Source organism: Acinetobacter sp. AG1, from assembly GCF_001005525.1.
Taxonomy (GTDB): Bacteria; Pseudomonadota; Gammaproteobacteria; order Pseudomonadales; family Moraxellaceae; genus Acinetobacter; species Acinetobacter modestus.
Genome location: NZ_LBMZ01000117.1, coordinates 1 through 57,671, shown reverse-complemented (window position 1 = coordinate 57,671; position 57,671 = coordinate 1). Strand labels below are relative to the sequence as shown.

The window sequence follows — 57,671 nt, the reverse complement described above, 5'->3', positions numbered from 1 at the left end:
ATAGAAGTTTTTTCATTAGCGATTTTTCGCAAATAAAGGCAAAATACATTGCGACTGAACAAAGCCATGCTTTGTTAATTATTCAGTCCCGTATTTTGCCTTTATTATTTTAAGACTGAGGAGATTGTCATGGCATTATCACAGCCAGCAACTTTCAATGAAGAATGGTCAGATGAGCGTGTTTTTGCCTACCTCAACCAACTTCCACCAGCAGATGTTAATGCTGACTTCCATGTGCTCTATCATGCTTTCAAACATATGCGTCCTTTCGACTATGAGCGCTTGATTACCAAATTTTTAGCTGATGGTCGTGATTTAAATGCGACTAATCCTGAAGGACAGCGTATTCATGACGTGATTGCTCAATTTCCACGTCAGAAAGATGGTTTCTTAGAAGTCTTAGCAAAATTTGCTTAAGATAAAAAAGCCTGCTTACAGCAGGCTTTTTTATCTCTTTATTTTATCGACTACCAATCAAATAAACGCCCAGTAAGGTAAAAATCCCACCAGAAATACCATCAATCCATTTTGCAAAATTTTGATATGCTGTTCTAAATGTAGGTAATGAGAATACAAACGCTACCACTAAGAACCATAGCAAGGTCTCTATCGCAATAATAATAAAAAGCAAAGAGTGATGCTGATCAAATAAAGGATTGGCTAAGAATAATGAAAATACACTACCAAAATAAATCACTGCTTTAGGATTCGATAAGTTAGTCAGTAAACCTTTCATAAAAAACAAATAAGGCGACTGTGGTAATACTATCTGTTTGATGCTTTGCTCACCTTTTGAAAAAGCTGAACGAAGCATTTGGTAGCCCAACCAACATAGATATAAACCACCAGCGACTAAAAGGCCTTGTTTTAGCCAAGCCATCTTTTCAAAAATAATATTCAGTCCCATCAATGCTAAAAGTGACCAGACCATTGCCCCCAAGCAAATACCAAATGCAACCAATACCGCATCCTTACGAGAACGGCTGACAGCAGTTTGAGAGACTAAGAAGAAATCAGGTCCTGGAGTGATAAGCGCACAAAAATGAATAAAAATGAGTGTACATAATGCAACAAACATAAGTAAGCCTAATTTTTTACAATTTATATAGAGTAAATTAAAGAAAATATTTCTACCGTAAAATTAAAGTAATCTTTTCGTAATTGTTTAAAACTTAATTCTCTTGGAAATATTCAGGATAATCCTTTTTCAACTGTTCCATATACTTGTGCTCTCGCTCTTTCATTAACTCATCTTCTGTACCTTTTGCAAAAGCAAGGCAATTTTCATATGCATACTCATTCTTCCAATTATTAAGATCATGAAATGATATTCCTTGGAAGATTTCAGATGTAAATTTTTTATCTTTAACTTGACATGATATATAGATATAGTTGGCAAAATTCCATTGATCTGGGTATTTTTTTAAAACTTCTCTTACTGATTTACGAAAATATTGCCAATCTATATATGATTCTTTTCTTAAGTTATCTATTTCCATATTGTCTGCAACAACCCAATATATTCTAGAATAGATTGCAGTACCTTCTTTGGCATTCGTTTTTGATACAGCAAAATGAGCAAATTTTTCTATTTGCTCATAGTCTCCTCCCCATTTAGGAGAGTAATGATAAACTACCGCATTAAAATAGATTGGATAATAATAAGGAAAACGATTAGTAGCATTCTCTAATGCTCTTTTATATTCTAGCTCAGAGTTATTCAAAAAATTTTTTACATCCAAGTTAATTACATGCCATTCAGGATCTACATTAGATAAACTTGGTATTTTATGATTTAAATAATCATTAGCTTTAGTTAGATATGTATTCCATTGCTTTAAGTTTTCTGTTGATACAGTTGAAATATATCCTTCGCCTCGATATTGCCAAGCCCTTGCTAAAAGTAATTTGGCTTTTAAAATTTCAGGCAGTGCGATATCAGGGTATTCTGAACTCCATTTTGATATTTTTTTATAGTGAGACTCCCACATCTTTTTTGACTTTTCTTCCTCTTTAATAGTAAGAATTTTGTCAAAACTATCATAAAATATTGTTAGTTTCCATAAACCACTTGACGTTCGTTCTTCACTTTTTAAAAGTTGAATATAAATTTTATTCAACTCATCAAATTTGTTATTTTCAAACAATACTTGAATATCTTTCTGAAAATTTTGCCTATCTAATATTTCATTATTTCTAACCCTACTCACATCATATTGATGAGTTTTCTCATCAACTTCTACAATATCAGATCTATGATTTTTCTTATTAATTTCTAAATTATCAGATTTCATCTGATTTGCATGAGTATTATCGCACCCACAAAATAAAATCCCCGCAAAAATATAAATGGAAATTTTAAAAAAATTTAAGGTATTTTTCATTTTAATCCGATATATAAAAAATTTTAAACTAGAATATCACGCTTACCGTTTGCTCCCATTGAACTTACGATCCCGTTCTCTTCCATTTGATCAATAATTCGTGCAGCTCGGTTATACCCCAAACTAAATTTACGTTGTAATGATGATGTTGAAGCCTTGCGCGTTTCAAGTACAAAAGAAACACACTGATCATAAAGTGCATCACGATTAGGATCACCATCACCATCTTCAAAACCACGTGAGGTCGGTTCTTCATCAAATGGGGTTAAGATTTCATCAACATAATCAGGCTCACCACGTTCACGCCAAGCGTCACAGATGCGGTTCACCTCATCATCACTAATAAACGCACCATGCACACGCTCAGGTTCGATTTTACCTGGCCCTAAGAATAGCATGTCACCGTGCCCTAATAGATCTTCTGCCCCGCCTGCATCAAGGATTGTTCGAGAGTCAATTTTACTATTTACACGTAATGCAACACGTGTTGGGATATTCGCTTTAATCAAGCCTGTGATGACGTCAACTGATGGACGTTGTGTTGCAAGTAGTAAATGAATACCTGCCGCACGAGATTTCTGTGCAAGCCGAGTAATCATCTCCTCAGCTTTTTTACCAACTTGCATAATCATGTCAGCGAATTCATCTGCAACAATCACAATCGATGGTAAAGGAGCTAATCGTGGTGCACGCTCCCCTACAACTGAATCACTGGCTTTCCAAGTTGGATCAATCAAATCGTCACCATTGGCAATCGCTTCTTCCACTTTGCGGTTATAGTCAGCCAATTTACGAATTTTTAGAAAAGACATTAGCTTATAACGACGTTCCATTTCATTTACACACCAATTCAATGCGCTTACAGCATCTTTCATATCAGTAACAACAGGTGTTAATAAATGTGGAATATCATTGTAGTTAGCTAATTCAAGCTGTTTTGGGTCGATTAGAATTAAACGCAATTGATCAGGCGTGTATTTTAACAACATTGATAAAATCATTGAGTTAACAGCTACTGACTTACCTGAACCAGTTGTTCCCGCAACTAACATATGCGGTGCTTTGCCCAAATCAGTAATCACAGGATTACCTGAAATGTCTTTACCCATCGCCATCGAAAGTAAACCCGCTGGGTCTTCAAATGCAGGTGTCTTTAACAACTCAATCAGTCGAACCATTTCGCGGCTGCTATTTGGTACTTCAATACCGATATAAGGTTTTCCAGCAATCACCTCAACCACACGAACAGATGCCATTGACATTGAACGTGCTAAGTCACGCGAAATATTGGTAACTTTAGATGCTTTTACACCCGGTGCAAGATCTAGTTCAAAACGTGTCACGACAGGCCCAGGTTGAGCCTCCACCACTTGAGCTTTGACATTAAACTCTTGTAATTTAATTTCTAGAAGTTCAGACAAACGAGCTAATTGTTCAGCTGTAAAGTTCACCTTTTTATTCGGATCTACCTCGTCCAATAATTCTAAACCTGGCAAAGTTGGTAAATCACGACGTTTTTGAGCCACTTGCATCGCACGAGACATTGGGCGACCAAATGAATCTGTTAACGGCGCGTCTAAATCAAAATCATCTTCGATATCAAAATTTTCTTCAACTTTACCCGCAGTTTCTTGCCATGCTTCAATAAATGCTTCTTTTGATAAACTTTCTTTAGGTGTTTCAATCTCAATAGGTGCTTTTACAAAAGCCGAAGACTGCGCGTAGCTCGAAGTTTGCAATACAGATTGCTGTTGTTTGTCTTCAATTAACAAATCTTCAAATTCATCAAAGCCTTCATCCAAAATACTTTGCTTATCATCAGAGATCATGTTTTTGATCGTATGATGCAACTGAACTGCCTTTTCTTGCGGTACAGATTGAACTTCTGTTGAATCTAACTCAATATCAAAGTCAATTTCATCACTTTCATTTTTAACCGTTGATCGCGTTTCTTGAATAAATGGCTTGTGTACATCCGTAGCCGTTTTACTATTAGGAACAGCAGCCAATAATTCATCAAATATTTGGTCATCATTCCAATCGACTGGACTCTGATGAGGACGTTGCGCTGCCACAGAAGAAACTTCCGTTGCTGCATTTACATATTGAGATGAAGGATTTATAGCATCATCTGCCGCTCGCAAAAGTGCATCAATTTCTTGTTTATGGCTCGCATCATCATGTTGTAATGCACGCCATACTTCACCTGTTTGAATTAAACGCTGACTATCGGCTTCAAGTTGATGTGCTTGTTTTAAAGTTTGCTCAAAATCTTCTGTTGATAATACTTCTTGTGATTGAACACTTTGCTGTTCTTTGGCAACAACATCAGCAAATAGTTTTTCGGCTAATAATTGATGATGTGAATTGTCTGTCGATGCTGTTTTAGCTGCAATGCTGTGCTGTGCATTTTGGGCTGTATCATTCGCCTCTACAATATTTGAATCAGCCGCTTGGACTGGAGCTTTTTGCTTTATCGCTGGTGTTTCTGTTGAGGCTAATTGTTCAGTCAAATCATAAGCAGATTCGTGTTGAGGTATATTTTTATAGAACAAATCTTGTAAAGATGCTGGCGTATTTTTTAATGTTGCCCAAGTTTTATTCCATTGAATACCAAAAGCTAAAGTGAATAATAAAATACTAAAAGCAAGTAAAAAAAATGTTGCACCATAAATGGTTAAAAGTTGAGAAAGACTCTGACCTAACTCATAACCAATAATGCCACCTGCTGCATTTTCTAAAGTATCTGCTGGAACATTCCAATGTAGATACAACAAACTAGAAATGGACAGAATCAAAAAGAACTGTGCTGCATAACGAAATGGGCGATTTAAAAAACTTCTAGGCCACCACACTTGAATTGCTTCGATGAATAGAAATAAAGGAATGAACAAACTTGCCCACCCTAAAAAACCGAATAACAAGTCTGCGATCCAAGCACCAGCGACACCACTTGCATTTGAAACCTGTTGCGTATCACTGGAAATATGCATCCAACCCGGATCAAAAGGTGTGTAGGTTACTGTGGCAAGAAATAAATAAATGCCAAAAGAAATCAAAAATAATGTCATTAAAAAGCGTTGCGCATAAACACTTGACACCGCAGTCATATACAGTCCTGTAACCCAATTCGTTATTTGTTTGTATCTTTTAAGGCTTAAGCTACCTTAATCAATAAGTTTTACATTATGCACTCGTTCTTACAAAAAAGATGCACGATTGTTTACTGTTGTTGTTAACATCGACGGTTGATGCAAAACATCAATGAAAGATTAGTAAAAACTAATTATCATATAGCCCAATTCGATTAAGTATATCAATATTATCCAACCCACTCCCCTGTGGATTCACGTATAATTTTAACAGTTTCAATATAAAAAGGATGTTCTTTAATGAGCGCTCGTCACTCACGGTTAATTATTTTGGGTTCTGGTCCTGCAGGTTATAGCGCCGCAGTTTATGCAGCGCGTGCCAACCTTAAACCGACACTGATTGCAGGCTTGCAATTAGGTGGTCAATTAACAACGACCACTGAAGTTGATAACTGGCCTGGTGACCCTGAAGGATTAACTGGTCCTGTGTTAATGGAGCGTATGCAAGCTCATGCAGAACGTTTCGGTACAGAAATTGTCTATGATCACATCAACGAAGTGGATCTTAAAACTCGCCCATTTGTGTTAAAAGGCGATATGGAAGAATACACGTGTGATGCGCTGATTATTGCTACAGGCGCAACAGCACAATATTTGGGTCTTGAATCTGAAGCTGCATTTATGGGTCAAGGTGTAAGTGCTTGTGCGACTTGTGATGGTTTCTTCTATAAAAACCAAAATGTGATGGTTGTAGGCGGCGGTAATACTGCTGTTGAGGAAGCACTTTATTTATCGAATATCGCTGCTCACGTTACTTTGGTTCATCGCCGCGATAGCTTGCGTTCTGAAAAGATTTTACAAGATCATCTTTTTGCTAAAGAAAAAGAAGGTAAAATCAGTATTATTTGGAATCATCAAGTAGATGAAGTTCTAGGTGATAAAACGGGTGTAACTTCTGTTCGCATTAAGTCTACACAAGATGAAACAACACAAGATATTCAAGTACAAGGTCTATTTGTCGCAATTGGACATAAACCGAATACAGGAATGTTTGATGGTCAATTAAACCTACGTGATGGTTATATTCAGGTGCACAGTGGAACTGCTGGTAATGCTACAGCAGCTTCAATTGAAGGTGTATTTGCAGCTGGTGATGTAGCAGATAGTATCTATCGTCAAGCAATCACTTCAGCAGGATCAGGCTGTATGGCAGCGTTAGATGCTGAAAAATATCTCGACAATTTGAAGTAATTTTTAAGAAACAAAAAACCACCAATTCTTTGGTGGTTTTTTATAAAAACATCCATACAATCAAAAACATGATAATTTAATAATAAGATTGGTGGTTTTTCGAATGACAACAACATGGACCAATGGCTATCAAACAGAAGTAAATTACACTTATGGTTATTACCGAGATCTCAGCCTTAATTTTCAAAAATTTTGCTTACTCCTTAATGGAATAGAAAGTCCTGAAGCTCAAGAGAATCAAACGCATTGTGAACTTGGCTTTGGTCAAGGTGTCAGTATTAATATTCATGCTGCAAGTAATGAAGCGCTCTTTTACGGCACTGACTTCAATCCAGCACATGCCGCTCATGCCAATCAACTCGCCGAAAAATGTAAAACTGAACATTATTTTTATGATGATAGTTTTGAGGAGCTACTCCATCATTCAGATTTACCAATGTTTGACTCTATCAGTCTACATGGCATTTGGAGTTGGATTAGTTATGAAAATCAATACATTATTTTAAAGTTTATTCGAAAATTTTTAAAACCGAATGGTATCGTTTACATCAGTTATAACTGTGTTACAGGTTGGGCAGCGAATATGCCAATTCGTGAACTGTTTCATAGCCATTTTAAATTCAATAGTAAAAGTACCAACCCACTACAAAAGGTGAATGAAGCACTCAAATTTAGTGATGAGTTGCTTAAACAAAATCCTATTTTTGCACAAAGAAATCCAAATGCTCTACAAAAAGTCGCAGATTTAAAACAACAAAATCCAAACTACTTAATTCATGAATATTTAAATCAAGATTGGTAATGCTTCTCCTTTCAACAGATTGTCAGAATTTGGGATGAAATTAAGCTTTCTTATGCAGGTTCGACAGATCTTAGTACTCATCTTGATAACATTAATTTTTCCGAAGAACATCAACAATTTTTAGCTGAGATTGAACATCCTATTTTTAAAGAGCAATGCCGTGATTATTTTGCTAATACGCAATTTAGACGAGATCTTTTTATTCGAGGAAAAAACAATTTAACACCACTTCAAATACAAGAACGACTACGTAATAAAGCTTTTATCTTATTAATAGCCAAAGAAAAATTACCGATTAATATTACTGGGCTATTGGGTACTTTTAATTTAATTGAAGACATTTATCATCCAATTGGTAATAAGTTTGCGGAGAAAAATTATCAGCCCTTAACAATTGCTGAATTGGAACAGAGTTTTCCTGAATTAAGTTATGCAAAAATCCTGAATGCGTTAGTCATTCTCTGCCATTTAGGTTTAGCTCAACCCTGTCAAACACTGACACCTAATCATGAAATCATACACAAATGCCATGAGATGAATCACTATTTATTAAGTCAAGCGAGTTTTCACCAAAATTATAGTGTGTTAGTAAGCCCACTAACCGGAATTGGAATTCCTACAGAACATTTTCATCAATTATTCTATCGTGCATATTTTGTAGATGGTTTAGAAACAGCTGCTGAATTCGCAGATTACGTTCAAAATGTAATTACTCAACTCGGTTGGCTGGTTTTGGATAAAGATGGCAATACCATTACAGATAAAGACCAAAGCATTCAAATGATTCAAATAAAAGCACAGCAATTTCTAGATAGCCAAAAACTTCAAATTGCAAAACAACTACGTTTATTCAATTAATGACAGTGCCAAGATGGGAATCGCTAGAGATTGCCATTCTGATCGAGTTCAGTTAGTTTAGAATTATTGTTATTTGCTCTTTTTGCTATGCAACAGCTTCCTTTATCACAATATATTTTTCCAAACCCTATCGAAGCTGATCCTGAAGGATATGGCTTTATTTGTATTGGCGCAGACTTATCACCTGCTACATTATTTGAAGCCTATACACATGGTCTCTTCCCTTGGTTTAACGAAGATGAACCAATTTGTTGGTGGAGTCCTGAACCACGGTGCATTATTGAGCCTCATGCATATAAACCCAGTAAATCACTGATTCGAAATATGAAAAAACATGATTATCGAATTACAGTGAATCATGCTTTTGAAGATGTAATACGCTCATGTTCACTCCCCCGTAGCTATGCAAATGAAACATGGATTAGTGAAGATATTATTGAAGGCTATTGTTCTCTATTTAAGGCAGGTTATGCCTACAGCATTGAGGTCTGGCAACAAGAAAAATTAGTTGGTGGACTATATGGCGTAACGATAGGTAAAGGCTGTTTTGGTGAATCGATGTTTAGTACAGAAACAGATGTCTCTAAAATGGCTTTCTATACACTTATGTTGATCGGTCAGGAAAATCAGCTTCCTTGGATTGATTGCCAACTGGTCAATGATCATCTTTTAAGCTTAGGTGCACGTACACTTTCTCGCCAAGTCTACCTAAAATCGTTACAAGATGTAATTATTAGCCCCTCTATCAATTGGAAAAGTTATCAAGAACGTGTATTTTCAAGTAAAACAATAGCAGTTTTTTCAAAATTAGACGGTTAATGGATTAACACCTTGGAGGGAGATTAATGAAATCATACCAACCCAAGTCCCTTTTAAATGACTTACAGTACTATATAACACCGCCACACGACTGCAGTTATCTCGATAACAAATCAGCTCGAATGGTATTTTTAGATCCAATTCACCGTATTGATGTGGTGACATTGTCTGAACTTTCGCGTGTCGGTTTTCGACGTAGTGGCGATTTTGTCTATCGACCAGAATGCCATTTATGTCGCCAATGTTTATCTTGTCGCGTTCCAATTCAAGAATTTAAAATGAATAGTAGCCAGAAGAAGGCATGGAAACGTAATCAAGATTTAAAAATGAGTATTTTGCCAACTTCGCAAGCCACTCAACAGCATTATAATTTGTATGAGCGTTATATTAACGAGCGTCATGCAGATGGCGATATGTATCCAGCAACATTAGATCAGTTTGAAAAATTCCTCGTTCACAGTTGTACAGAAAGTTTTTTCATCGAACTTTGGGATGATCAGAAACTTATTGCCGTTTCTACTTGTGACTTAATGGATGATGGTCTCTCTGCTGTATATACTTTTTTTGATCCCCAAGAACAACGTCGTTCATTAGGTGTTTTTGCGATTCTTAAACAAATTGAATATGTGAGCACTTTAAATTTAGATTACTTATATTTAGGTTATTGGGTGCCTCACTCAGCTAAAATGAACTATAAATCACAATATACGCCACTGGAATTATTATTAGATGGACAATGGCGTCGCCTTAACCGCCCACTCTCAGAAAAAGAGATTCATCAACTTGGAAATTCATTAATGACGACACTACCATCGGAGTGGGATAACTTAATTATTAAATAAAGCAGCAAAATCATCAGTGCATGTTTTGACCATAATCACAGCATCCTCTTTTGTACCATCTAAATTGGGATAATAATTTTTGCGTAAGTCTATTTGATGAAAATCCGTTTTTTCATACAAACGAATTGCAGCAAGATTGCTTTCACGTACTTCTAAAAAAATTTGAATCGGATTATTTTTTAAAAGTTGAATTGAATAATCTAACAACTCGTATCCAAGACCTTTGCCCTGTTGGCTTGGATGAATCGCCATCAGTAATAAATTGGCCTCATCTAGAACAGGCTGCAAAATACAGAACCCAACAACCTGATTCGACTGCTCATAGACCGTGCACTGATACGAAACTAAAGATTCTTGAAATTGTTGTTTCGTCCAAGGATGTGTTTGTACTAAACGTTCAATTGCAACAACACTGTCTAAATCGCTCTCTTGCATCAATCTAATCACGATCTATCACTCTATAAAATATTGATGCAGATTATCAGCAATTTGATTGTAAATTTGAATAAAAAAATGGGCAATTTTAATTGCCCATTTTAGTTAACTCATATTAAAGCCTAATTCAGCGCGCCATTTATTCAATAATGCTGTTGTATCATCATCATTCGGATGGAATTTTGGTCTTAAAAATGCCAATAATGTTGGAATTTGACGTGTCATAAAACCTTTGTAGCCATACATGAACTTGAGCATATATTTGGTATCTCGCCATGTAAGTTTGCCATCAGTTCTTAAAAGAGTCGCAGTGAAATATGACTGGGTAATAAAAATTAAACCCATAGCAATCACTAAAGCTAATGAACGCATAAAATAAGCTTTAAATCCTTGCCCATACATCGCTTCATAAACGTCAAATGCCACCGCTTTATGCTCATTTTCTTCAACTGCATGCCACATCCATAAATGGTACATGGTCTCATCCATAAACATGGATTGAATATCTGGGTTAGACAATAATTCTTCAGCAATCGTTGATGTAAAATGCTCCAAGGCACAAGTACCCGTTAAGCCAATCATCTCTTTTGTAAAACCAAATGGTTTTAATAATTTAGTACTTATAGCAACTCCATACTGAATCACTTTGCCTGTTTGTGCCTCCAATTTGCGCACATCATAACCATAAGCTTGCGCAGCTGCATTAAAGGCCAAGTGTTCCTTTGAATGCATTGCCTCTTGTCCAATAAAAGCACTAATTTCTTTTTGTAATCGAGGATCAGCAAGTTTTGGATCATTTCTAACTGCACGGGTACTATTCACAAAAAATTGTTCACCCTCTGGAAACAGTGCTGAAAGTGCAGTCATAAAATGAGTTAAAGCAGCATCTCCATTTGCCCAATAACGTGGCACTTCGCCAAACTCAAAATCCATTCGGCGTACGGGAAAACTAGCGCCAGCGCGGTTTGAAATATTGACCTTAGCATTCATACCTTCTTCTCCTACCCAATGGATATATTTGATTAAAAATTATCTATGGTTTATTTATACGCTTCTTTGAACGCATTAAATAAGTGCAGATAAGGTCAGAAAAGCATCATCTTAGGACATGTCAGTATGATTTAAAAAAGTCTATTCAATGTAATATTCAAAATAAAAAAAGAGCAATTTTATTGCTCTTTTTACATAGGTTTAGCTAATGGATGTTTTAATTTAAAAACCTAATTTCGCCTTCCAATCTTTAAGTAATTGTACGGTATCTAAATCATTTGGATGAAAACGTGGTCTAAAGTAAGCCAACATTTCACCTGCCATACCCGTAATAATCCCTTTTGATGGACTATAAGCATATTTGTAAATCATGCCTAATTCTTTCAGATTTAGTTTTTTATCTTGTTGAAGCAGACGTAAAGTAAAATAAGATTGAAGAATAAAGATTAAAGCCATAGCAAATACAAGTGCTGTAGTACGTAAACTATATGCTTTCAATCCAGTTCCAAATACTGACTCATAGACATCGTAAGCCACTGCTTTATGTTCATTTTCTTCAACTGCATGCCAGAACCACATATATGACATGGTCTCATCTGTCATTAAATCTTGGATGTGTTTATTGCGTAATAATTCAGAAGCAATCGTTGCAGTAAAATGTTCTAGCGCTGTTGTCGCCGTTAGATCAACCATCTCTCTTGTCATACCAAACGGTTTGACGATTTTTGAAAAATTCTTTAGTGCAAATTGGATATAACGTCCCGTAATCTGCTCTAAAGATCTAATGTCATGACCATACTTTTGTGCAGAAGCATTAAAATTTACATGCTCTTGAGTGTGCATTGCTTCTTGACCAATAAAAGCACTGATTTCTTTTTGTAGTTCTGCATTATCTTTAATAGTTGGGTGATAACGTACAGCACGTACAGCATCAATAAATAATTTCTCGCCATCTGGGAATAATGCAGACAAACCAGTCATGAAATGAGTTAAGCCAGCCGAACCATCCATCCAATATTCTGGTACTTGATCAAAATCAAAATTCATACGACGTACTGGAAAACTTGCACCTGCACGATTTGAAATATTTACTTTAGCATTCATGCTGCTGACTCCTTTTAAATGGAAAATTTCCATTTAGTACTTTTGTTCATTTTCTTGTGTTTTATATTACGGTTTTATTGCGATGAATTAAGTGCAGTTTAGGACAGCAAGGTATCAGTTTAGGACACTATTAAAGATAGATTGTCGAACAATAGACATAAAAAAACACCCCTTTGGGGTGTTTTTTTATCACTCTAGGCGATTATGCAGTTACTTTAGCAACAACACCAGCACCTACAGTACGACCACCTTCACGGATCGCAAAACGTAGACCTGGGTCCATTGCGATCGGGTGGATTAACTCTACTGACATCTCAACGTTGTCACCAGGCATAACCATTTCTACGCCTTCTTGTAACTTGATTGCGCCAGTTACGTCAGTTGTACGGAAGTAGAACTGTGGACGGTAACCGTTAAGGAATGGAGTATGACGACCACCTTCTTCTTTAGAAAGTACATATACTTCCGCATCGAATTTAGTGTGTGGTTTGATTGTACCTGGTTTAGCAAGTACTTGACCACGTTGTACGTCTTCACGCTTAGTACCACGTAGAAGAACACCACAGTTCTCGCCCGCACGACCTTCGTCAAGAAGCTTACGGAACATTTCTACGCCAGTTACAGTCGTTACAACTGTGTCACGGATACCAACGATTTCAACTGATTCGCCAACTTTAACGATACCAGATTCAACACGACCAGTTACAACCGTACCACGACCAGAGATAGAGAATACATCTTCGATTGGCATTAAGAATGCTTTATCGATTGCACGCTCTGGTTCTGGGATGTAAGAGTCAAGCGCTTCAACAAGTGCAAGAACTGATTTCTCACCATATTCGCCATCATTGCCGTTCAATGCTTGAAGCGCTGAACCACGGATGATTGGAGTGTCATCACCTGGGAAGTCATAAGTAGAAAGAAGTTCACGAACTTCCATTTCTACTAATTCAAGTAATTCTTCATCATCAACAAGGTCGCACTTGTTTAAGAATACGATGATGTAAGGTACACCAACCTGACGTGAAAGAAGGATGTGTTCACGAGTTTGTGGCATTGGACCATCAGTCGCAGCACATACAAGGATCGCGCCGTCCATCTGAGCAGCACCAGTAATCATGTTTTTAACATAATCGGCGTGGCCCGGGCAGTCTACGTGAGCGTAGTGACGGATTGGAGAATCGTATTCTACGTGTGAAGTATTAATTGTAATACCACGTGCTTTTTCTTCAGGAGCTGAGTCGATTTGTGAGTAATCTTTCGCTTCACCGCCGTAAGTTTTTGCACAAATAGTTGCAATCGCAGCAGTTAAAGTTGTTTTACCATGGTCAACGTGACCAATTGTACCCACGTTTACGTGTGGTTTATTACGTTCAAACTTGGCTTTAGCCATGATGATCTTCCTTTATAAACTGCTCATGAGGGTCGCCCATGAGCACTTGGTTTTTTAACTAAATTTTAGTTGGGTAATATAGTAATCGAAAGATTACTCGTCGTCACCTTTTTTACCGCCAGCTTGGAACTTAGCGATGATGCCTTCAGCCACGTTACGTGGAGTTTCAGCATATTTAGCAAATTCCATAGAGTATGTCGCACGACCTTGAGACATAGAACGCATTTGAGTCGCGTAACCAAACATCTCAGCCAATGGAACTTCTGCTTTAATTGCTTTAGTTCCACCAGGAAGATCGTCCATACCTTGAACCATACCACGACGACGGTTTAAGTCACCCATGATATCGCCCATGTAGTCTTCTGGAGTTTCTACTTCAACTTTCATGATTGGTTCAAGAAGGATCGGATCAGCTTTCATGAAACCATCACGGAAAGCGTAAGAACCTGCCATTTTGAACGACAATTCGTCAGAGTCGACATCGTGGTAAGAACCGTCGAATAATGTCGCTTTGATACCCACAACAGGGTAACCAGCCAATACACCATTCTTCATACGTTCTTGAATACCTTTATCAACAGCACCAAAGAATTCTTTAGGTACTGTACCGCCGACAACTTCTTCAGCGAATTGGTATTCTTTACCAGCTTCTTCAACATCCATAGGTTCTAAACGAACATATACATGACCGAATTTACCTTTACCACCTGTTTGACGAACAAACTTACCTTCTTGTTCAACAGACTTTTTGATCGTTTCACGGTAAGCAACCATTGGTTTACCAATGTTCGCTTCAACACCGAATTCACGCTTCATACGGTCAACGATGATGTCAAGGTGAAGTTCACCCATACCAGCAATAATGGTTTGACCAGATTCTTCATCTGTACGAACGCGGAACGATGGATCTTCTTTAGCCAAACGACCTAAAGCGATAGACATTTTTTCTTGGTCAGCTTTAGTTTTTGGTTCAACAGCCAATGAAATTACTGGCTCTGGGAATTCCATACGTTCAAGTGTAATGATGTTTTTCTCATCACATAATGTATCACCCGTAGTAACGTCTTTAAGACCTACACACGCTGCGATATCACCTGCACGGATTTCATCAAGATCTTGACGTTCGTTCGCATGCATTTGCACGATACGACCAATACGTTCACGCTTAGATTTAACTGGGTTATAAACTGGATCACCTTGTTTAAGAACACCAGAATAAACACGTACGAAAGTTAAGTTACCTACGAACTTATCGTTCATGATTTTGAACGCAAGTGCAGAGAACGGTGCTTCGTCAGATGCTTCACGAGATGCTTTAGTTTCATCTTTATCGTCAAGAATACCTTCGATCGCTTTAACTTCTGTAGGCGATGGTAAGAATTCAATTACAGCATCCAACATACGTTGAACACCTTTGTTTTTGAACGCAGAACCACAAAGCATTACTTGAATTTCAGATGCTAATGTACGAGCACGAAGACCAGCGATGATTTCTTCTTTAGAAAGATCACCTTCTTCTAGGTACTTGTCCATTAATTCTTCTGAAGCTTCAGCTGCAGCTTCAACCATCTTGGTACGCCATTCTTCAGCAGTATCAACGAGGTCAGCTGGAATATCGCCGTATTCAAACTTCATACCTTGAGATGCTTCATCCCAGATAATCGCTTTCATCTCGATCAGGTCAACAACACCTGCAAACGTATCTTCTGCACCGATTGGCACAACGATAGGTACAGGATTACCACCTAAACGAGTTTTAACTTGTTCAACAGCACGGAAGAAGTTTGCACCTGTACGGTCCATCTTGTTCACGAATGCTAAACGAGGCACTTTATATTTGTTTGCTTGACGCCATACAGTTTCAGACTGAGGTTGTACACCACCTACAGCGCAGTAAACCATGCACGCACCATCAAGAACACGCATAGAACGTTCAACTTCGATCGTGAAGTCTACGTGTCCCGGTGTATCAATTACGTTGATACGGTGTTGTTGAAATTGGTTACCCATACCAGACCAGAAACAAGTTGTCGCAGCTGAGGTAATTGTAATACCACGCTCTTGTTCTTGTTCCATCCAGTCCATTGTTGCTGCACCGTCATGTACTTCACCAATCTTGTGAGATACACCTGTGTAGAACAAAATACGTTCAGTTGTAGTTGTTTTACCTGCGTCAATGTGCGCAGAGATACCGATGTTACGGTAATTACTAATTGGGGTTTGGCGAGCCATGATGTCTACATTCCTAAATGTTATATTTAAAACAGGACGCATCAATTAAATTGATGCGTACAAATATTCAAGCAGGCAACTTAAATACCCGCAAAGCCCCCACTTTGGTAGAGAGCGATGTTGAATCGAGCTGCGGTACGCATGAATATTCTCCTGATTAGGGACTGTTTTATCCGCTTAGAAACGGTAGTGAGAGAAGGCTTTGTTGGCTTCAGCCATACGATGCACGTCTTCACGTTTTTTGATCGCTGCACCTTTACCTTCAGCTGCATCAAGCAACTCACCAGCAAGACGTAAAGCCATCGTTTTTTCAGAACGCTTAGCAGCAGCATCTACTAACCAACGCATAGCCAAGGCAGTACGACGGGATGGGCGCACTTCCATAGGTACTTGGTAAGTAGCACCACCAACACGGCGTGCTTTTACTTCAACCATAGGACGAACTTTTTCAAGAGTAGTCTCGAAAAATTCAACTGGGTCAACTTTATTTTTTTCTTGAACACGTTCTAAAGCACCGTAAACGATACCTTCAGCAACAGATTTTTTACCATCTTGCATTACGTGGTTCATGAATTTAGCGATTGTTTGGCTGCTAAATTTTGGATCTGGAAGGATCTCACGAGCAGCGACTACGCGACGTCTTGGCATTTTAATACACCTAATAATATGACACTTCAGGATAATCCAGCAGTTTGTACAAGTGTCATGTACGCTACGCTGGCCTTACTATACGTCGCTTGAATTACAAATCTATGAAGAATTCAAACAAGCGAAACGCTAAAGGGTTGTGGTGTTAATGTTTTCACATTAACTTCCTAGAATTACTTCTTAGGACGTTTAGCACCGTATTTAGAACGTGACTGGTTACGATCTTTAACGCCAGCACAGTCTAAAGAACCACGAACGGTATGGTAACGTACACCTGGTAAGTCTTTAACACGACCACCACGGATAAGCACAACACTGTGCTCTTGTAAGTTATGACCTTCACCACCGATATAGCTTGATACTTCAAAACCAGAAGTTAAGCGAACACGGCAAACCTTACGCATTGCTGAGTTAGGTTTTTTAGGAGTAGTCGTATATACACGTGTACATACACCACGACGTTGTGGACAAGCCTTCAACGCAGGAACTTTTGATTTTTCAATCAAAGTTGTACGACCCTTACGGATCAACTGATTTGTTGTTGCCATTTGGCAATTCTCCCGTTATTAAACAACCTTAAAAAGAAAAACACCTCTTTTTAAGGGCACATAATTGTAAGCTAAGAAGTAAAAATGGTCAACAATGCAAGATAAAGCAACTGTTGACCATTTCTATAATTTTGTTGTTTTATTGATGTCTAAATCACACCAACAAATAATTAACTGTGTTTTGTTGATGCAGGCTCTATATCGATTGTTTTTGGTTCAGTAGATAGTTCAGCTTCATCAGAAGTGAGTAATTCATTTGATTGCTCTTTCAAAGCAGGTTGCTGTTCAGTATGTTCGTGCTTGACCACATGCTCTGATGCAAGCTGTTGAATACCCTGCTCAACGTTTTCATTCGTCTGAATTTCTTTAGCAGCATGATCTTTAGATTGCACTGAAACATTGGTAATCACATCATTTTTGCTTTCATCAACACTACTTAATGCATTTGTCGTAGTCTCTGTTGCATTTAACAATCGTGAATTTGGTTTTCTTAATAATGCTTCCGCTTTGTAATAGGCTTCTAAAGGTGAAAGATTTTCATTCGGATATTCATTCAAATAAAAACGAGCTGCCCCGAAAACAGATTGTGCCTTGTGTCCAACATCTTCGAGTAAACGCCAACTATAAAAGCCACCTAAAGCAGCACCAGCAACTGGTGTTAATTTACCAATCACAGATGCTTGAGGGATATGATTTAACCACCCCCATTTAAACTGTCCTTCCTCATCAACTAACCATTTCTTTACAAGCTCAACATCATTGCTCGATCCAAGCAACTGCTGAAACTGTTGTAAGTCATGGGTTTCTAACATCGACTTCAAAGCTTTTAATGCAATCAATAATGTTTGTTTTTCAGCAATAATACCCAAATCAATTTCTTTAAAAATAAAGGCAACCACTTCTTGATCTGCCTCATCGGCTAAATCAAATCCATGTGAGCGACCCGTTTGATAAATTGTTCTTAGTGCTAGAACAATAGAGGCAGGAATATCAACAGCTGCACCCCAAACTCCTGTAGCACCCGTGATAACGCCTTGTGCAGCGGCTAATAATTTATTTTGTTCGATTAATGCCTGACTTAAACGTTGAGAACGCCCAGTATCTTGAGTGAGTTCGGTAATATCCTTTACACCTGCTTCTTCCAGAATCTTTTCTGTAAGTGAAGTATTGGAACTAAATTCATTCAACCACTGAAATAAATAATCAGAAACTTTTTCGCCCATGTCAGGTGAAATGAAAGATGCAACATTATTTACTTTTGTATAATGGCGACCCAAAAGTTGATGGGACAATTTAGGTAACTGTTGACGTAACATATGTTGTGGGCTTTCGTATTGCTCAATCTCAAATGGGCTTTTAAAACGCGCCTTCCCTTCGATCACATTAGATGAATCTGTAGATCCAGTTGCTAATGTTTTAGGAGCAGTTTGAAGTTTTTGTATTTCTGAACTGAGCTTTTTAGCCACTCCAAAGGCTTGGGTAAATAAACCTGAAGATTGCTTGTTTTTAGATTTTGTCATCAAGTACCTCTGTTCTATAATCTGTGCATCTCTAGGTAAATACTAGGTTGAATGTAAATTTATCTCAACTTTTATCTGTGTTCTTTCATTACCTTTTGTCTCAACTACATTTATATTTACGAATATTTACACAACTAGAAATAGGCATAAAATTTGCCATAAGAAATAAAAAACCTTTCTGCTATGATGGTGTCATTCACTCATAAGCCATTTAAATCGTTATTTTCTCCTGATTTGTACTTATAGCGATATGCACAAGGCTTCGTATTACCATAAAAGGGATCTGTAAATGAAACGTGTTGTAATCACTGGTATGGGCATTAACTCATGTATCGGTAACTCTTTAGAAGATGTCACTCATTCTTTAAAAAATGGAATCTCAGGAACACGTTTTAATCCAACTTATGCCGAATTAAATTTTAAAAGTCATGTCAGCGCTTCTGCTGAACAGGATTTTGATGGTATTGATCGTAAAATCAAGCGTTTTATGGGTGTATGTGCAATGTATGCCTATAACGCAGCGATTGCAGCGGTAGAACATGCGGGTCTAAAACAAGAAGATCTAGCAAATAACCCTCGTTATGGTATTGCAGGTGGTAGCGGCGGTAACTCAACTGCATCTGTTGCAGAGATGGTTAAGCTATTAGAAGAAAAAGGCGCACGTAAAATTGGCCCTTTCTTTGTTCCTCGTAATATGAGTAATACCATTACTGCAAATGTGGGTGTTGCACTAAAACTACAAGGTATTGCTCATTCAATTACCAGTGCCTGTGCAACTTCCGCTGATGCAATTGGTTATGCTTACAACTTAATTCAATTAGGTAAGCAAGATCTGATGCTTGCTGGTGGCGGTGAAGAAGATCACTGGTCGCAAAGCTTACTTTTTGATGCAATGGGTGCATTGTGTTCTAAATATAATGATACTCCCGAATCTGCATCTCGCCCTTACTCAGCGGATCGTGATGGTTTTGTCATCGCTGGCGGCGGTGGTTTTGTTATTCTTGAATCACTTGAACATGCGCAAGCTCGTGGTGCAAATATCTTAGCTGAAGTTGTTGCTTATGCAGCGAACAGCGACGGTGCAGATATGGTTGCACCAAGTGGTGAAGGTGCGACACGTTGTATCATCATGGCATTAGATGAAGCAAAACAGCATGGTGTAGAACAAATCGATTATGTCAACACACATGGTACATCAACACCAGCAGGTGACGTGACTGAGCTTAAAGCAATGGAGCGCGCATTTGGTGAAGGACAAGTTCCACCGCTTAGTTCAACTAAATCAATGACGGGTCACAGTTTAGGTGCTGCGGGTGTTCAAGAAGCGATTTATTCTGTATTGATGATGCAAAATGACTTTATTGCGCCAAACATCAACGTGACCGAGCTTGATGAAGGCGCACAAGGTTTCGATATTGTACTTGAAAAACGTGATGCAAAACTGAATACTGTGATGAGTAACAGTTTTGGCTTTGGCGGTGTAAACGCCTGCCTTATTTTCAAGAAGTGGGATGCATAATCCCACCTAGGATTATCGATGGATGCACCTTCTGATGCTTTCTTGTGGGTAAAAGCATTACATATTATTGCCGTGGTTTGCTGGTTCGCTGCATTGTTCTACTTACCCCGGCTTTATGTCTACCATGCTATGAGTGAAGATGCCCTTAGCCATCAACGCTTTGAGGTGATGGAACGTAAGTTGTATCGAGGAATTATGTGGCCGTCTATGATTGCCACACTCATTACAGCCCACTTTCTTGTTGATTGGGGTGATGCAACCAGACACTACCATGAAGCTTTATGGTTCTATCTTAAAGTCGGTCTGGTGGGCTTATTGGTCATATACCACTTTGTTTGCGGTTATTATCGCAAAAAATTGATTGGTAATGCCCATTACAAGTCACACAAGTTTTGGCGTTTTTTTAATGAAATGCCGACTCTCATCCTATTTGCAGTCGTCATCCTTGTTGTTGTGAAACCCCAGTTCTAATTGGGGTTTTTGCTTTTTAATGAGTAATCAAACTTTATAAAATTAGAATCAATTTAAGATTATGTATTAGATTTAAAACTATGCTTTTTTTAAAATTACCACCTCACTTGATGTCGCCCCTTAAATTTTGCTTGATATAGAGCAGAATCTGCTGCTTTGATTAAATCTTCTGCCTGCATCGATTTCAAAGGAATACAACTGGCAACACCTATACTGACTGAAATATTTTTTGCAACTAAAGAACCTTGATGCGGTATTGCTGCCTTATCAACTATTTTTAATATTTTTTCAGCAATATGGATTGCCCCATGTAATCCTGTACTCGGCAGTAAAACTATAAACTCTTCTCCACCATAACGAGCGACTAAATCAGCAGGACGAACCACGGCGGAACATAATGCCAAACTTACTTTTTTGATACACTCGTCTCCAGCCAAATGCCCATAGGTATCGTTATAGAACTTAAAATAATCAATATCGATAAAAATGACAGATAAGCTTGTTTTTTCTCGTAGGCTACGCATCCATTCTTGTAGAAAAATTTGATCAAAATAACGTCGATTCACTAACCCAGATAAACCATCAATTTGAGCAAGTAATGAAAGTTCATTATTCAGTTCCTCCTGTGCCCCAACCTGCTGTAAAAGTACAACTTGATGCAAAAACAATAATTTGTCCTGTCTTTCCATCAATAGAGAAATCGTTCCGCAAACAATTACTGTTGGGAAAAAATAAAGGAAAACATAAAGATCATAAGAATTTAAGGTTTTATATGCTGTCAACAAAGCAAGAAAGCCACCCATGACACAAGAAAACATAGATACCATTGCTGTTAAGCGCAAAGCCAGTATATCAATTACAACGATCATGATGGTTGCACCCATATGATATTGTATAAGTTGCATATTTTTAAGTGATAAAGCGATATACAACTTATCCCACAGCACAAGAATAATTAACAATCCCAACCAAATCTGAAAACTTGATGCCAGTTTAGGAATATGTGCAAACACGACACCCGCAAATAAAATAATTGCACAAAGAAAAAAGTGATTGTCCCAAATTATATGGTCGTGACCCTGTAAATTTCGACTGTAAAAAACGTGTGCAATCGTCATTTCTCCAATCAGCATACATAACAGTAGTGGCCAGCCAAATTTTGCAATAGTTGTAAATTGTTTTTGTCGTTCAACTAAAAAGAAAGCGCGTAATTCTTTAGGTAAAAAAATTAAAAACGGAGATCTACTCAAAACTAATTGTGCATCTGTCAAAGTTTGTTGCTTTAACGCGGTATGAATGGAACTCTGATCCTTCCGAGCTAAAATACTCATGTTAATATCCTGATTTTATTAGAATCATTCCGATTCAGCATAGGTATCTTAAAAACTTAATATTGACTTATCTCTCCATCACAACCGATCACAGTTTGGTTTTGAAGCCCCTAACGTAAAAATAGACACTCAATTATTTTTATCGAAATATTAAGCATTTTTACAAATAAGTGTTAATTATTAGGCATTTTTAACAATCTTTCAATCAATAGTCGAATTTTCAATAACAATTACAACTATTCAAGACCATGTTTTTTAAGAAAAAATAGATGATTAAATTACTATTAATATGATTATAAAGAGAAAAATGTAATAAATTTCATCTTAAATTTTAATGAACTAAAATCAATAAATTGAATCACATCACAACAATTAAAAACTAAGCGCAATCAAAAATTGGTTTTCTAATTAAACTATTTGCTATGGTATTAAACAAATCATGAATTGAATTTGAATCAGATGAAATTATTCGAATCATTCCACGCTATTCCCTCTGTACTCATATCTTTTCTGATTGTTTTTCTTAACATGAATGAATTTAAATGGCGTGGCTTAACTGATGGTGAAGTTACACTCGCACAATCTGTATTCGGTGATCTGATTAATTATCATGTAGTAAAAATCTTTAATATTCCGTATTTACCGTGGCAACCATTGAATATTTTTATCGCGCCAAACGGCAATCTATTTGTACATAAACAACATTTTTATCAGGATTATTCAAAATGTTCATTAGATATTCAGGCAATTTTTATTCATGAACTCGCCCACATCTTGCAATTTCAGCAAAAAACCAATGTCATCTTAAAAGGAATGTTGTTACAGACAGGCTACTATCTTAGTTTTAAAAAGTATAATCCTTATCATTATCGCTTTATTCAAACCAAGGCTTTCACCAGTTACAACATTGAACAACAAGGTGATATTGCACGAGATATTTTTTTAAAGAAAATTCCAAATATTATTCTGAACCAATAAAAAAGCCCTGTGAAATAAATGACAGGGCTTTTAAGTTAGAAATTCGCAATCTGCTTTATGCAACAGAACCTTTGCGCATTTTAGATTTAAGTTCATGGCGAGTGTCCATATTCGTCGTAAAATCCGTATCTTTGCGTATATCATCCATGATAATTGTACCAATACGCCCCACAATAATTGCCAATCCAAAAGCAATTACTGGAAATAAAATTGTTGAAATCATCATCACTCTAACCTCTTGAATATAAGAAATTCTTAACTGACTGATTAAATCTAAAGTTTATTTGTCTTGCTCTTGAAACATCACAGTACCAATGCGACCGACAACGACAGCTAAACCAAATGCAACTACAGGAAATAATAAAACTGACATATTCGTTACCTCTTCAATTATCAATAAATGTTTATTTACAATTAGGCTTGTTTGTCTTGCTCTTGGAACATTACGGTACCAATACGACCCACAACGACAGCCAAACCAAATGCAACTACAGAAAATAATAAAACTGACATATTCGTTACCTCTTTTTGTATGTTACTCACATACTTGATTTAAATTACAGTGTACATATGTTCACATTAATTAGGATAATAGCAGTGCACAAATGTACACTCAAGCAATAAATAGATTTACCCGACGAATGGTATAAAAAACAATCACAAAAACATAAGACATTGAATTTATTTATTTTTAAAATAACAAACCACTCAATAAATTAATCTTTTTTGCGAATTTTATCGGTGATTGAATAAGTCTAGCGTATAAAAAAATCTGTATTTGCTGTAATTAATCTGTCACCAGAGTATGAAAAGATGAAATGAAAAATTATACAAAAGCACTAAATTTTGAAATTTTTGCCCAATAGATTGATATGAATAACTTCAAATACACAGATTGATCAATAGATCTTCGTATTTTATACAGAAAAACTTGTTATTTTTACGCAGAAAAATGTGCATTTAGTATATATTAGTGAACTTGTCATTTTTCTTTAAGATGCAGAATGTTTAGCACCATGATATACAAACGTTTTTAAAACTATACTTATATAAATCAAAATCTTGTATATCAGCACTTGTTAAGACTTAGGATTAGGTTTGAATGAAAAATTTTAAAATTGCCCTTGCTCAATTTTCTCCGCATATTGGCAATATTGACGCAAATACTCAAAAGATGGTTGAGCAAGCAAATTTAGCGAAACAACAACAGGCTGATCTGATCATCTTCCCTGAACTTTCTACGCTAGGTTACCCAGCTGAAGACTTATTACTTCGCCCAAATTTACAAAAACGCACTCAAAAAGCGTTCGCTCAATTAAGCGAAGTAAAAGATATCGTCATGGTATTCGGTTTCGTACATCAAACTGAAGATGGTCACCGTTACAACTCAGCCGCAGTGATTAAAGATGGGCAAGTTTTAGGAATATACAACAAACAGAACTTACCAAATTATGGCGTATTTGACGAAAAACGTTATTTCCAAGATGGCCATCAACATCTCGTTTTTGAGTATTTAGGTCATAAGTTTGGTGTGCTGATTTGTGAAGATGTTTGGTCACTGAATACCGTCAAACAACTTAGCCAACTGAATGTTGAAACTGTGCTTGTCTTAAATGCTTCTCCGTATGAAGTTGGCAAACCGCAGCATCGCATCCAAACATTAAATGAACTCGCAAAACAACTGAATCTGAATATTGTTTATGTCAATCAAGTTGGTGGACAGGACGATCTTATTTTTGATGGGTCAAGTTTTGTTAGTAACAAAAATGGCGAACTTGCATTACAAGCACCAAGTTTTCAAGAATCTGTTTATGTGACTGAATATGATGCAGAGCAAAAACAGTTTAAAACTGCTAATGCCATCCCAACTTTAGATACTTTTGCCGAAATCTATCAAGCATTGGTCATGGCAACACGTGACTACGTGCAACGCTCAGGATTCCCAGGTGTGATCTTGGGCTTATCAGGTGGAATCGATTCAGCCTTGACACTTGCTATTGCTGTTGATGCGATTGGTGCTGATAAAGTACAAGCCGTGATGATGCCTTATACTTACACCTCTCAAATGAGTGTAGAAGATGCAACAGAACAAGCACGTCGTATGGGTGTAACTTTTGGTATTGCAGAGATTCACCCAATCGTAAATAGCTTCATGCAGACCTTATTCCCGTTCTTTGGCAACACACCAGCGGATGCAACGGAAGAAAACTTACAAGCGCGTACCCGTGGTACGCTGCTCATGGGTTTATCAAATAAGTTTGGCAACCTTGTACTTTCAACAGGTAACAAGTCTGAAATTTCAGTCGGTTATTGCACATTGTATGGTGATATGGTCGGTGGCTTTTCTGTATTAAAAGATGTCTATAAAACCATCGTCTTTGAATTAGCAAAATACCGTAATACATTAAGTGAAACACCTGTGATCCCTGAGCGTGTCATTACTCGCCCACCTTCAGCAGAGCTGCGTCCTGATCAAACAGACCAAGATTCTTTACCTGCTTATGATGTACTTGATGCAATTCTGTACGCTTATATCGAAGAAGATCTTAGCCAAGCAGATATTATTGCAAAAGGCTACGAAGCTGAAGTGGTTGAAAAAGTAATACGCTTAGTTGATCGTAATGAATACAAGCGTCGTCAAGGTGCAATTGGCCCACGTATTAGTTCACGTGCTTTCAGTCGCGAACGACGCTACCCTATCGTCAATGGATGGACCGCGAATGACTGAAAAAATTGTTTCTGAAAAGTCACAATTACTTGCTCAAGCACTTATGCTTGAGCAAGTGGCATTTTATAAAAATCAGCTTACTACACAGCTTTCTCCTGAGTTCTTTCAGCAGTTTATTCAGTTGTTTCTACAACATGCGCCAAATATCAAACTGAAAGAAGTGATAGAGCTTGAACAAATCCAAGCAGTTGTTAAGCGTTATGCCTTTGAAATGCAGCTTGGTGCTGGACTATTGGAGTTTATTGGTGAAATTGCTCAACGCTTGCATGTTTTTTCTTTGCAGTCTTCAGCACATTTAGAAGATGTTTTTTCGGATCACCAATTTGAAATGTGGTTATCTAAATTTCTCGAATTAGAAAATATTCGACATTATTTAAACCACTTCTTGAAAGAAAGTCCTTCAATTCAGCAATTATGCCAATATATTGCAACCACAACTTTACAAAATAAATTACCAAAATTATTTTCACAATCTGACGAAGAACAAATTTCTGAAAGCAAATATCAGTGGCAGCAGAAACTAAAGACTTTTTCACATCGTCAACAACAACGCATTGAACAGAAAATCGAAGAAAGTATTGCTCGCTTTATCCAAGAACAACTTGCCGATTTAAGCTTACTTTCAAATGATGACTTAGAAAGTCTGGCGCGTAATATTTGGGAAGATAATAAAGCTAAACCTTTATCTGAATACACCAAACAAGTCACACCTCTGGATGTTGAAGAATTCTTTGTAATGATTTATGAATACTGGAAAGAGCTACGCCAGTCTTCCTATATTCAAGATCTTATTCTATACGGCGTAAAAGTCTTTTATGATTTTTATGAAGACGAAAGTTTAGAGGATGTATTTGCTGCTATCGGAATTGAAGAATCAGATCTTCAAAATGAAGCTGTACGTTTTTATCCTAAAGTCGTTGTAGCCTTAGATGAACATGGTGTATTAGAACCTATTATCACCATGATCGTAAAACCTTTTTATGAAAGTCATCAAACTCTAGCGACGATTGAAAAGCATTTATAATTTTTATTTTTCTGCTGAGATATATTGAGACTAAATCAATATATCTCTTTAATTTTCTAATTCAATCACATTAAAAACTAATCAATTAAAGCCATCAGAAAACCTGATGGCTATTCTTTTTACCTTAAATCTATAAATAATATTTAGTTGATACCTGATAAGTTGGGTAGCTAATAAAAGCACATAAAAAAAACCACGCAGGAGCGTGGTCTATAAAATGGTGGCTATGACGAGACTTGAACTTGTGACCCCCGCATTATGAGTGCGGTGCTCTAACCAACTGAGCTACATAGCCGTAAACTGTGTGCGCATTATCTAGTGTTCTATACAACAGGTCAAGTGTATGACATTGAAAACATGAAACATATGAACAGTTTTTGTGCTTTTAATTTTTATTTGATTACTTTTCAACAAATCTTCTCTCAAACAGAAAAAAATTAATTAAAAAAAAGTTCAAATAAAAAAAGACCACGCAGGAGCGTGGTCTATAAAATGGTGGCTATGACGAGACTTGAACTTGTGACCCCCGCATTATGAGTGCGGTGCTCTAACCAACTGAGCTACATAGCCGAAAACTGTGGGCGCATTATCTTAACTTTCAATACACACGTCAAGCACAATTTCAAAAAATTTGAGAAGTGGGCCTATAAGCCGGGTTCTGTCGAGGACGATCATTCCTCTAGGCGTACAATCACTCATACGCTCAAGCGACCTACCCGAATCCAGCACGGGCCGTGCCTCAGGATTCCTATTTGGTCTTGCTTCTGGTGGGGTTTACCTTGCCGTGAACTGTTACCAGACACGCGGTGCGCTCTTACCGCACCCTTTCACCCTTACCTCACGAATGAGGCGGTCTACTCTCTGCTGCACTTGCCGTCGACTTTCGCCGCCCAGGCGTTACCTGGCACCTTGCCCTATGAAGCCCGGACTTTCCTCCCCTGTTTCAGTCACGGAGACCTCCACAGCAGCGACCGTCCAGCCCACTTCGTGGCGCATATTATCAAAGTTAGAAATTAATTGCTCGCATTTTTTTCTGCAGTTAATTTTTTATATTTTGCCATCAACTCATCTTGTGACTCGACATGCTGAGGATCAAGCGGAATACAATCAACTGGACAAAATAACTGACACTGTGGCTGATCATGATGCCCAATGCACTCTGTACAAAGTGCAGGGTTAATTTCATAAATCAATTCCCCCATATAAATGGCTTCATTGGGGCACACTGGCTCACAAACATCACAGTTAATGCATTCATCAGTAATATAAAGAGACATCTACCAACCTTGCTGATGTTTACGTTCAAATGCCTCAACAACAACAGCGGGCACAAACTTATTCACATCACCTTTCAATCGAGCAATTTCTCTTACCAATGTTGATGAAATAAATGAATATTGCTCTGATGGGGTTAAAAATACTGACTCGAAATGAGGATCAAGTTGGCGGTTCATATTTGCCAACTGAAATTCATATTCAAAATCTGAAATTGCTCTTAAACCACGCAGTACCGCTGTTGCACGTTGTTCATGAAAGAAATTGACCAATAAACCATCAAAACCAACAAACTCTACATTGGACAAATGGCTTAATGAAGCTTTTGCTAATTCTACACGCTCTTCTAAACTAAACACTGGATTTTTATGATGACCTATTGCAATTGCAACAACCACTTCATCAAACATTTTTGATGCTCTTGCAACCAAATCAACGTGCCCGTTGGTAATTGGATCGAAAGTCCCCGGATAAATCACACGTGTTTTAGACATGCGTTGTACTCTAGTTAATGAGATAAGGTACATATTTTAACAAATTTAGCTCTAAACGCGAAATTGCTAAACGATGGAAAAAGATTGCATTTTACGGCACAATATATGTAATTGTGGAAGTTTGAATTATGGCGCAAGCAACAGTAGTAAAAAATAATAATGGTTAATGATTTTTATAATTCCTTACAGTTCTTTTAAAAATCATAAGTAATTGAAATAAAATAAATACTATTCTTATTAGTTCTTTTTAGTGTCTTTTAATTCCTTATAAAAACGGGTAATAATACGGGTAACATTTCATTCAAAATACTTTCAATGGCTACTACAAAACTTTCTGATGTCAAAATTAAGAGTCTGAAACCCAAAGAGAAATTATATAGACTACTAGACTCTGATCGACTATATATAGAGATTAGACCGACTGGAACTAAGGTATGGCGATTTAAATTTGTTTTTCAGGGCAAAGAATCATCAATGAGCTTGGGGGAATACCCTGCTATTAGTTTAGCCGAGGCTCGTTCTTTAAAAGAACAAATGAGAGCAAAGCTAGCAAAAGGCATACACCCTGTTGAAGATCGAAAAAATATCAAAGCCCAAGCATTAGTCGAAATAACCAATACTTTTGATTCAATTGCTACTGAATTTAAACTGAAACGAATGTGTTCAAAGTCTGAAACATATCAAGAGAAGTTTGATATTGCTTTAGAAAAAGATATTTCACCTGTGATTGGGAAGAAGAATGTAAACGATGTAACAGCAGCAGATGTGCTTAAAATACTTGATAACACTGTAGATCGTGTTGTAAAAGAATCAAATGGAAGATTTACTGGTGCTTCTGCGGCACTTGAGAACAGAAGATTCGTGGGTGGTGTTATTCGATATGCTATAGCAACGCTTCGTGCTGAGAATGACCCTACTTATGCAGTACGTGATGTAATTAAACGTCCTCGTGTCAATCATGCAAGAGCATTAACGAAAGAAGAGCGATATAAAGCAAGAACAAGCCTACCTAAATACAATGGCACACAAACTGTGAAAAATGCAGGCTTTATTCTCCTTTACACAATGTTGCGCGCTGTAGAAATCAGGAAGATGGAATGGTCATGGGTAGACTTTGAATCAAGATTAATTACATTTCCAATTGAAGTGATGAAGAAAGCTAGAATCCACGTACTACCAATTTCAGATCAAGCATATAAAATTTTACGACAGCAGCATGAAATATCAGGTGATGGTATTCTTGTGTTCCCTGCTATTTTTAGCAAAAAGAGCAGTGGGATGCTTTCACCATCAACTTTAAATAGCATGTTGGAGTATATCGGTCTTAATGATGTAACTACTCATGATTTTAGAGCCACAGCATCAACCTTACTATATGAAAAGGATTATGAGGAAGCATGGATTGAGAAACAATTAGCGCATGCCGAATCCAATAAAACTAAAGCGTCTTATAATCATTCTAAACATCTAAAACAAAGACGGAAAATGATGCAAGACTGGGCTGACATTGTTGACAGTTGGAGAGACTGAGCCTATAAATAAAACTGGTAATGAGGGCATTTCCTAATGAAATTACATCTCTCAGAATGATCATGCTAGCTTGCATTATGAAAGGACTAGCAAACATTGATCCTACCAAACGTCCAAAAATCAATCATGCTAGACTATTCACTATGCAAGAGATACGAGTGCTTAAAGAAAAAATCCATCTTTAAAGGATTGGACGTATACTCAAAAATAAAACAATAAAATCAAATTTTTACATTCAGAGAAAAAACATAAGGTGTAAATTTGGAGTAATTTTCACCGCTAAAATAAAAAATTAAACTACGTGCTTTTAATCTATAATAATTGGTCATTATAAAGTAATCAAAGTCTGATCAATTTTCTCATTGATATTCCACTTAGGCGGAAACCATGGAGCATCTATATTACCTCTACAACTATACTTCTGTTTAATACGCGTCCTACCAGATATTCCTAAAATTTCTGGATGAACTATTCTTGAATATTTATCAACTTCACAAAATAAGTTCTGACAATCAATAAGCTGTAAAGGTCGCCCCCATAAAGATTTAAAATCAAGCCCTAACCTATCAAACTCGTGCTCTTGATGGTTTGCCATAAATCTAATTAAATCTTGCTCATTAATATTGGACTTAACACTGAAACATTTTCTTAGACCATCCCGGGCACCAGGACCAGGTATAACAAACTCCATTTCTGAAAAGTCTGTAAGCTCACTATAATTTATATCAGTCACAAATTGATACGCTAGGAAGTCCCCTAAAGTTGGATAACTTTTAATAAGTTCGAATGCATCCTTCATTTTATTAATTTTGGCTAACTTTCCAGCCAATTTGTCATCCATCATTTTTTGTAATAATTGCAGGTGATTTTGATGTTTTTTAGCAAAACCAAAAGCGTTACCACCTGGCGGCATAATATATGCTGCAGAATATATTCTAGCTTTATTTTCCATAGCAGTCTGTAGAATATGATCATACGCTTGAAAGCTAAAATCCTTATAAGTTATCGCCCCAAAACTTTTTTCTAAAAGTTCCCAAGTTTCTATTTTGTTAAAAAGTTTAAAGAGCATAATTCTAAAAAAAACTTCTTCTGCAGAATTAAGTAGATCATCTCGATAAATTACGTTTTTTATTAAATATTGACTCACACGATCTGCAGCACGATAAGCATTTGTGAATTTATGAACTTTCAGCACAGAATCATCAGTCCATGGCATGCTTTGTTTATTTAATCTACTAAAGTAAATATCCTGCCTTTTACAAGCAAAATTCCAATAAGTCTCATAAACAGGAGAAATATCCATTTTTTTCAAAAAATTAGGATAGATCGCTTCCTCTTTTAAAGAAGGGTTACTTTGCTGCGTTTTATGAATCACAACTTACGGCTCAATTCAAATTAGGGTTAAAATCACATACTCGCAGGCGATTTTACCCTCATGGGAATATGTAATTTACAAACTTCTTATTGTACCGCAGTTTTTGAAATAAAATAATGCCTACTGATATCCTCTCCAGAAAATAGCAACATATGTCAGAAAAAAGCGATTTTTCTAAAAATATATTTAAAATCAATAACTTTAATATGTGTGGTTATTTTTACTTTCTAAATCGTATAAAATTCTCACTTACAAAACCTATCATGAAATGGATATAGCCACAAATGAGTCTTGAGGAATCTTTTTATTTTTTTATAAATTACATCGTTATATCCCCCTTACTATGCTATCTAGCTTTTGGGATACAGCTTCTTTTTAAGCGCTACTATACGAATATTTCGTCAAATCAACTTTTAGAACAGGAAAAGTTATTAAAAGAATTTAAAACAAAATTCTCCAAATCCAATCTCAACCAGAATCTTCAAGGAAGAGAATTATATGCACAAAATATAGCTAAACTTCCAAACATTAGTGGAAGGTTTGTTGCTTACTGTCTTAAACGTGAGATTCACAACATAAATTATGTAATGTATCTTTTTAACTATACAGAAAACCTAGTAAAAGTACCTGATATCGAAGGCAATAATTATTTGCAAATTTTAGAAAAAAAGAAGAACATTCTTAAAAAAGGAGTTTTATTTCCTTTCATTCTTAGCTTAGCCTCTGTCTCTATAGTATTTTTCTACCCAGCATCATCAAACATTTACATTCTCATTATTTACTTAGCTTTCTTTCTCTTTTCTACTTGGTTCCTTCTAAGTTCCTTTCCATATCTTTGCGTATATCTTCTACAAAAAAATACTGAGTGCATTTTTTGCGAAAAACATGCTGTTCTTGTTAAGAACTCAAGTAATCTAACGCAAAATGTAAAGAGTCCTAAAAATTTATGCTATCTTATAGAGTGTGCTAAGAGTAGGTTTGGTTTTTTGCATATGTCAGCTCAAAAAATTCTCAAAGAACTTGAAATAAAACAAATGTCTCATGACGACCGATATCATAAAGATGTTTGGGTTTTAAGTACGCAAAACAAAGCAAAACATATGGCTGCCCATATTGGAAAATATAGTGGTCAAATACTTGACGTTATACGTAATCCAGAAATAGATAATGTGAAAATTCAAAAGTATGTAATCGACTCTTTAATTATCAACTTCTCATATGCAAATATTTTCGTACATCGACTAAGTAAACATTTAGCTCCAGAGTATCTTCAGCTATCAAGTCTTAAAGAACTCAGAAATGCTATAGGTCAAGATTATTTAAACAGAAAGTCATATACAAAAGAAGGCGCAAGCTACGGCCTAGATTTAGCCATGGATCTATGCATTCTTGCTAGCAAAATATTAAAAACAGTTGAATCATTAGATCACGTAGAAAAACATGAATTTAGGCAAAATTTCAATAAATATGTACTTGACATATTTGAAATTCTTATAACTTTTTGTTTCATTTATGATATTGAAGGCATTGAACAGCTTATTGCAGACAGAATGTACGAAGTTGAGGATAGACACGAATATTTTGAAGAATATGGAAATTATAAAGATGGTTATAAGGTTGTTTAGAAATGTTCTGGAGTGGTAACAAACTACATAGTAAAAAGAAATCTTTAGTTCCATCCCATCCTGATACAGCAATAGACTGCGCTTCTTTAGTATTAACTATTGGGACTGAGGTTTATATTACTCCTAATTCTGAAAATGATATTAAAGTAAAAAAAACTCTTACAGTCGAAGAGCCACAGTTTATAATTCCTAAGGGACAATTTGCTCTTCTGATCACAGAAGAAGAAGTACATGTTCCCTATCAGAATATAGCTTTTATATCATTTAAAGCAAAATACAAATATAAAGGTTTAATTAATGTCTCAGGCTTCCATGTCGATCCTGGTTGGAAGGGAAAACTGACTTTTTCAGTTTATAATGCAGGCCCGAGCGATGTTGTTCTTGAAAAGGGAAATCCTTTTGCCTTAATTTGGTATGCAGACTTAGACCAAGAAGGTATATTCAATGGAGACTATGCAAATAATCAGTATGTAAAAAAAGATAAACCGATAACTAGTATTTCTAGTGACAAAGTTACAGATATGACTGGTGACATATTCTCACCTTTTAAACTAAAGAAAGATATTGAAGAACTTAAAGAAAAATATAATAAGGAAATAATTGAAATTAAAAAAGAAGTGAATGCTATCGAAGGGAAACTACTAGTCCGGACAGGACTATTAATTTTTACTTTTATCTCATTACTTATAGTAATTATCCGACTCTTAAAATGAGAGTAATAGCTGAAGATTTCTTTCTTGATGTAGCTTTGTCCAAGCAAAAGGGGATCCATTTAGGCCCAATGGAAATTTATTAATAAAATTATTCAAGAAATAATCATGCAAGCTATTATCAACATACTTACAACTTGGACCTTTTTTTACAATACCCAAAAGCTCTGGTGGTATTGAAACTGCATTACCACCGAAATAGTAGAAATGTGAACTAATTAAAACATTATCAGTTTTAGTATCAGTAGCTATATTTTTATAATTAAAACTACCATCCTCTTCCGAATGGTGCGATGGTAGTTGAAGCCACTCTATACCCTCCTTATGGTAGATGTTATCCCCATACTGAGATTTCCTGCTCTGATTTAAAATAGGTCTTTTATTCATAAACCTTTCATCATACCAGTACTCATTGAAAGTTAATTTTTCTGTAACTTTCATTGCAAATACCAACTTATTTAAACTTCCAGTTGAAATAGAGCTTGTCCCAACAATCCAATCCCCCACCGAAGCACTTTTTCTGATATCAGGCTTACATGTAGCTAAAGTACAATATTCAAAAAAAGGATTGGGGGCAAAACCATAGTCACGTCTAACGACATACGAAATAATTTTCATAAATTAACCACATAAATATCTGGCAACAGCAGGTGAATTATATCCTTCAAATGTGTTTTCACCATTAACAGCCTTAACTAGACAATCACTATTCCAACCAACAATAGCATCAGCATAATTTTCTAATTGTTCTGGTACATCACAACCTTGATGACCATGCGCCCAAACACCTACGATTCTGATGCCTAATTTCTGCGCATACTCAATCTCCCAGTTGACCCAATGACTCCCTTTAGTTTTAGGAGTTATATAAACCATAAGTATAGAACATTGCCTTATCCTAGGTGCTAAAATTTGGTATTTAATATAGTCTTCAGCTTTAGCACTATTAGGTTTGTTTGAATTTATAGAAAAATCTCTGATATCAAACCCTTTTGTTTTCATCAAATCTTTTGTTTTTTTAAGTCCATCATCATCTTCATGCACATGACTTATAAAAATATTCTTTTTTGACATATTTCAACTCTCATAGGTCTATAAATTACTCAGCAATATACCACCATGCTGATACAGCACAGGACTGGCCAAATTAAGAGGCACACCTAACATTTCTTAAGTTAACATAAGAATCCTATAAAGAAGATATAATTCATACTAAAGATAGACATTTTAATCTTCTTAAACAAAGAGGTTTTTAATATTACATTTAAGATCCTGAACTTTATAATAATTAGATTCAATTTAGATAAACACAAAAGCCACCTTTTGTGTAAAATGCAAATATTCAAATATTCAATACTTAAAATGAACTCTAAGTCAAATCCTCCATTAGCAATAAATTTCATATGGCATCCAGATGATCATGCCATATATTTCCAACATATTAGTAAGTTTAGACAATACCTAACTAGAGATATTGATAGACCATTTTCACGAGAGTTAAACATACCAACTTTTCTGTATAGTTCCAGAAGTACAAATACAGTTCCAAATCCATTAAAGATATGGGCAGCAAAAAATTTGGTGTTTTTATTCTTGAGCGAAAATACTTTGGTAAGTACTAACTGGAATGAATATTTTGAAAAAATTCCTTCAGATTTTGAGATTATTCCAGTCGCATTAGATGAAACTGCATTTAAACATGCGAATACAGGAAACTTGTTAAACAAAAACTTTGTTCGTGCCTATAGCTGGCCATTAAGTGATTATCAAGAATACTTCATTTTAATGCTATCTCATGAAATTTATCGATTAGGTTTTAATGAGAAGAAAACTATTATAAAGGGTAAGGATGCATCTTTAAAAATATTTCTTAGCCATGCAAAAGCTGATGAAAAAGGTGTTGGTCTTGCAATGGAAATTAAGAACTTTATTGATAATACCTCAATACAAAGATTCTTTGATGCTACGGATATAGCTCCCTGCTTTAATTTCGATGAAGAGATTACAGTAAATCTCAAGGAATCAACTGTAATTGCAATAGGTAGTGATAAATATTCATCTCGTTACTGGTGCCAGAGAGAGATACTCATGGCGAAAGAGGAAAGAAGGCCAATTATTTTTGTAAATACTCTTGAGCACTATGAGGATCGGATTTTTCCTGCGGCTGTAAATATTCCTAATATTCATGTTTCACACGATTTGAATATTAGGAACAAAGAAATTCTAAGAATTCTAATTGCCACGCTATTAGAAACTATTAGATTTAACTATTCAAAAAGTCTTTTAGAATACTATAAAATACAAGGTTGGATACCAAAAAATTCAGTTATCTTTGCGCGTCCCCCCGAGGTTAATCAAATAATAAACTTGTTAAAAGATAGAAATGAAACTGAACAACTAGAGATACTTAATATTTGTTATCCCGAACCTCCTGTTTATCCAGAAGAAATTAACTGGATTAACCATTTTGAAAGTACCTCACCTACAGGAGATGTGCTAAATAAAATACAAGCAGTAACCCCTTTATGGTCAATTTTTTCAGAAAAACATACGACAAAAAAAATTGGCATATCAATTTCAGATTTTAAAGAAGATCAGTTCGAAACTCATAACCAACACCTTGACGAACTCAAGAGATTATCACAAGTTCTAGCAGGACACTTATTAGCTAGAAAACATAAATTAATATATGGCGGTGACCTTCGTGAAGATGGGTTTACACAGTTTATTCTTGATGAAGCTTTAATTATTCAAAATCGAATAATGGACAACTCAATAAGAGTTGAAAATCATTTAGCTTGGCCTCTTTTTATAGACTCTAAAGTAAAGAGCTTCAAAGCCAAATACCACGGCATTTTACATATTGAAGAGTACGATACCCCAAAAGATGTATCCCCAAAGAAAGAAGTTTTTTTACCACCAAATTGTTCTGAAAACCTATACATTTGGTCTAGAAGTTTAACAAATATGCGTGAACTATCTATAAAAAAATCAGACCTAAGAATAATTTCTTCTGGTAAATCATCAGATTATAAAGGAAAGATGCCTGGTGTATTGGAAGAGTTTATAATTTGTATGAAAATGAAAAAGCCGATTTATTTATTAGGTGGTTTTGGCGGATTAACAAAAAAAATTGTGACCTCAATTATAAATAAAGAACTTGCACCAGAATTAACCGAAGAATGGCAAATTCAAAATAATGCAGGTTACACAAGTTTACAGGAACTTGCTAAAAATAGAGGATTTGGAGCAGACTATATTGAAGTTAAGAATCTAATTGATTCTACTAATATAGAACTTTTAACTAATAATACTGGACTAACTATACAAGAGTACGAAAAATTAATGCTTACTCCTTTTATAGATGAAGCTGTTCATTTAATACTAAAAGGATTAACAGTAATCTCAACTTCTCAATAAATTATAAAGGAGCTAATTGATGACTCAAAGACATAAAGTATTCGTTAGCTATCACCATGCTAATGATCAAAAATACAGAGATAACTTTGAAAGATTATTTTTTGATAAGCACAATATTATTGTTTCTAAATCAGTTCAGATAGGTGACATTGATATTAATTTAAAGACTGAAACAATAAGACAAAAAATTCGTGATGAATATTTATCTGACTCAACAGTTACTGTTATTTTAATTGGTAGTGAAACGTGGAAGCGTAAGCATGTAGATTGGGAGATTTCATCGAGTATTCGAAGTACAAAAAATAACTCTCGCTCTGGTTTGCTTGGAATAATTTTACCAAGTTATCCTAGAGAAGATATCTCAAAATATAACAGGTATACTATCCCTCCGAGGTTATATGACAATTTAAATTGTGGATTTGCCTCGATTCATAATTGGAGTACTGATCCTAAAAAAGTTCAGGAATGGATACATGAAGCTTTTTTAAGACGTAATTCTATTTTACCTAGTAATAGTCGTGATTTATATATTAATAATTGCTCTGAAAATAAATTAAGCTGGAAACCTTAAGAAATTACTTTTTAGCATTTTAAATATGACCTAGAGTTTACTTCTAGGTCATAAAATTTGAAAAACCGAAATCTCAGTAATATTTATTATATATATCTGAAAATAAAAAACACTTTCACCGAATTTTAAATAATATGTCTTAACAGTAATAAAGTAATTCTTATTTTATCTGTTAACTCACCGCCCTCACACTCCCCTACAACCTTTCTTGTATATCCTGAACATGGCTCAGTTCATGCTGATGTTGTCCTGATTTAGATGCATCGCTTGAAAAACCTCTAAGCACAATATTCAAGCTCTTTTCACTTTGTTAATATAAAATTCTTCACCTTTTTTGTTTATCTAATGACTAAACTTCCATACTCTCTCAGCGACTATCTATCAACTGTACAGGAAGTCATTCGTCTGTCTTTTGATGAGCCTGTTTGGGTAAAAGCTGAAATACGTAACCTGAGTATCAAGGGTGGACACTACTATCTTGAATTAGCTGAAAAGGAAGAGGATACAAATAAAGTCATTGCAAGCTGTAAGGCAACGATCTGGAAATCCACTGCCGTAAAAATTGTACTTAAGTTTGAACGTGAAAGTGGCATTGAGCTTTCAAAAGACTTAAACGTACTGATTAGGATTAAAGCCCGTTTTGATCCCCAATATGGCTTTTCAGTCAAAATTGAGGACATCGACTCCAGCTTTACACTCGGTGATATTGCCAAACGCTACCAACAGATTCTGGCCCGTCTAGGCTCTGAGGGTTTGGTAAATCTGAACAAGTCACTTCCTGCCCCTTTTGATATTGAAAATGTTCTGGTCATTGCACCAGAAAATGCTGCTGGCTTAGGTGACTTCAAGAAAGATGCTGATGCCTTGCATAAAGCTGGTGTTTGCCACTTTGTTTACCATACAGCCACCTTTCAGGGTAATACTGCTGCAAATAGTATAATGGAATCTTTAAGTGCAGGACTACGTCAGTGGGCCAAAGATTATGTTATTCCACCTGACCTTATTGTGATTATTCGTGGTGGTGGTGCAGTGAATGATCTAGCCTATTTAAACGACTATGATCTCGCTGCCCTGCTATGCAAACGGAAAGTGCCGATTTGGGTGGGCATTGGTCATGAAAAAGATCGAACCATTCTGGATGAAATCGCCCATCGTTCTTTTGACACACCAAGTAAAGTGATTGCAGGTATTCGCAATGTTCTCTCAGAACGGTCTCAAGATGTGATGGATTATTTACAAACCATCAAGCTGGTGTCACAGCATCAAATCACAGCGTATCAGTGCCAGAATGATCAGTTGATGAATACCATCAAGACTCATGCTCAGAATCGGATCAATACAGCTAATAGAAATCTTGATTTGGTTAAGTCAACAACACAATATTTTGCCCAGCAGCAGCTTAAGCTTGCCTCCACACAGGTTGAGTCCTTAATGCGTGAAACGTTGTTGCAGAATCCTAAGAATGTGCTTGCCAAAGGTTATGCTATTGTACGGAGTCAAAACAAGGCAATCCGATCTATACGACAGGTCGGTTCAAGTGTTTCAATCGAGATGCAGGATGGCTATATTCATGCCAGCGTAAGTGAGGTGATAAATTATGAGTAAAAATGAGTTAAGCTTTAAAGAGGGTTATGAACTGTTAAAAAAGAATGCTGCCCTACTAGAATCTCAGGAAGAACCAGACATCGACAACCTAATGAAGATTGTGGAAGAGTCAATGACTGCCTACAAGGCATGTAAGTCACGAGTGGATGCCGTACAGCAAGCATTAAATGAAACATTCAAGGAGTAGTTGCAAAAGGAATAAAACAACTAAGTAAAATTTCTATAGACTTTCTAACCAATTACAAATTTTGAATTATTAAAAAATCATTTTAATTTTAGGGCGATATGAATATCCGACCAAGTTTACTCAGCTTCATTTTTGCAGACTCCAGCAAATGGCGAATCAACTATACATTTCCTGAGCTGGTACTTGAACTGGATACCAAAACTGTAAAGCTAAATCCTGAACAGGTATTGGAAGCACATATCCAAAAAGGCTGGATATGGTCATCTTTAACGCTCAAGACCGTCGATCAAAACTTTCAATTCAAGGGCATGTTCAACACACAGGCTGAACAGTTTCAAGCTGAAATCCGCAATGATGCGGAATTCCTGAGAAATAAAAGAAACTCTGAAAAGATCAAAGGAACCTTAAAACCGTACTTACTGAAATATCACAATTTTATCCAGCAAAATATTTACCTCTCCCATCGCCTCAGCAAGCTGTTTAGGTCAGATTTATCACAAAAGTCAAAAGTCTCTATTGAACAATTTAACAGTCTGATTCAAAGGGATAGTTCTTTTGCATTTGAGCCACCTCTACAGAACCTGTTTGAGCAATTGCGACAGTTTATTGAATTGCCAGTTGAGGGAAACTATGCCATCGACGCAAAGAATAAGCGTTTTGTTGAAAGTGAGTTAAAGGTATTTAAGCAGTTCTTTGATCAGGTGGAAAGTACGCCCCTAACCGACGAACAGCGCATTTCTTCGATTATCTTTGAAGACCGCAACTTATTGGTTGCTGCGGCTGGTTCAGGCAAAACATCCACGATTGTTGGAAAGGTGGGCTATGCCCTATTAACTGGACTCTACAATCCTGAAGAGATTCTGGTTCTCGCATTTAATAAAAATGCGGGCGATGAACTCAGTGAACGTATAAACTTTCGATTAAAAGACATTCTCGCCCAGTTTAATACTCGTGTTGAAGCACTTAATTTCCATAAGTTTGGTGTGAAGGTGATTGGTAAGGCCACAGGAAAAAGCCCATCTGTTTCCAATGATGCAGGAAAACCTCAGTCCCTGCTGAATAAGATTATTCAACAACTGATCGAAACAGATCCAGACTTTCAGGCAAAATATCTTTTATTTAAGACAGCCTACCTAAGACCACCCTTATCACCATTTGCATTTAAAACTCAAAGTGAATGGGAAAAGGCACGCAGACGTTCATTTGACAGGTTCAAGGATGGCTTTGAAACCTATCAGGGAGAAATCGTTAAATCACATGGTGAAAAAGCGATAGCAAACTGGTTATACAGTCAGGGGGTACCCTACCAGTACGAAAGAAACTACGAGCATGACACAGCGAATGAACACCATCGTCAATATAAGCCTGACTTTTACTTACCTGAAATAAACCTGTATCTGGAACACTATGCTGTAGACCAGCATGGCAAACCGCCTGCGCATTTTGGGCAAAAGTATCTCGAAGACATGAAATGGAAATCAGGAATCCATCAACAATATAAGACGGATTTAATTACTACAACCTTTCATGAGTTTATTACAGGTTCCATCTTTAAGAAGTTGGAACAAGAGCTTAAATCAAGGGGACAAACTTTTAAGCCACGTAGCCTTGCCGAGATCAACGTTAAAGCACAGTCTATCTATGAACATGATGCCAATGAACTTTATGTCAGTTTTTTAAGCCATTACAAATCTAATCAAGCCAACATTGCCAGCCTATTGGCCAAACCATCACTTAGCCAACGAGAGAGTCTTTTTTTACAGCTATTTTCCAAAGTTTACCAACGCTACGATCAGTTATTAAAAACCAGTAAAGAACATGACTTTGATGACCTACTGCTTGAATCTGCTCAGTTAATCAATGAGAACAGATATAAAAGCCCTTTCAAACTTATTATCGTGGATGAGTTTCAGGATACATCACAAGCTAGGGCCAGACTGATTCTGTCCTTATTGAAACAAGTGCCTGAAGCAAAGCTGTTTTGTGTTGGGGACGACTGGCAAGCCATATACCGATTTGCAGGCTCGGATATCAGTATATTCACTAATTTCCAAGAATTCTTTGGTTATACCAAGCAGACTCAGCTTACCCTGACATTCCGTTCCAATCAGGGTATTGCCAATGTCGCCAGTGGCTTCATCCAAAAAAATGAATCTCAGCTTCAAAAAGTGGTCAGTGCTGTTGATAAGACTAGCAGTAAAGTGGTTGAAATAAACTTTTTAACAAAGACTCAGGAAATTCATGAGTATCTGTTTAAAACCATTATGGAAATAAATAATGCTAATACAGGTTCAGGTAAGAAGAAATCGATTTATATTTTAGGACGCTACAAACATCACAAACCAAATCTGGACAGCATTTTGCCCTTTCTTAGAAATTGCAGCATTGAGTTCAAAACCATCCACTCATCTAAAGGCCTACAAGCAGACTATGTGATTCTTTTAGGCTTAAATACTGGCAATAGTGCATTCCCTTCTGAAAAAGAAGATGACCCTCTTATCAACTTAGTCTTGCCACAACCAGAAACACATGCCTATGCTGAAGAGCGCCGTCTGTTTTACGTTGCCCTGACTCGTGCAAAAGAAAAAGTTTATTTAATTGGCGAACGCAATTCAGTTTTCCTTGAGGAAGTTACTAAAGATTCTATTTTTAAGGAGTTTATCCATATACCCCAAGATGAAAGTATGTCCATTAACCATGATGTTCCGGACAAATGGCGATGTCCGAAATGTAATCAGGGACGTATGTGGAAAAGAACAGGACCATATGGTGACTTTATGGCTTGTAACCGTTATTCAGAATGTGGATACACTAAAAGTTTAAAGAAGAAATTTTGATAAGAGACTCTTCATTTAATCGGAGGAGTCTTTTTTAAATTTATGCTGCTGACAAGGTGTGATAGTTTTACCTTAGACAAAAGCCCCATTCTTATATGTGCTAAACAATTCGAGGCATGGGCCATTTTCATTTCATGGATTAAAAGTCTCAATCAACATAATACACTGATTTATTAAAAGATATCTTTCTAATTTAGGCTTGTTCAAATAACCACCTCCGAAAGACCTGAAGCTTCGGCATATTGCGGCATTCTTCCCGATACACCATGTAATAAGCCAATGTGGAAGAGCATTTCATTTCTGGATATAAACGAAGTAAACGCCCCGTTTTTAAATCATCTGCTGCCATGACACTTCTGGCCAATGCCACTCCATGTCCGTCTATAGCTGCCTGTAATACCGCAGCAGAATTATTGATTTTTAAACCTCGTTGAGTGGGTTCATTGCTAATCTGATTGTACTGTAACCATGTATCCCAAGTGGTAAACCCTGAATGGGAATCCATTGTTAAATCGTGGATTAATGGTAGATTTAATAAATTCTTAGGGTCTTGTAATTGTTGCTGATACTTCTGATAAAACATTGGTGAACAGACTGGAAATACCTCTTCATCCATTAACTTCTCTGCAACCAATCCTGACCAGTTGCCTTGCCCATATCGCACCGCAATATCAATACCATAACGACCAAAATCTACAGGCTTTAAATTAGTATCTAATCGAATATCAATATCAGGATAGGCCTGTTGAAAGGTATCAATTCTTGGTAGTAGCCATTTCGCTGCAAAGGCTGGACTAATGGCAACGGTTAAAACCCCTGTTGAGGTTTGAGCCTGTAATTTTTCCAGTCCAAGTATCAGCCTGTCGAATCCTGCACGAATATCAGGTAATGCCAGCAATGCAGCTTCAGTTGCCACTAATCTGGCTTTTCCCCCTGTACTTCTCTGAAACAAGGTCATGCCCAGATAGTCCTCCAGACTTTTAACCAGTTGTCCTACTGCCGCAGGGGTAACATTCAGTTCATCAGCAGCAGCCGAAAAACTTTGATGTCTGGCACTGGCCTCAAAGGCTCTTAATGCGTTGAGATATACAGGAGTTTTCATTCTAAAGATTTTCTATCAATTATCACAAGATTATCTCATTTGTTTATATAAGATATGAATCATAAAATCAATCCATGCAAATGACATACTGAATAGATGTGTCAGGGCAAAATTCAAAACTGATAGAGGATGGCATAGTCATGAATAGATTTTCTTTGAAAGTAGCGATTGTAACAGGTGGTGGTTCAGGTATTGGTAAAGAGGTTGCCACTCGCTTGGTGAAAGAGGGTGCAAATGTTGTCATTACTGGACGTAATGAAGATAAGTTAAAACAGGCTGTTCAGGATATTGATGCCACAGGTGAACATATCCGTTATTTTGCTGCGGACATTGCATCCCCAGCAACTTCACAACAACTTGTTGATTTCACCACCGCAGAATTTGGTGGGGTTGATATCCTAATTAATAATGCTGGAATTTTTGCGCCTAAACCATTTTTGGAAGTCACCGAATCAGAATATGACGGGTTTCTGGATATCATCTTAAAAGGCAAGTTCTTTATGGCTCAGGCTGCTGCTAAAGCCATGCAGTTACGTGGTGGAGGTGCAATTGTTCAAACAGGTTCGTTATGGGCATTACAGGCAGTTAAAGCAACTCCATCTTCTGCCTATTCTGCTGCGAATGCTGGTGTACATGCATTAACTCATAACTTAGCAATTGAACTTGCAGAGGCGAATATCCGTATTAATACCGTTGCTCCCGCTGTAGTAGAAACACCTGTGTACAACACCTTTATGACAGATGATCAAGTGAAAGAAGCGCTTCCATCTTTTAACTCGTTCCATCCATTAGGTCGTAACGGTCAACCTGCCGATGTTGCAGAAGCTATTTTATTCCTTGCTTCAACCAATGCAGCATGGATTACAGGAACTATTCTTCCTGTGGATGGCGGTGTGATGGCAGGACATTAAGATGTCTTTCTAACAAGGCTAAAACAAGTGTTACCACCGTGAACTTATTGAGAGGTAACACAATTGTTTAACTTAATAAAGCAAATAGAGATTCTAATATGCAAGACTGGAATAACTACCGTGATTCTCTGCTTAAGCATGTGGCTGATTATGCAAAATTAGCACCAGACACCATGCGTGGCCTCTCCTCAATGGAAGCTGGTACGAGCAAAATTGGTAAACTAGATGCCAAAACTCATGAATTGATTGCTCTGGCAGTTGCTGTGACAACACGCTGTGATGGATGTATTGCCGTTCATTCTAAAAAAGCGATTGAACTAGGTGTAAGCCGTGAGGAAATTGCAGAAGCTCTATCTGTAGCAATTGCATTAAATGCTGGTGCAGCCCTGACTTATTCAGCCCGTGTTTTAGAAGCGGTAGATAGCGTAAGTCAGCAATAACTTTTTTAAATTCTTCCTCCTATTGATCTGTATTAGGTCAATAGGATATTTGCCTTTTTGAATGGATGAGATAGAGCATGTTGATTAACGCTGATTTTTCACAGATGGCAGTGATTAAGCCCAACGATTATCAATGGGTCAAATCTCCTCGTGGTGAAGTTGAACGAGTTATGCTGGATCGAATTGGAGACGAAACTGCACGTGCCACCAGTCTGGTTCGTTATGCGCCACAGACCATTTTTCCAGAGCATCAACATCCATTGGGTGAAGAAATTTTGGTGCTTTCGGGAACTTTCACTGAAAATGGTGATCAGCATTATCCAGCAGGCTGGTATCTACGCAATCCAGATGATTCAAAACATACTCCATCCAGTGAGGATGGGACATTAATTTTTGTCAAACTCATGCAAATGTCCAAGACTAATACTGAGACTGTGCGTATCAATACTCAGGATTCCAAAAACTGGCAAACACTTGGTCAGCGTCTGATTTGTCCCTTATACCTTTCCCATGAAGAACATACTTATCTTGAAAAACTTAAACCACACCAAAGCTTTGATGAACATAGTTTAAATGGGATGGAGCTTTTGATTGTACAAGGTGAATTGATTGCAAATGGGGAGTGTTATCCCACAGGTTCATGGATTCGTTTACCCATCCAAAGTAGCCATAGTTTTTATGCAAGTGAAATGGGTGCAATGCTGTATGTAAAAACAGGCCATCTTCTATCTGCCCAAAACTTTATGGAGCAACAAACATGATACAGGCCAAGATTGCCATTATTGGTGCAGGTTTAAGTGGTTTATATGCTGCCTATTTACTGGAACAAGCCAAAATCACAGACTATGTTGTGCTTGAAGCAAGAGATCGTTTAGGTGGCCGTGTCTATTCAGAGCAAGGATTTGATTTAGGCGCAACATGGATCTGGCCCGAACTCAATCCTGATCTGATGCAACTGGTACATCAACTAGGATTGCCGTTTTCCGAACAGTTTGAAAAAGGAAAGTTGGTCTTTGAAAAGCAAAGAGGCATCCCCCCTGTACAGTTATCAAGTCCTTGGGCATCGACACCCTCGATTCGCCTTGAGGGGGGAATGAGCAGCCTGATTCATGGCTTAGCCCAACAAATTCCTGCACAAAAAATTCTGACTCAACAACAGGTCACTCATATTACTCAACAAGAACAAGTACCCCTTCATTTAACCACCCAGAATCAGACAGGTGAAGAAACAATTATTAAAGCAGATTATGTCCTCATTGCACTTGCCCCTCGCCTGACTGCTCAACACATTGTATTCACTCCAGCCTTGCCCACTGCACTACGGAACCAGTGGAAACACACTGCAACATGGATGGCCCCTCATGCCAAGTATGTTGCGGTTTATCCTGAAGCTTTTTGGAGAAAACAAGGCTTGTCTGGTCAAGCCAGTAGCCATGTTGGCCCTATGGGTGAAATTCACGATGCGTCTACGTCCAGTGGTCATGCTGCGTTATTTGGTTTTCTCGGTATTCCTGCAAACGTTCGCCAAAAAGTCAGTGAAGCAGACTTGATGGCACATTGTCGGGCACAACTGGTCCGTCTGTTTGGTTCAGAAGCTGCAACCCCCAAATATGAATATATCAAAGACTGGTCAGCAGACAATTTTACAGCCACTGAAGAAGACTGGAAAAACACTGCTGTCTCTCATGGAGTAGCACCTGAAAATACACCGAGTGACCAGATTTGGCATAACCGTATCATTGGAATTGCCAGTGAATGGTCACAGCATTATTCAGGTTATTTGGCAGGGGCAATTGATGCTGCCCAAGAGGGTGTTCAGCGTATTCAACAACTCTTATAAAATCAGATAGGCACATTTATGCAAAAGACCTATAAAGCCGTACAGGTGAGCCAGTTTGGCAAACTAGAAATGGTTGAACGAATTATTCCCACACCACAGGCAGGTGAAGTTCTGATTGCGGTGGAAGCATGTGGTATCTGTGGTGCAGATGCCACCACAGTCGAAAGTAGCAATCCTGATTTTCAATATCCCCGTGTGCCAGGTCATGAAGTGGTGGGGCGGATTGTTGCGATTGCTAATTCCTTATCCTATTGGAAAATTGGTCAGCGTGTCGGGTTCAGTCGCTTAGGTGGACACTGCAATCACTGCCCTGAATGTCGTCAGGGCTTATTTAATCTTTGCAATGATCAACCTGTTATGGGGAGTAACCATGACGGTGGCTATGCAGAAATGATGCTTGCCAAAGAAACAGGATTAGTGGCCATTCCTGATGAACTAAGTTCAGTTGAAGCTGCACCTTTGTTATGCGCTGGGATTGCCACTTTTAATGCCTTAAAAAATTCAGGGGCACAAGCTGGTGACTTGATCGCAATTCTCGGAATTGGGGGGTTAGGCCATCTGGCAATTCAATATGCCAAACGCATGGGTTTTAAAGTGGTCGCTATTGGACGTGGACAGGAGATTGCTGAACAGGTCAAAACTTTAGGCGCACATATTTATATTGATACCGAGCAGGAAAATGCCGTTGAAAGGCTGCAACGGCTTGGTAAAGCTCAAGTCATTTTAACCACGATTACCAATGGCGAAGTGTCATCAACATTATTTGCAGGTCTTGCTCCTCGTGGCAAGTTAGTGGTGGTTGGTGTGGGCAAAGAACCTTTAGTCATTCCATCACCATTATTGGTGGGTGCTGAACGAAGTGTTCAGGGTTCAATTACGGGTACACCTTACGAAATTGAAAAGACACTGGACTTCAGCGTTTTGACTGATGTACGAGCAATGATTGAAACGTTCCCACTGGAACAGGCACAGCAGGCTTATCTACGAATGAAGTCAGGTCAGGCACAGTTTCGGGTTGTATTGACTGTATCCCCAAATTCTCCTTAATCACTTATTCACCAAAATTTAGGTTTTCGCCCTTATGTTGCAAAATACCATGCACCGTCAAGTTTTAATTCTGGCGAGTTCACAATCTTTATTCCAGACCGTTTCCGTGATGGTAATGACCATTGGTGGTTTGGCAGGCGCAAATATTGCCAATACACCAACCCTTGCCACACTACCAATAGCCTCAATGTTCCTAGGTACGGCCATGATGATGTTCCCTGCGTCCATGTGGATGGCAAAGGTAGGTAGACGTAATGGTTTTTTATGCGGTGCTTTATTAGGAATTTTAGGTGGCATCATTGCAGCGATTGGTATTCTCTATAGTTCGCTATATTTATTGGCATTAGGCACATTCTGTGTCGGTGCTTATCAATCCTTTGCCCAGTTTTATCGTTTTGCCGCCAGTGAAGTGGCAGATGATGCCTTCCGTTCCCGTGCTATTTCCTTTGTTATGGCAGGTGGTGTAGTTGCTGCCTTGATTGGGCCAGTTTTGGCTCGGTTTGGTGGGCCAATATTCAATCGTCTGGAATATATAGGCTCTTTCCTGATTATTACTATTGTTTCCCTAATCGCAATGGTAATTCTATCTAGATTGCATATTCCTGATCAGATAGAAGCCAAAACTAGTTTTAGTGCTGGACGACCTTGGAATCAAATTGTATTCCAGCCAACATATTTAGTCGCTTTGCTTGGCGCAATCACAGGTTATGGCATCATGATCTTAGGTATGACAGCAACTCCAATTGCCATGCGCCATTCACACCATGAATTAGGTGCTATCACTACAGTAATTCAACTGCATGTACTGGGTATGTTCCTACCATCGTTCTTTACAGGCAACTTGATTGCCCGTTTTGGTGTGCTAAAAATCATGTTTGCAGGTGTTTTGTTTTTTGCCTGTTATATTGTATTTGCCTTGTCTGGCTTACAGTTTCATTCATTTGCCGTTTCCCTAATTTTATTAGGTGTAGGATGGAATTTCCTATTTATTGGCAGTACCTCATTACTGACAGGCACTTATACCCATGAAGAAAAAGCTAAAGCACAAGCCATTAATGATATGACTGTTTTTGTAGTGGGGTTAATCTGTTCATTTAGTGCTGGGGCATTACTGGATATGATCGGATGGAAGGCAATGAATATCGCGCTTATTCCTTGGTTAATCATTACAGCTTTGTATTTAGTATGGCTGCATACAAAAAAATAAAGTAGTCAAGAAAAGAGAGCCTTTAGCTCTCTTTTAACAACCTCAAATCTAAATTTTGATTTCAAACCTTTTGTTTTTTCAATTCAAAGCCTGAACCGACTGCTGTAACCCTTTCTGAATGTCCTGAACATAGTTCAGGTCATGTGTTTGCTGATGCTGTTCTGATCTTGATTCATCCGTGTAAAACTCCTCAACAATATCCAAACCCTCTTCACTTCCCACTTCAAAACTTGCGTTGCCATAACCTTGCCGTGCCACATGGTCTAATGCTTCTTGATAAAACCCTGCTGCCTTGCTCTGTTCCTCAATCTGTTTGGCTGAACTAATCGCATCTTGTAGATTGATGCCATCACGTAAGGTTAAATCAACGTAGTAAATCGGGGTACGATAACTTTGCGTGGTGCTCTTACCTCTTAGAGTGAGTTGTAATGGCAGGCAGGAAAGTAAGTCACCCGATGCAGCATGGTAATAATTCAACCGTGCTGCCAGTGTCCGAATACTGTTAAAGCCTGTAGTTCTAAAGATGAATGTACCAAACTCATCCGATTCATCTAGATTGACATACAGCCGTCCGTAGGGTTTACACAGCCCACCTTGTGCCAATGGACATAAATCAGGGGATGGACATGGATGTTGTTCAACCCCATTTTGTCCAAGGCGTTGACAGCTTTCTCCATTACCTGAACAGATTAAACGTCCAGTTTGGCGGTCAAATAGACTATACTCTGCGCGTAGATTCAATTCAGGATCATTAAAGATCATTCGTACAGGTATGCTTCTAAGTTTTTGGTTTTGATTCGGTGCTTTGGCACGTAGTTGTTCATCCAGTGGATGTTTGACCCAGCCATCCTTGTTTTGGATTTGGCTGGTAATGGTAAACTGATCATCCTTTTCAGGCAGTCGTTTGCCATTTTTCTCAACGATCTTGCCGATGCTGATCCGACCGAGTACAGGTGGGGTAATAGCTAGACCTTTAATCATGGTAATTTCCTCTATAGTGATGTTTAAATTTGGGTAAATAAAATTTTGCGCATAAAAAATCCCATACCTATTGAGGCATGGGATCAGTGATTTTTTGATATTGATTGATTTGATACGTAGTTAGGAAATAAATGGTGGATATGCGTTTCTTCCTTATCCACCATTCGGGTAGATTTGAAATCTTCGCGTTCCTGCTTTAGTTTGAGGGAACTGCTGTAGGTATTCAGGATGCTCTTTCAGTAAGGATTTACTGTCTAGGCTGACCGAGTCTTGAGACTTTTTCCAAGTGACTGATCCACCTGTAAATACCGCTCTCTCTGCATCTTTCATCATCATTTGTAGTTGATGTTTGAGTTCATCAAAATACTGTTGGTGTTGTTCAACCTTATGTCGCTCTTCTAACAGTTGGTTAAATAGATAATTGGCTTGTTCATTTTGGCTGAGATCTTCTACCTGTAATGGAATCTGTTCTGGGTAAAGCTGCTGCAGGGCTTTGGCTGCTGAGTCAGAGGCATCTACACTCGGTGGAATATCTGATTCCACACATTGCCAAAAGTGACGTTCGGCATTAATGATGTGCTGAATTACGGTTTCATTACGCGTCACTTTATAGATTTTGGTTTCATGCCCACAAACTAAGGCACAGATATGCGCGGCTTGTTTACCTGTCACTGCCAGTTGATGTTGTACCTGACACAATACATAAAGTGGTACACCATCTCGCCAGAGTTTTGAGCCATATTCTCCTACGGTTTTGCATTCTAATATTTGAACTTCTTCACTGCCCACCACGGCATAATCCAAATTGGCGAGCATAAAGTGTTTATCTGCATCAGGATGTTGTAGCACAGCATTGACTCGACGCACTTTGTGATTGGTGTGCATGCTGTAGTATTCAGCGACCAAGGGTTCGAGTTGTTTCCCCCAATATAAAGGTGCATAGCCTGCACTTTCGTCCTCAATGTTTTGTTGCATCCGTCCTGTTTTGATCATCCACAGTTCCAGCATCGACATATACGGATTCAGTCCACATGCGGTAGCGGCATCACTGCTACCAATGCCCTGTTTTCGGACTTCGAGCCATTGCTGATAATTCATCTGCTTGGTGTTAGCGAGACGTTTGGCGACTGGAGCTTTGGTTTTTCGTGGCTGTTTATTTGGTCGATCACGTTTAGTCCGAGTTCCGACTTCAACCTGCTGGGTCAGTGAGTTTTGGGTGGATGGATTCAGGTTTGGTGAATAAGGTTGTAGTGGTGGATGATTTAAAGTGTTCTGAATCTGAGTATTCGTATTCATTAGCAATATTCCTGTAGCGGTAAAAGCGTAAAAGCTGAATTTCGGGCATAAAAAAAGCCACATCGGGGATGATGTGGCGAAATGAGAATTGCAATGCTTGTTACGGCTTTACCGTATGTTTAAATTAATTGGCTTAGCTTAAATAAAACTGAAAATAATTTGAGTAAGTCAAATTGTTTTAAGACACCATTCGCAGGGCTTGTTCAAGTCCTCGTTGTTTAATCGCTGCACCTGCTCCAAACCATGCGGAATCGAGTCGATGATCGGTACTCATTGCACGATGCTCATGATCTGTGAATTCCGTAATGGCACACAGTAATCCATACGCCGTATCTTTGGCTGAGCTGAGTTCTGCACCACGTCCATGTCCGTTAAACATAGTCATGACTTTCGACATGGCTCGTCCATTCGGTTCAGTTTTATTGTCTGTTTTGGATGGGCTTGTTTGATTCGGCGTGGCTGCATTACGATAGAACTGAATAATGCTTTCATCCTGTTCTGCTGTACTCAAGTTAGTGTTGTTAAATACCGCATCAAAGTAAGCTGCTGCTTCTTGCTGGGTCACTTTACGCTGACTCAGTTGCTTCATTTCATAATTGTGTTCATCCCATGCACGTACTGAAATACCCAACTGTTGTTTAACCTTTTCAGCATCAAACTTGGTGCTATGCGGAACTTTAACCACACCTGCACTATTATTCTGTCCCTTGAGGGCAATGGCTAAAGTATTGTTGCAGACAACTCGAATAGAAGTGAATTGAGCGGTGGTTGCCAGTGTGCCATCACAGGCGGTTGCCAATAAAATATAGCCATTACTGACATCCTTACCTTTTAAAGCAGATGTTTGTCCTGTTTTCGCCAATGCCCAGAATTTCTTACCGCCTTTCAGCACCCCTGCGGTTTCCAGTTCAAAGCCTGATTGTTCGGTCAGGTCTTTATAGAAATGTAATATTTCCATCGGTTGCACTTCCTGAAAGCGTTGACTCACTACCGATAAAGGCTCATGCGTGTCTGAGCGGTACAAGACGCGTTGCTCTTGATAAGGCAAGATCAGGTTTTGTTGTTTGTGATTTGCAGCCATATAACTGACATCCGAAGATTCAATCTGCCAATCCATGCCTGCCTGTTGTGCCCAAACCTCGATGGGTTGGTTTGGGGTAAGTTCATTACCTAAGCCATGCCAAGGAGTTTGTCCAACGAATGCCATGGTTTCAACTAAATGTGCCATATGATTTTCCTTTTAAAAGAGTGAAATTGCTGTCATCCAAATTAAATTTTGAGCATAAAAAAAGGTCTGCTGAGGGAGCAGACCAAAGATGAAGACGATCAAATAAATTTGAACCGTTTGATTCACTTAGATGATATATAGCTGAAATTTTTTCTAATTCAGTAAAATCAAATACTTTTAAAAACTCGCAATTGACTAAACACCCACTCAATATTATCCTTGCCTTGCTGACCCTCATGGTCAGTCGGTTTTGACAGACCGTTTCATACAGCGCATCAGAGTTTATTCTTCTGAGTATTCTTCATATGCGTAAAAACCTTCTCGTCCCTCTTTGCGGTAGAACGGGAGGGGGACGCGTCCGCGCGTGCTGGTTCTGTATGTCCAGTCTGTCAACCCCTTTTCGTTCTGCCACCATAATCAATTGACAGTGATTCGGCAGGACTTCTTATACATACAGGAGTCATCGATGAACAATCTCTTACGTCTTCTTATTGCTGCAAGTTTTGTAATAGTCACTTCCACTAGCTATGCTGATCTCAATAGCATGCAAAAAATCTATAACAATCCCAACATCGCACCTAAAATTCAGCGCTGTAAAGGTAATCAACAATGTAATGTCTTCTCTGCCTTATCTAAGGAATGGCAGTCTATTCCAAATAATTACCGACTCTCTGGATTCGATATTAAAGCTGATGCCAGAAAAGGTGATGCTTACGGCTTATGGAAAGGCTTTACTTTACAATCAGATCGCGCTGTTGACATAGCAGAAGCAGGTTATGACGTTTTTTATAAGGGTAGTAAATCCAAAGCTGACGAAAAGTTATTTGCCCAAGGTTTAGCAGTATTGCTTTATCTCGATCATAAATAATCAAAAAAACTTATTTTTAAAATGATCGAAGGGTTAAACCATGAAAGCCTCTTTAACAATGGTATCCATCACTTTCGCCATATCGCTACTCACAGGCTGTGCCAGTAAAACCGAACGGCAGTTTGTGAATGGCTGTAAGACAGGTGGCATTGATGGATCAACCTGTAGCTGTATCTATCAAAAACTGGAAAATAAATATGGTGAGGATGGGCTCAAAAGCAATCTCTACACCATGAATCAAACCACAAGCTTTCAGCAAGACATGATCCAAAGCAGCATGCAATGTATGCAGGAGTAGCGTATGCGTTTCCTTGCTGGACTAATCTGCATCATCGTTGTCATCAGCTTCCTAGGCTTGCCCTTTATTGGAATGATGATCCTGTTGTTTCTGTTTGTCTTACTTGTTGAATATGCATTTGGAGGAAAAAAATGAATACAAATATTAAATCTTGGTTAATTGGTTGCTACTTGGGTATTGGATTACTTTTTACTGTATATCAACACTTTTGGGGGCCTCAAAGCTATAAATCCTTTGCCTATCATTTAGGTCAAGGTGTAGTTTGGCCTACAATAATGTTCCCCTCTTTCGGTAAGTTTATTGGGGGAATCATTATTCTCCTCTTCATTGGGTTTATCGCACTACGCTCCAAATAAGATCCAATCCCCTCATCTGTACATAGAATACAAACCAATCAGCTTTTGAGATACATGTCATCAAGCTGATTGGTTTTTTTAAACTGTGCCGTTACATAAACAACTGTCGACAAGACTGACATTGGAAATAACTGATTGGTAACTGTGGTACTGCTCGTTGTGGTGTATCCAATAGTCCACTAAACAATCCACCAATCACCGCTCCTGCTATCCCCCCGATCCATGGTGAAATTGGAATCTGACCACCCAAGCTTTTGGATAAGCCTGCACCAATACTGGCAAAGGTTGCTGATGTACCCAGTAGATGACTTGAATCATCAGAAGCTTGCGCTGGGTTATGTAACATCCGTTGTACATGTTCAGAATGACAATAAGGACAAATAATTTGCATAAGCAATCTCCATGAATAATAAAAAGGGCTCAGTTGACTCAGCCCTTAAAAACTGGATGTTGTGCATCCATCTTCATGTCGATAATGTAGATCTGAAATCTTTTTTAATTTATCCAAAGGTTCGCATTCGTTTACGGGTTTTAACTCGGAGATACTGATGCTCCTTTTCAGGACGAACCAGATATTTCACCGTATTCAGCATATTATTCACCTCAACATGATTATTCCGATGAATCATACCAATGCCAAGCATATTGCGTTCAGAGAATTGTCTAAGGTATTCAGTTTCATGGCAATTAAAATAACAACCTAAATCACCTGTGATCTGCTTCCACAACTTGCCAACCTGATCAGCAATGCCATAAGCCTTACAGCGTTCATGTCCCTTATAAACCAGTAATAGATGACAGTGATAACCCTTGTCTTCCCCTTGCTCTAATGCCCAAGCAGATTCAATTAAACCCTTAAAGATTTTATCCTGATCCTGAATCCGTCTTCTCAGCACCCTCATATCATCATCCAACTTTTGGATATTCACCAAATGCTGATGCTTCAAGGGATAAGCCAGATCAATACGTACCACTAAAATACGGGCATATCGTTGACTCACCCGCTCCATTCGTTTTACTAGTTGTTCGCTATTCTGAGATTCACTATAACGATGATCACGTAATTGTCTTTGATATCGTCGATCATGCTTTTTAAAATCTCGTTGAATATCGGCGTATGAGATTTCAGATAATCGATTCAACAACTGTTTTTGACAATAGAGATAATTTTCCATATCAAGCAGTAATTCAATAAATGCAGCGATTAATGCGGAATAATGAAACTCAGAATGATAGATTGCATCAAACTCAATCAATAACTGAGTTAACTTGCTATAGAATTTTCTTGGCTGAGATCTTTTAGCAATAACATCCTCAACAAAACACTCAATCTCAATTAAGACTTTTGATTCATTTACTGGATTTACCATCTTTATTTCCTACACTATTTAGACATAGGAAAACAGATGATGTAATTATTGGCTTAAATCAAAACAGCACACTGCTACAGTAAACACACCAACTACCAGATAGATTTAAATAGATCAATACAATAAATATAGATTCAAGTATTTAGAATAAATAAATTGAAAGTAAATAATATTAATAACCTGAGCTAAAAAACAATCAAACCTTTAGATATAGACTCAGAACAATAACTATTTTAAAACAATATCAAGCAATTATTATCCGTTAGAACAGGATATACGTTTGACAGATAATTTTAGAAATAAACCTAATTTTTAGGCATAAATAAAGGTGGGATAAACCCACCTATCCATTAATTATTACTTTCAACACATTTCATCATCCATTGAATCAAATCTCTTTCTAACCAACCTACTGCAATGTTTCGACTGTTCATTCCGAGCTTAAGTGGCTTAGGGAAACTTTCATCATAGCGAGGAGACTTCGGATTGATGCGATCATAGATTGCTGATCGTGACAAACCGACCAAATGGATGACTTCTTTAATACGTAGCACACGAAACTGCTGAGAGTTTTGCTGACTTGAATTGACTTTATTCATGCTGATTTCCAACGAGTGCGTGATTAGTTCAAATCAATTGCAATCGTTGTAAAAAAAAACTTTCATAATTGATACTTCATACTCTTATGTATGACCACAATTCCATCTATATAGCTACAACTAACAGGACTTACATAAAAATATTGGTTACTCAAATATCTCTATAAATCACTATTAAAAATCTCTATAAAATATCATCAAAAATCTCTATAGTATCTCCTCATGATTATGATAAGAATTCGACTATGATAATTTCCGATACTAGAAATGAGATGACTGTAGATGAAGCTATTACAAATGGATTAAAGCAATTTTCTGAAGAAGACTTATTCTTGATTTATGATGAGGCAGTATTCTTTCACGCAAGAAGATGGAGTACAAATAGGATAAGAAATAGAAATGTAAAACATGATCCAAGAGATATATTAAAAATTGAGCGTTATCAGGAGTTCAAAGAACTCAGAAATGAAGTGGTCGAAAAATTAAAAGATCTAAGAATAATTTGCAGAATAGAAAGAGTATTTATAAATGTAAAACGAAGAAAAGAATTCTCAATATCATTAAATCATTTACATGCAATTAAAAATGACAAAAGGCTCTGTAGCTTTACTTTTAATTATATTAAGAACATGAATAAAAATGGCGATCCAAAATTTTATATTAACAACAATCCATATATGCAAATAAATCATTTAATTATGAGTGAAAATATCATAATCTCTCATAGATTCTCGACAAGAATCAAAGATTCTCAAAAAAATTTTATCACCAAAATTAAAAAATTAAATAATGAAAAGAATCTAAATGAAAAAAACTTCAATGAATGGGCCTATACATATTTAATTAATAACAACAGCGAGTTCGGTGATATCGATTACTACCCTGTTAATAAAAAAGAACGATCCGACCTAATTATTTATTTTTTAGATTACTTATCTTGTTTTAAAGAAAAAGATTATGGAAATTTAACTAATAACTTATATAGAGCTTGGACTCAGAAAAAATTTAGAGATTCTAATAAAACAAATAAAAACTCTTCTCCTCAAATTCCCAAAAATGTTCAGAAAAAACTTAAAGAAATATCTAAAAAAATTAATAGAACTGAAGAGGAAATATTAAGTGAATTAATTTCTGATAAATATAGAGAGTTAATGATAAATAGATCTTAACTTAATTTTATCATAGATAAGATCATTGGAATTAGATCAATAGATATTTGGAAAGCCAAAAGTAAGCACAGCGCAACCTGCACCAATTGCTGTACCTAGTTAAAGTACATTAAGTACTGATTCTGATGAATAGGTACAAATTAACCTTAAATGAGCTGTAGAAGCTTAAAAAGCATTCAAACAACGTTTGATTGCTTACCTTAGAATAACGTCTGTAATCGCAAACTATAAAGCTTAACTATCCTATCTCATCTTAAAGGCAATTAAATGACTTAATCCAATCCAAATTTTTATGAGGGGTAAGTTGAGGGGTAAACACACAGATAAAAAATAAGCCCTTGTAAAAACAAGGGCTTATTTA

General features: G+C 37.3%; 53 protein-coding genes, 2 tRNA genes, 1 other RNA gene and 1 pseudogene (1 of these 57 running past the window's edge). 29 read left to right on the top strand and 28 right to left on the bottom strand.

The window, feature by feature from the left end; translation table 11 throughout:
• Together minE and AAV96_RS12425 are read left to right on the top strand one after the other, a co-directional pair.
• Window positions 1-4 carry the 3' portion of a cell division topological specificity factor MinE gene (gene minE, locus AAV96_RS12430; protein ID WP_004663449.1) on the top strand. Its footprint begins 269 nt before the window's first position, so 4 of the gene's 273 nt are visible here — the last part of the coding sequence; its start codon lies off the left edge, out of view; it ends in the stop codon at window positions 2-4.
• Window positions 5-129: 125 nt separating this feature from the next.
• Entirely contained in the window at window positions 130-417 is a 288-nt protein-coding gene (locus tag AAV96_RS12425) for a PA4642 family protein (RefSeq protein WP_005158274.1), read from the top strand.
• A 43-nt stretch (window positions 418-460) separates the two neighbouring features.
• Here the strand turns inward: AAV96_RS12425 and rhtC are convergent, their stop codons facing one another.
• The 3 genes from rhtC to AAV96_RS12410 all read right to left on the bottom strand — a co-directional run bounded on the left by rhtC (window position 461) and on the right by AAV96_RS12410 (window position 5,494).
• Complete coding sequence (gene rhtC / locus AAV96_RS12420; RefSeq protein ID WP_004663452.1) at window positions 461-1,078, bottom strand: threonine export protein RhtC; 618 nt, start codon at window positions 1,076-1,078, stop codon at window positions 461-463.
• Window positions 1,079-1,172: 94 nt separating this feature from the next.
• Window positions 1,173-2,384 (bottom strand): hypothetical protein, encoded by a 1,212-nt coding sequence (locus AAV96_RS12415; RefSeq protein ID WP_004663453.1) that lies wholly within the window; start codon window positions 2,382-2,384, stop codon window positions 1,173-1,175.
• 23 nt (window positions 2,385-2,407) lie between these two features.
• On the bottom strand, window positions 2,408-5,494 hold the full coding sequence (locus AAV96_RS12410; protein ID WP_046739527.1) for a DNA translocase FtsK: 3,087 nt from the start codon (window positions 5,492-5,494) through the stop codon (window positions 2,408-2,410).
• Between the two features lie 282 nt (window positions 5,495-5,776).
• Here AAV96_RS12410 and trxB point away from each other — a divergent pair, with 282 nt between their 5' ends.
• The 4 genes and pseudogenes from trxB (at window position 5,777) to AAV96_RS12390 (ending at window position 10,048) form a co-directional block, all read left to right on the top strand.
• On the top strand, window positions 5,777-6,727 hold the full coding sequence (trxB, locus tag AAV96_RS12405) for a thioredoxin-disulfide reductase (protein WP_004663455.1): 951 nt from the start codon (window positions 5,777-5,779) through the stop codon (window positions 6,725-6,727).
• 103 nt (window positions 6,728-6,830) lie between these two features.
• Window positions 6,831-8,387, top strand: a pseudogene (locus AAV96_RS12400) (class I SAM-dependent methyltransferase).
• Between the two features lie 87 nt (window positions 8,388-8,474).
• Entirely contained in the window at window positions 8,475-9,206 is a 732-nt protein-coding gene (aat, locus tag AAV96_RS12395) for a leucyl/phenylalanyl-tRNA--protein transferase (protein ID WP_046739526.1), read from the top strand.
• Between the two features lie 26 nt (window positions 9,207-9,232).
• On the top strand, window positions 9,233-10,048 hold the full coding sequence (locus AAV96_RS12390; RefSeq protein WP_046739525.1) for an arginyltransferase: 816 nt from the start codon (window positions 9,233-9,235) through the stop codon (window positions 10,046-10,048).
• Here AAV96_RS12390 and rimI read toward each other — a convergent pair.
• The 8 genes from rimI to AAV96_RS12350 form a co-directional block, all read right to left on the bottom strand.
• Window positions 10,034-10,495 (bottom strand): ribosomal protein S18-alanine N-acetyltransferase, encoded by a 462-nt coding sequence (gene rimI, locus AAV96_RS12385; protein ID WP_205625870.1) that lies wholly within the window; start codon window positions 10,493-10,495, stop codon window positions 10,034-10,036. The two genes, AAV96_RS12390 and rimI, sit on opposite strands and share 15 nt — an antisense overlap.
• Window positions 10,496-10,588: 93 nt before the next feature.
• A complete protein-coding gene (locus AAV96_RS12380) occupies window positions 10,589-11,473 on the bottom strand; it encodes a metal-dependent hydrolase (RefSeq protein WP_046739523.1) in 885 nt (294 codons plus the stop codon).
• Window positions 11,474-11,695: 222 nt separating this feature from the next.
• Complete coding sequence (locus AAV96_RS12375; protein WP_046739522.1) at window positions 11,696-12,577, bottom strand: metal-dependent hydrolase; 882 nt, start codon at window positions 12,575-12,577, stop codon at window positions 11,696-11,698.
• Between the two features lie 202 nt (window positions 12,578-12,779).
• The gene (gene tuf, locus AAV96_RS12370; RefSeq protein ID WP_004659362.1) at window positions 12,780-13,970 is read right to left on the bottom strand and encodes an elongation factor Tu; all 1,191 of its coding nucleotides are present in this window, start codon (window positions 13,968-13,970) and stop codon (window positions 12,780-12,782) included.
• Window positions 13,971-14,063: 93 nt separating this feature from the next.
• Window positions 14,064-16,202 carry an elongation factor G gene (gene fusA, locus AAV96_RS12365; RefSeq protein ID WP_004663468.1) on the bottom strand — a complete coding sequence of 713 codons (2,139 nt, stop codon included), beginning with the start codon at window positions 16,200-16,202 and terminating at the stop codon, window positions 14,064-14,066.
• Window positions 16,203-16,379: 177 nt separating this feature from the next.
• Window positions 16,380-16,850 (bottom strand): 30S ribosomal protein S7, encoded by a 471-nt coding sequence (rpsG, locus tag AAV96_RS12360; protein ID WP_004638185.1) that lies wholly within the window; start codon window positions 16,848-16,850, stop codon window positions 16,380-16,382.
• Window positions 16,851-17,023: 173 nt separating this feature from the next.
• A complete protein-coding gene (gene rpsL, locus AAV96_RS12355) occupies window positions 17,024-17,398 on the bottom strand; it encodes a 30S ribosomal protein S12 (protein ID WP_004638184.1) in 375 nt (124 codons plus the stop codon).
• 170 nt (window positions 17,399-17,568) lie between these two features.
• Window positions 17,569-18,918 carry an EcsC family protein gene (locus AAV96_RS12350; protein WP_046739521.1) on the bottom strand — a complete coding sequence of 450 codons (1,350 nt, stop codon included), beginning with the start codon at window positions 18,916-18,918 and terminating at the stop codon, window positions 17,569-17,571.
• 289 nt (window positions 18,919-19,207) lie between these two features.
• Between AAV96_RS12350 and AAV96_RS12345 the strand changes: the two genes are divergently transcribed.
• Complete coding sequence (locus AAV96_RS12345; RefSeq protein WP_046739520.1) at window positions 19,208-20,437, top strand: beta-ketoacyl synthase N-terminal-like domain-containing protein; 1,230 nt, start codon at window positions 19,208-19,210, stop codon at window positions 20,435-20,437.
• Between the two features lie 18 nt (window positions 20,438-20,455).
• The gene (gene hemJ / locus AAV96_RS12340) at window positions 20,456-20,908 is read left to right on the top strand and encodes a protoporphyrinogen oxidase HemJ (protein ID WP_046739519.1); all 453 of its coding nucleotides are present in this window, start codon (window positions 20,456-20,458) and stop codon (window positions 20,906-20,908) included.
• Window positions 20,909-21,003: 95 nt separating this feature from the next.
• Here the strand turns inward: hemJ and AAV96_RS12335 are convergent, their stop codons facing one another.
• Window positions 21,004-22,239: a diguanylate cyclase gene (locus AAV96_RS12335; RefSeq protein ID WP_046739518.1), complete on the bottom strand. Its 1,236-nt coding sequence runs from the start codon at window positions 22,237-22,239 to the stop codon at window positions 21,004-21,006.
• A 459-nt stretch (window positions 22,240-22,698) separates the two neighbouring features.
• Between AAV96_RS12335 and AAV96_RS12330 the strand changes: the two genes are divergently transcribed.
• Window positions 22,699-23,217, top strand: coding sequence for a hypothetical protein (locus AAV96_RS12330; protein WP_046739517.1), 519 nt, complete (start codon window positions 22,699-22,701; stop codon window positions 23,215-23,217).
• A 55-nt stretch (window positions 23,218-23,272) separates the two neighbouring features.
• Here AAV96_RS12330 and AAV96_RS18300 read toward each other — a convergent pair whose 3' ends face one another.
• The gene (locus AAV96_RS18300) at window positions 23,273-23,443 is read right to left on the bottom strand and encodes a hypothetical protein (protein WP_171249150.1); all 171 of its coding nucleotides are present in this window, start codon (window positions 23,441-23,443) and stop codon (window positions 23,273-23,275) included.
• Window positions 23,444-24,319: 876 nt separating this feature from the next.
• Here AAV96_RS18300 and AAV96_RS12325 point away from each other — a divergent pair.
• The gene (locus AAV96_RS12325; RefSeq protein WP_004663482.1) at window positions 24,320-25,945 is read left to right on the top strand and encodes an NAD+ synthase; all 1,626 of its coding nucleotides are present in this window, start codon (window positions 24,320-24,322) and stop codon (window positions 25,943-25,945) included.
• Entirely contained in the window at window positions 25,938-26,969 is a 1,032-nt protein-coding gene (locus tag AAV96_RS12320; RefSeq protein WP_005217857.1) for a hypothetical protein, read from the top strand. The genes AAV96_RS12325 and AAV96_RS12320 overlap by 8 nt, the downstream gene beginning before the upstream one ends.
• A 218-nt stretch (window positions 26,970-27,187) precedes the next feature.
• Here the strand turns inward: AAV96_RS12320 and AAV96_RS12315 are convergent.
• From AAV96_RS12315 to coaD, 5 genes are all read right to left on the bottom strand, one after another.
• Window positions 27,188-27,264 (bottom strand) — tRNA-Met (locus AAV96_RS12315).
• A gap of 198 nt (window positions 27,265-27,462) precedes the next feature.
• Window positions 27,463-27,539, bottom strand: a tRNA-Met gene (locus AAV96_RS12310).
• 61 nt (window positions 27,540-27,600) lie between these two features.
• An RNA gene (rnpB, locus tag AAV96_RS17805) (RNase P RNA component class A) lies at window positions 27,601-27,956 on the bottom strand.
• A gap of 26 nt (window positions 27,957-27,982) precedes the next feature.
• Window positions 27,983-28,246, bottom strand: a complete 264-nt coding sequence (locus AAV96_RS12305; RefSeq protein ID WP_046739516.1) for a YfhL family 4Fe-4S dicluster ferredoxin — start codon at window positions 28,244-28,246, stop codon at window positions 27,983-27,985.
• Complete coding sequence (gene coaD / locus AAV96_RS12300) at window positions 28,247-28,738, bottom strand: pantetheine-phosphate adenylyltransferase (protein WP_046739515.1); 492 nt, start codon at window positions 28,736-28,738, stop codon at window positions 28,247-28,249.
• A 315-nt stretch (window positions 28,739-29,053) separates the two neighbouring features.
• Here coaD and AAV96_RS12295 point away from each other — a divergent pair, with 315 nt between their 5' ends.
• Complete coding sequence (locus tag AAV96_RS12295) at window positions 29,054-30,268, top strand: tyrosine-type recombinase/integrase (protein ID WP_046739514.1); 1,215 nt, start codon at window positions 29,054-29,056, stop codon at window positions 30,266-30,268.
• A 328-nt stretch (window positions 30,269-30,596) separates the two neighbouring features.
• On the opposite strand, the gene AAV96_RS12290 is transcribed toward AAV96_RS12295, so the two are convergent.
• Window positions 30,597-31,643 (bottom strand): nucleotide kinase domain-containing protein, encoded by a 1,047-nt coding sequence (locus AAV96_RS12290; RefSeq protein WP_264673821.1) that lies wholly within the window; start codon window positions 31,641-31,643, stop codon window positions 30,597-30,599.
• A 284-nt stretch (window positions 31,644-31,927) separates the two neighbouring features.
• Here AAV96_RS12290 and AAV96_RS12285 point away from each other — a divergent pair, with 284 nt between their 5' ends.
• Together AAV96_RS12285 and AAV96_RS12280 are read left to right on the top strand one after the other, a co-directional pair.
• Window positions 31,928-33,268 carry a hypothetical protein gene (locus AAV96_RS12285; protein ID WP_046739513.1) on the top strand — a complete coding sequence of 447 codons (1,341 nt, stop codon included), beginning with the start codon at window positions 31,928-31,930 and terminating at the stop codon, window positions 33,266-33,268.
• Between the two features lie 2 nt (window positions 33,269-33,270).
• A complete protein-coding gene (locus AAV96_RS12280; RefSeq protein WP_046739512.1) occupies window positions 33,271-33,981 on the top strand; it encodes a dCTP deaminase domain-containing protein in 711 nt (236 codons plus the stop codon).
• Here AAV96_RS12280 and AAV96_RS12275 read toward each other — a convergent pair.
• The gene (locus AAV96_RS12275) at window positions 33,973-34,596 is read right to left on the bottom strand and encodes a hypothetical protein (RefSeq protein WP_046739511.1); all 624 of its coding nucleotides are present in this window, start codon (window positions 34,594-34,596) and stop codon (window positions 33,973-33,975) included. The genes AAV96_RS12280 and AAV96_RS12275 overlap by 9 nt on opposite strands.
• Before the next feature lie 3 nt (window positions 34,597-34,599).
• Window positions 34,600-35,052: a TIR domain-containing protein gene (locus tag AAV96_RS12270; protein ID WP_046739510.1), complete on the bottom strand. Its 453-nt coding sequence runs from the start codon at window positions 35,050-35,052 to the stop codon at window positions 34,600-34,602.
• A 519-nt stretch (window positions 35,053-35,571) separates the two neighbouring features.
• Here AAV96_RS12270 and AAV96_RS12265 point away from each other — a divergent pair.
• From AAV96_RS12265 to AAV96_RS12245, 5 genes are all read left to right on the top strand, one after another.
• Window positions 35,572-37,398 carry a TIR domain-containing protein gene (locus AAV96_RS12265; protein WP_171249149.1) on the top strand — a complete coding sequence of 609 codons (1,827 nt, stop codon included), beginning with the start codon at window positions 35,572-35,574 and terminating at the stop codon, window positions 37,396-37,398.
• Between the two features lie 19 nt (window positions 37,399-37,417).
• Window positions 37,418-37,969 carry a TIR domain-containing protein gene (locus tag AAV96_RS12260; protein ID WP_046739508.1) on the top strand — a complete coding sequence of 184 codons (552 nt, stop codon included), beginning with the start codon at window positions 37,418-37,420 and terminating at the stop codon, window positions 37,967-37,969.
• A gap of 345 nt (window positions 37,970-38,314) precedes the next feature.
• Window positions 38,315-39,574: an exodeoxyribonuclease VII large subunit gene (xseA, locus tag AAV96_RS12255; protein WP_046739507.1), complete on the top strand. Its 1,260-nt coding sequence runs from the start codon at window positions 38,315-38,317 to the stop codon at window positions 39,572-39,574.
• Window positions 39,567-39,761 (top strand): exodeoxyribonuclease VII small subunit, encoded by a 195-nt coding sequence (xseB, locus tag AAV96_RS12250; RefSeq protein WP_016541170.1) that lies wholly within the window; start codon window positions 39,567-39,569, stop codon window positions 39,759-39,761. Before xseA ends, xseB begins: the two co-directional genes overlap by 8 nt.
• Window positions 39,762-39,859: 98 nt before the next feature.
• Complete coding sequence (locus tag AAV96_RS12245; RefSeq protein WP_046739506.1) at window positions 39,860-42,598, top strand: UvrD-helicase domain-containing protein; 2,739 nt, start codon at window positions 39,860-39,862, stop codon at window positions 42,596-42,598.
• A 193-nt stretch (window positions 42,599-42,791) separates the two neighbouring features.
• On the opposite strand, the gene gcvA is transcribed toward AAV96_RS12245, so the two are convergent.
• Complete coding sequence (gene gcvA, locus AAV96_RS12240) at window positions 42,792-43,700, bottom strand: transcriptional regulator GcvA (protein WP_046739505.1); 909 nt, start codon at window positions 43,698-43,700, stop codon at window positions 42,792-42,794.
• Window positions 43,701-43,840: 140 nt separating this feature from the next.
• Between gcvA and AAV96_RS12235 the strand changes: the two genes are divergently transcribed.
• The 6 genes from AAV96_RS12235 to AAV96_RS12210 all read left to right on the top strand — a co-directional run bounded on the left by AAV96_RS12235 (window position 43,841) and on the right by AAV96_RS12210 (window position 49,145).
• Window positions 43,841-44,611 (top strand): SDR family NAD(P)-dependent oxidoreductase, encoded by a 771-nt coding sequence (locus AAV96_RS12235; protein WP_046739504.1) that lies wholly within the window; start codon window positions 43,841-43,843, stop codon window positions 44,609-44,611.
• Between the two features lie 98 nt (window positions 44,612-44,709).
• Window positions 44,710-45,051 carry a carboxymuconolactone decarboxylase family protein gene (locus AAV96_RS12230; protein WP_046739503.1) on the top strand — a complete coding sequence of 114 codons (342 nt, stop codon included), beginning with the start codon at window positions 44,710-44,712 and terminating at the stop codon, window positions 45,049-45,051.
• Between the two features lie 77 nt (window positions 45,052-45,128).
• Window positions 45,129-45,812, top strand: a complete 684-nt coding sequence (locus AAV96_RS12225) for a cupin domain-containing protein (protein ID WP_046739502.1) — start codon at window positions 45,129-45,131, stop codon at window positions 45,810-45,812.
• On the top strand, window positions 45,809-46,891 hold the full coding sequence (locus tag AAV96_RS12220; protein WP_046739501.1) for a flavin monoamine oxidase family protein: 1,083 nt from the start codon (window positions 45,809-45,811) through the stop codon (window positions 46,889-46,891). The genes AAV96_RS12225 and AAV96_RS12220 overlap by 4 nt, the downstream gene beginning before the upstream one ends.
• 18 nt (window positions 46,892-46,909) lie before the next feature.
• The gene (locus AAV96_RS12215) at window positions 46,910-47,938 is read left to right on the top strand and encodes an alcohol dehydrogenase (RefSeq protein WP_046739500.1); all 1,029 of its coding nucleotides are present in this window, start codon (window positions 46,910-46,912) and stop codon (window positions 47,936-47,938) included.
• Between the two features lie 34 nt (window positions 47,939-47,972).
• Complete coding sequence (locus tag AAV96_RS12210; RefSeq protein ID WP_046739499.1) at window positions 47,973-49,145, top strand: MFS transporter; 1,173 nt, start codon at window positions 47,973-47,975, stop codon at window positions 49,143-49,145.
• 78 nt (window positions 49,146-49,223) lie between these two features.
• On the opposite strand, the gene AAV96_RS12205 is transcribed toward AAV96_RS12210, so the two are convergent.
• The 3 genes from AAV96_RS12205 to AAV96_RS12195 form a co-directional block, all read right to left on the bottom strand.
• Complete coding sequence (locus tag AAV96_RS12205) at window positions 49,224-50,126, bottom strand: hypothetical protein (protein ID WP_046739498.1); 903 nt, start codon at window positions 50,124-50,126, stop codon at window positions 49,224-49,226.
• 153 nt (window positions 50,127-50,279) lie between these two features.
• A complete protein-coding gene (locus tag AAV96_RS12200; RefSeq protein WP_046739497.1) occupies window positions 50,280-51,422 on the bottom strand; it encodes a YqaJ viral recombinase family protein in 1,143 nt (380 codons plus the stop codon).
• Window positions 51,423-51,600: 178 nt separating this feature from the next.
• Window positions 51,601-52,650, bottom strand: coding sequence for a DUF932 domain-containing protein (locus AAV96_RS12195; RefSeq protein ID WP_046739496.1), 1,050 nt, complete (start codon window positions 52,648-52,650; stop codon window positions 51,601-51,603).
• A 466-nt stretch (window positions 52,651-53,116) separates the two neighbouring features.
• On the opposite strand from AAV96_RS12195, the gene AAV96_RS12190 reads away from it, so the two are divergent.
• The 3 genes from AAV96_RS12190 (at window position 53,117) to AAV96_RS12180 (ending at window position 54,172) form a co-directional block, all read left to right on the top strand.
• The gene (locus tag AAV96_RS12190) at window positions 53,117-53,518 is read left to right on the top strand and encodes a hypothetical protein (protein WP_046739495.1); all 402 of its coding nucleotides are present in this window, start codon (window positions 53,117-53,119) and stop codon (window positions 53,516-53,518) included.
• Between the two features lie 40 nt (window positions 53,519-53,558).
• Window positions 53,559-53,816 (top strand): hypothetical protein, encoded by a 258-nt coding sequence (locus AAV96_RS12185; RefSeq protein ID WP_046739494.1) that lies wholly within the window; start codon window positions 53,559-53,561, stop codon window positions 53,814-53,816.
• 131 nt (window positions 53,817-53,947) lie between these two features.
• Window positions 53,948-54,172, top strand: coding sequence for a hypothetical protein (locus tag AAV96_RS12180; protein WP_046739493.1), 225 nt, complete (start codon window positions 53,948-53,950; stop codon window positions 54,170-54,172).
• A 91-nt stretch (window positions 54,173-54,263) separates the two neighbouring features.
• Here the strand turns inward: AAV96_RS12180 and AAV96_RS12175 are convergent, their stop codons facing one another.
• The 3 genes from AAV96_RS12175 to AAV96_RS12165 form a co-directional block, all read right to left on the bottom strand.
• Window positions 54,264-54,563, bottom strand: a complete 300-nt coding sequence (locus AAV96_RS12175; RefSeq protein WP_046739492.1) for a hypothetical protein — start codon at window positions 54,561-54,563, stop codon at window positions 54,264-54,266.
• A gap of 109 nt (window positions 54,564-54,672) precedes the next feature.
• Window positions 54,673-55,542: an inovirus-type Gp2 protein gene (locus AAV96_RS12170; RefSeq protein WP_046739491.1), complete on the bottom strand. Its 870-nt coding sequence runs from the start codon at window positions 55,540-55,542 to the stop codon at window positions 54,673-54,675.
• Between the two features lie 350 nt (window positions 55,543-55,892).
• Window positions 55,893-56,141 (bottom strand): helix-turn-helix transcriptional regulator, encoded by a 249-nt coding sequence (locus tag AAV96_RS12165; RefSeq protein ID WP_046739490.1) that lies wholly within the window; start codon window positions 56,139-56,141, stop codon window positions 55,893-55,895.
• A 245-nt stretch (window positions 56,142-56,386) separates the two neighbouring features.
• On the opposite strand from AAV96_RS12165, the gene AAV96_RS12160 reads away from it, so the two are divergent.
• On the top strand, window positions 56,387-57,310 hold the full coding sequence (locus AAV96_RS12160; protein WP_046739489.1) for a hypothetical protein: 924 nt from the start codon (window positions 56,387-56,389) through the stop codon (window positions 57,308-57,310).
• Window positions 57,311-57,671: the final 361 nt, after the last annotated feature.

Excerpts from the sequence above, each read along its gene's own strand:
- AAV96_RS12425 (WP_005158274.1), top strand. The coding sequence starts at position 130 with ATGGCATTATCACAGCCAGCAACTTTCAATGAAGAATGGTCAGATGAG.
- rhtC (WP_004663452.1), bottom strand. The coding sequence starts at position 1,078 with ATGTTTGTTGCATTATGTACACTCATTTTTATTCATTTTTGTGCGCTT.
- AAV96_RS12415 (WP_004663453.1), bottom strand. The coding sequence starts at position 2,384 with ATGAAAAATACCTTAAATTTTTTTAAAATTTCCATTTATATTTTTGCG.
- AAV96_RS12410 (WP_046739527.1), bottom strand. The coding sequence starts at position 5,494 with ATGACTGCGGTGTCAAGTGTTTATGCGCAACGCTTTTTAATGACATTA.
- trxB (WP_004663455.1), top strand. The coding sequence starts at position 5,777 with ATGAGCGCTCGTCACTCACGGTTAATTATTTTGGGTTCTGGTCCTGCA.
- aat (WP_046739526.1), top strand. The coding sequence starts at position 8,475 with ATGCAACAGCTTCCTTTATCACAATATATTTTTCCAAACCCTATCGAA.
- AAV96_RS12390 (WP_046739525.1), top strand. The coding sequence starts at position 9,233 with ATGAAATCATACCAACCCAAGTCCCTTTTAAATGACTTACAGTACTAT.
- AAV96_RS12380 (WP_046739523.1), bottom strand. The coding sequence starts at position 11,473 with ATGAATGCTAAGGTCAATATTTCAAACCGCGCTGGCGCTAGTTTTCCC.
- AAV96_RS12375 (WP_046739522.1), bottom strand. The coding sequence starts at position 12,577 with ATGAATGCTAAAGTAAATATTTCAAATCGTGCAGGTGCAAGTTTTCCA.
- tuf (WP_004659362.1), bottom strand. The coding sequence starts at position 13,970 with ATGGCTAAAGCCAAGTTTGAACGTAATAAACCACACGTAAACGTGGGT.
- fusA (WP_004663468.1), bottom strand. The coding sequence starts at position 16,202 with ATGGCTCGCCAAACCCCAATTAGTAATTACCGTAACATCGGTATCTCT.
- rpsG (WP_004638185.1), bottom strand. The coding sequence starts at position 16,850 with ATGCCAAGACGTCGCGTAGTCGCTGCTCGTGAGATCCTTCCAGATCCA.
- rpsL (WP_004638184.1), bottom strand. The coding sequence starts at position 17,398 with ATGGCAACAACAAATCAGTTGATCCGTAAGGGTCGTACAACTTTGATT.
- AAV96_RS12350 (WP_046739521.1), bottom strand. The coding sequence starts at position 18,918 with ATGACAAAATCTAAAAACAAGCAATCTTCAGGTTTATTTACCCAAGCC.
- AAV96_RS12345 (WP_046739520.1), top strand. The coding sequence starts at position 19,208 with ATGAAACGTGTTGTAATCACTGGTATGGGCATTAACTCATGTATCGGT.
- hemJ (WP_046739519.1), top strand. The coding sequence starts at position 20,456 with ATGGATGCACCTTCTGATGCTTTCTTGTGGGTAAAAGCATTACATATT.
- AAV96_RS12335 (WP_046739518.1), bottom strand. The coding sequence starts at position 22,239 with ATGAGTATTTTAGCTCGGAAGGATCAGAGTTCCATTCATACCGCGTTA.
- AAV96_RS12330 (WP_046739517.1), top strand. The coding sequence starts at position 22,699 with ATGAAATTATTCGAATCATTCCACGCTATTCCCTCTGTACTCATATCT.
- AAV96_RS18300 (WP_171249150.1), bottom strand. The coding sequence starts at position 23,443 with ATGATGATTTCAACAATTTTATTTCCAGTAATTGCTTTTGGATTGGCA.
- AAV96_RS12325 (WP_004663482.1), top strand. The coding sequence starts at position 24,320 with ATGAAAAATTTTAAAATTGCCCTTGCTCAATTTTCTCCGCATATTGGC.
- AAV96_RS12320 (WP_005217857.1), top strand. The coding sequence starts at position 25,938 with ATGACTGAAAAAATTGTTTCTGAAAAGTCACAATTACTTGCTCAAGCA.
- AAV96_RS12305 (WP_046739516.1), bottom strand. The coding sequence starts at position 28,246 with ATGTCTCTTTATATTACTGATGAATGCATTAACTGTGATGTTTGTGAG.
- coaD (WP_046739515.1), bottom strand. The coding sequence starts at position 28,738 with ATGTCTAAAACACGTGTGATTTATCCGGGGACTTTCGATCCAATTACC.
- AAV96_RS12295 (WP_046739514.1), top strand. The coding sequence starts at position 29,054 with ATGGCTACTACAAAACTTTCTGATGTCAAAATTAAGAGTCTGAAACCC.
- AAV96_RS12285 (WP_046739513.1), top strand. The coding sequence starts at position 31,928 with ATGAGTCTTGAGGAATCTTTTTATTTTTTTATAAATTACATCGTTATA.
- AAV96_RS12280 (WP_046739512.1), top strand. The coding sequence starts at position 33,271 with ATGTTCTGGAGTGGTAACAAACTACATAGTAAAAAGAAATCTTTAGTT.
- AAV96_RS12275 (WP_046739511.1), bottom strand. The coding sequence starts at position 34,596 with ATGAAAATTATTTCGTATGTCGTTAGACGTGACTATGGTTTTGCCCCC.
- AAV96_RS12270 (WP_046739510.1), bottom strand. The coding sequence starts at position 35,052 with ATGTCAAAAAAGAATATTTTTATAAGTCATGTGCATGAAGATGATGAT.
- AAV96_RS12260 (WP_046739508.1), top strand. The coding sequence starts at position 37,418 with ATGACTCAAAGACATAAAGTATTCGTTAGCTATCACCATGCTAATGAT.
- xseA (WP_046739507.1), top strand. The coding sequence starts at position 38,315 with ATGACTAAACTTCCATACTCTCTCAGCGACTATCTATCAACTGTACAG.
- xseB (WP_016541170.1), top strand. The coding sequence starts at position 39,567 with ATGAGTAAAAATGAGTTAAGCTTTAAAGAGGGTTATGAACTGTTAAAA.
- AAV96_RS12245 (WP_046739506.1), top strand. The coding sequence starts at position 39,860 with ATGAATATCCGACCAAGTTTACTCAGCTTCATTTTTGCAGACTCCAGC.
- gcvA (WP_046739505.1), bottom strand. The coding sequence starts at position 43,700 with ATGAAAACTCCTGTATATCTCAACGCATTAAGAGCCTTTGAGGCCAGT.
- AAV96_RS12235 (WP_046739504.1), top strand. The coding sequence starts at position 43,841 with ATGAATAGATTTTCTTTGAAAGTAGCGATTGTAACAGGTGGTGGTTCA.
- AAV96_RS12230 (WP_046739503.1), top strand. The coding sequence starts at position 44,710 with ATGCAAGACTGGAATAACTACCGTGATTCTCTGCTTAAGCATGTGGCT.
- AAV96_RS12225 (WP_046739502.1), top strand. The coding sequence starts at position 45,129 with ATGTTGATTAACGCTGATTTTTCACAGATGGCAGTGATTAAGCCCAAC.
- AAV96_RS12220 (WP_046739501.1), top strand. The coding sequence starts at position 45,809 with ATGATACAGGCCAAGATTGCCATTATTGGTGCAGGTTTAAGTGGTTTA.
- AAV96_RS12215 (WP_046739500.1), top strand. The coding sequence starts at position 46,910 with ATGCAAAAGACCTATAAAGCCGTACAGGTGAGCCAGTTTGGCAAACTA.
- AAV96_RS12210 (WP_046739499.1), top strand. The coding sequence starts at position 47,973 with ATGTTGCAAAATACCATGCACCGTCAAGTTTTAATTCTGGCGAGTTCA.
- AAV96_RS12205 (WP_046739498.1), bottom strand. The coding sequence starts at position 50,126 with ATGATTAAAGGTCTAGCTATTACCCCACCTGTACTCGGTCGGATCAGC.
- AAV96_RS12200 (WP_046739497.1), bottom strand. The coding sequence starts at position 51,422 with ATGAATACGAATACTCAGATTCAGAACACTTTAAATCATCCACCACTA.
- AAV96_RS12195 (WP_046739496.1), bottom strand. The coding sequence starts at position 52,650 with ATGGCACATTTAGTTGAAACCATGGCATTCGTTGGACAAACTCCTTGG.
- AAV96_RS12190 (WP_046739495.1), top strand. The coding sequence starts at position 53,117 with ATGAACAATCTCTTACGTCTTCTTATTGCTGCAAGTTTTGTAATAGTC.
- AAV96_RS12185 (WP_046739494.1), top strand. The coding sequence starts at position 53,559 with ATGAAAGCCTCTTTAACAATGGTATCCATCACTTTCGCCATATCGCTA.
- AAV96_RS12180 (WP_046739493.1), top strand. The coding sequence starts at position 53,948 with ATGAATACAAATATTAAATCTTGGTTAATTGGTTGCTACTTGGGTATT.
- AAV96_RS12175 (WP_046739492.1), bottom strand. The coding sequence starts at position 54,563 with ATGCAAATTATTTGTCCTTATTGTCATTCTGAACATGTACAACGGATG.
- AAV96_RS12170 (WP_046739491.1), bottom strand. The coding sequence starts at position 55,542 with ATGGTAAATCCAGTAAATGAATCAAAAGTCTTAATTGAGATTGAGTGT.
- AAV96_RS12165 (WP_046739490.1), bottom strand. The coding sequence starts at position 56,141 with ATGAATAAAGTCAATTCAAGTCAGCAAAACTCTCAGCAGTTTCGTGTG.
- AAV96_RS12160 (WP_046739489.1), top strand. The coding sequence starts at position 56,387 with ATGATAATTTCCGATACTAGAAATGAGATGACTGTAGATGAAGCTATT.